The 56,653-nt window shown below is 64.0% G+C and carries 53 protein-coding genes and 1 pseudogene (2 of these 54 only partly in view); 22 read left to right on the forward strand and 32 right to left on the reverse strand.

The window, feature by feature from the left end:
• The 4 genes and pseudogenes from GA0061098_RS00245 to GA0061098_RS44650 form a co-directional block, all read right to left on the reverse strand.
• Positions 1 to 1,038: the 5' portion of an aldehyde dehydrogenase family protein gene (locus GA0061098_RS00245; protein ID WP_091952237.1), read on the reverse strand. Its footprint begins 444 nt before the window's first position; 1,038 of the gene's 1,482 nt are visible here — the first part of the coding sequence; it begins with the start codon at positions 1,036 to 1,038; its stop codon lies beyond the left edge, outside the window.
• Between the two features lie 37 nt (positions 1,039 to 1,075).
• The gene (locus GA0061098_RS00250) at positions 1,076 to 1,978 is read right to left on the reverse strand and encodes an NAD(P)-dependent oxidoreductase (protein ID WP_091952238.1); all 903 of its coding nucleotides are present in this window, start codon (positions 1,976 to 1,978) and stop codon (positions 1,076 to 1,078) included.
• Between the two features lie 15 nt (positions 1,979 to 1,993).
• Positions 1,994 to 2,500 (reverse strand): annotated as a pseudogene (locus GA0061098_RS00255) (ATP-binding cassette domain-containing protein); the annotation flags it as partial.
• 227 nt (positions 2,501 to 2,727) lie between these two features.
• On the reverse strand, positions 2,728 to 2,955 hold the full coding sequence (locus GA0061098_RS44650) for a hypothetical protein (protein ID WP_165637073.1): 228 nt from the start codon (positions 2,953 to 2,955) through the stop codon (positions 2,728 to 2,730).
• Here GA0061098_RS44650 and GA0061098_RS00260 point away from each other — a divergent pair.
• A complete protein-coding gene (locus GA0061098_RS00260) occupies positions 2,954 to 3,316 on the forward strand; it encodes a hypothetical protein (RefSeq protein WP_165637074.1) in 363 nt (120 codons plus the stop codon). The genes GA0061098_RS44650 and GA0061098_RS00260 overlap by 2 nt on opposite strands.
• Before the next feature lie 38 nt (positions 3,317 to 3,354).
• Positions 3,355 to 4,686 (forward strand): MFS transporter, encoded by a 1,332-nt coding sequence (locus GA0061098_RS00265; RefSeq protein ID WP_091952240.1) that lies wholly within the window; start codon positions 3,355 to 3,357, stop codon positions 4,684 to 4,686.
• Between the two features lie 104 nt (positions 4,687 to 4,790).
• Here the strand turns inward: GA0061098_RS00265 and GA0061098_RS00270 are convergent, their stop codons facing one another.
• Positions 4,791 to 5,303, reverse strand: a complete 513-nt coding sequence (locus GA0061098_RS00270; protein ID WP_091952243.1) for an Lrp/AsnC family transcriptional regulator — start codon at positions 5,301 to 5,303, stop codon at positions 4,791 to 4,793.
• 135 nt (positions 5,304 to 5,438) lie between these two features.
• Here GA0061098_RS00270 and GA0061098_RS00275 point away from each other — a divergent pair, with 135 nt between their 5' ends.
• From GA0061098_RS00275 to GA0061098_RS44655, 11 genes are all read left to right on the forward strand, one after another.
• A complete protein-coding gene (locus tag GA0061098_RS00275; protein WP_091952246.1) occupies positions 5,439 to 5,672 on the forward strand; it encodes a hypothetical protein in 234 nt (77 codons plus the stop codon).
• Between the two features lie 26 nt (positions 5,673 to 5,698).
• Positions 5,699 to 6,958 (forward strand): 3-methyl-2-oxobutanoate dehydrogenase (2-methylpropanoyl-transferring) subunit alpha, encoded by a 1,260-nt coding sequence (locus tag GA0061098_RS00280; protein WP_091953783.1) that lies wholly within the window; start codon positions 5,699 to 5,701, stop codon positions 6,956 to 6,958.
• A gap of 3 nt (positions 6,959 to 6,961) precedes the next feature.
• On the forward strand, positions 6,962 to 7,975 hold the full coding sequence (locus GA0061098_RS00285; RefSeq protein WP_091952249.1) for an alpha-ketoacid dehydrogenase subunit beta: 1,014 nt from the start codon (positions 6,962 to 6,964) through the stop codon (positions 7,973 to 7,975).
• 1 nt (position 7,976) lies between these two features.
• Entirely contained in the window at positions 7,977 to 9,251 is a 1,275-nt protein-coding gene (locus GA0061098_RS00290; RefSeq protein ID WP_091952252.1) for a dihydrolipoamide acetyltransferase family protein, read from the forward strand.
• Between the two features lie 4 nt (positions 9,252 to 9,255).
• The gene (lpdA, locus tag GA0061098_RS00295; protein ID WP_091953786.1) at positions 9,256 to 10,653 is read left to right on the forward strand and encodes a dihydrolipoyl dehydrogenase; all 1,398 of its coding nucleotides are present in this window, start codon (positions 9,256 to 9,258) and stop codon (positions 10,651 to 10,653) included.
• A gap of 480 nt (positions 10,654 to 11,133) precedes the next feature.
• Positions 11,134 to 11,958, forward strand: coding sequence for a metallophosphoesterase family protein (locus GA0061098_RS00300; RefSeq protein WP_091952255.1), 825 nt, complete (start codon positions 11,134 to 11,136; stop codon positions 11,956 to 11,958).
• A 6-nt stretch (positions 11,959 to 11,964) separates the two neighbouring features.
• Complete coding sequence (locus GA0061098_RS00305) at positions 11,965 to 13,131, forward strand: ABC transporter ATP-binding protein (protein WP_091952260.1); 1,167 nt, start codon at positions 11,965 to 11,967, stop codon at positions 13,129 to 13,131.
• Positions 13,128 to 14,057 carry a carbohydrate ABC transporter permease gene (locus GA0061098_RS00310; RefSeq protein WP_091952261.1) on the forward strand — a complete coding sequence of 310 codons (930 nt, stop codon included), beginning with the start codon at positions 13,128 to 13,130 and terminating at the stop codon, positions 14,055 to 14,057. Before GA0061098_RS00305 ends, GA0061098_RS00310 begins: the two co-directional genes overlap by 4 nt.
• 50 nt (positions 14,058 to 14,107) lie before the next feature.
• The gene (locus GA0061098_RS00315) at positions 14,108 to 14,932 is read left to right on the forward strand and encodes a carbohydrate ABC transporter permease (RefSeq protein WP_091953789.1); all 825 of its coding nucleotides are present in this window, start codon (positions 14,108 to 14,110) and stop codon (positions 14,930 to 14,932) included.
• A 28-nt stretch (positions 14,933 to 14,960) separates the two neighbouring features.
• On the forward strand, positions 14,961 to 16,265 hold the full coding sequence (locus GA0061098_RS00320; protein ID WP_091952262.1) for an ABC transporter substrate-binding protein: 1,305 nt from the start codon (positions 14,961 to 14,963) through the stop codon (positions 16,263 to 16,265).
• 70 nt (positions 16,266 to 16,335) lie between these two features.
• Complete coding sequence (locus GA0061098_RS44655) at positions 16,336 to 17,955, forward strand: inositol monophosphatase family protein (RefSeq protein WP_165637075.1); 1,620 nt, start codon at positions 16,336 to 16,338, stop codon at positions 17,953 to 17,955.
• 7 nt (positions 17,956 to 17,962) lie between these two features.
• Here GA0061098_RS44655 and GA0061098_RS00330 read toward each other — a convergent pair whose 3' ends face one another.
• The 19 genes from GA0061098_RS00330 to GA0061098_RS00425 all read right to left on the reverse strand — a co-directional run bounded on the left by GA0061098_RS00330 (position 17,963) and on the right by GA0061098_RS00425 (position 38,693).
• On the reverse strand, positions 17,963 to 18,340 hold the full coding sequence (locus GA0061098_RS00330; protein WP_091952263.1) for an NUDIX hydrolase: 378 nt from the start codon (positions 18,338 to 18,340) through the stop codon (positions 17,963 to 17,965).
• A gap of 41 nt (positions 18,341 to 18,381) precedes the next feature.
• On the reverse strand, positions 18,382 to 19,401 hold the full coding sequence (locus tag GA0061098_RS00335; protein WP_091952264.1) for a zinc-dependent alcohol dehydrogenase: 1,020 nt from the start codon (positions 19,399 to 19,401) through the stop codon (positions 18,382 to 18,384).
• A 152-nt stretch (positions 19,402 to 19,553) separates the two neighbouring features.
• On the reverse strand, positions 19,554 to 20,501 hold the full coding sequence (locus GA0061098_RS00340) for a sugar-binding transcriptional regulator (protein ID WP_197742265.1): 948 nt from the start codon (positions 20,499 to 20,501) through the stop codon (positions 19,554 to 19,556).
• Positions 20,502 to 20,597: 96 nt separating this feature from the next.
• Positions 20,598 to 22,127 carry an alkaline phosphatase D family protein gene (locus GA0061098_RS00345; protein WP_091952265.1) on the reverse strand — a complete coding sequence of 510 codons (1,530 nt, stop codon included), beginning with the start codon at positions 22,125 to 22,127 and terminating at the stop codon, positions 20,598 to 20,600.
• The gene (locus GA0061098_RS00350) at positions 22,124 to 22,885 is read right to left on the reverse strand and encodes a glycerophosphodiester phosphodiesterase family protein (RefSeq protein ID WP_091952267.1); all 762 of its coding nucleotides are present in this window, start codon (positions 22,883 to 22,885) and stop codon (positions 22,124 to 22,126) included. Before GA0061098_RS00350 ends, GA0061098_RS00345 begins: the two co-directional genes overlap by 4 nt.
• A 9-nt stretch (positions 22,886 to 22,894) precedes the next feature.
• Complete coding sequence (locus tag GA0061098_RS00355) at positions 22,895 to 23,815, reverse strand: ABC transporter permease subunit (RefSeq protein WP_091952270.1); 921 nt, start codon at positions 23,813 to 23,815, stop codon at positions 22,895 to 22,897.
• Between the two features lie 4 nt (positions 23,816 to 23,819).
• Positions 23,820 to 24,857 carry an ABC transporter permease subunit gene (locus tag GA0061098_RS00360; RefSeq protein WP_091952272.1) on the reverse strand — a complete coding sequence of 346 codons (1,038 nt, stop codon included), beginning with the start codon at positions 24,855 to 24,857 and terminating at the stop codon, positions 23,820 to 23,822.
• On the reverse strand, positions 24,854 to 26,185 hold the full coding sequence (locus GA0061098_RS00365; RefSeq protein ID WP_091952275.1) for an extracellular solute-binding protein: 1,332 nt from the start codon (positions 26,183 to 26,185) through the stop codon (positions 24,854 to 24,856). Before GA0061098_RS00365 ends, GA0061098_RS00360 begins: the two co-directional genes overlap by 4 nt.
• A gap of 164 nt (positions 26,186 to 26,349) precedes the next feature.
• On the reverse strand, positions 26,350 to 27,975 hold the full coding sequence (locus tag GA0061098_RS00370; RefSeq protein ID WP_091953792.1) for an FGGY-family carbohydrate kinase: 1,626 nt from the start codon (positions 27,973 to 27,975) through the stop codon (positions 26,350 to 26,352).
• A 22-nt stretch (positions 27,976 to 27,997) separates the two neighbouring features.
• The gene (locus GA0061098_RS00375) at positions 27,998 to 28,726 is read right to left on the reverse strand and encodes an SDR family oxidoreductase (protein WP_091952277.1); all 729 of its coding nucleotides are present in this window, start codon (positions 28,724 to 28,726) and stop codon (positions 27,998 to 28,000) included.
• Positions 28,727 to 28,753: 27 nt separating this feature from the next.
• The gene (locus GA0061098_RS00380) at positions 28,754 to 30,010 is read right to left on the reverse strand and encodes a sugar ABC transporter permease (RefSeq protein ID WP_091952280.1); all 1,257 of its coding nucleotides are present in this window, start codon (positions 30,008 to 30,010) and stop codon (positions 28,754 to 28,756) included.
• A complete protein-coding gene (locus tag GA0061098_RS00385; protein ID WP_208610612.1) occupies positions 30,007 to 30,831 on the reverse strand; it encodes an ATP-binding cassette domain-containing protein in 825 nt (274 codons plus the stop codon). Before GA0061098_RS00385 ends, GA0061098_RS00380 begins: the two co-directional genes overlap by 4 nt.
• 60 nt (positions 30,832 to 30,891) lie before the next feature.
• Complete coding sequence (locus GA0061098_RS00390; protein WP_091952283.1) at positions 30,892 to 31,965, reverse strand: ABC transporter substrate-binding protein; 1,074 nt, start codon at positions 31,963 to 31,965, stop codon at positions 30,892 to 30,894.
• 199 nt (positions 31,966 to 32,164) lie between these two features.
• Positions 32,165 to 33,049, reverse strand: a complete 885-nt coding sequence (locus GA0061098_RS00395; RefSeq protein WP_091952285.1) for an AraC family transcriptional regulator — start codon at positions 33,047 to 33,049, stop codon at positions 32,165 to 32,167.
• Between the two features lie 866 nt (positions 33,050 to 33,915).
• A complete protein-coding gene (hydA, locus tag GA0061098_RS00405) occupies positions 33,916 to 35,325 on the reverse strand; it encodes a dihydropyrimidinase (RefSeq protein WP_165637076.1) in 1,410 nt (469 codons plus the stop codon).
• An 11-nt stretch (positions 35,326 to 35,336) separates the two neighbouring features.
• Positions 35,337 to 36,068 (reverse strand): maleate cis-trans isomerase family protein, encoded by a 732-nt coding sequence (locus tag GA0061098_RS00410; RefSeq protein WP_091952291.1) that lies wholly within the window; start codon positions 36,066 to 36,068, stop codon positions 35,337 to 35,339.
• Between the two features lie 9 nt (positions 36,069 to 36,077).
• Complete coding sequence (locus tag GA0061098_RS00415; protein ID WP_091952293.1) at positions 36,078 to 36,854, reverse strand: ABC transporter ATP-binding protein; 777 nt, start codon at positions 36,852 to 36,854, stop codon at positions 36,078 to 36,080.
• Complete coding sequence (locus tag GA0061098_RS00420) at positions 36,854 to 37,705, reverse strand: ABC transporter permease (RefSeq protein WP_091952295.1); 852 nt, start codon at positions 37,703 to 37,705, stop codon at positions 36,854 to 36,856. The genes GA0061098_RS00415 and GA0061098_RS00420 overlap by 1 nt, the downstream gene beginning before the upstream one ends.
• Positions 37,689 to 38,693: an ABC transporter substrate-binding protein gene (locus GA0061098_RS00425; protein WP_091952297.1), complete on the reverse strand. Its 1,005-nt coding sequence runs from the start codon at positions 38,691 to 38,693 to the stop codon at positions 37,689 to 37,691. The genes GA0061098_RS00420 and GA0061098_RS00425 overlap by 17 nt, the downstream gene beginning before the upstream one ends.
• Positions 38,694 to 38,891: 198 nt before the next feature.
• Between GA0061098_RS00425 and GA0061098_RS00430 the strand changes: the two genes are divergently transcribed.
• The gene (locus tag GA0061098_RS00430; protein ID WP_091952299.1) at positions 38,892 to 39,599 is read left to right on the forward strand and encodes a GntR family transcriptional regulator; all 708 of its coding nucleotides are present in this window, start codon (positions 38,892 to 38,894) and stop codon (positions 39,597 to 39,599) included.
• A gap of 2 nt (positions 39,600 to 39,601) precedes the next feature.
• The gene (locus tag GA0061098_RS00435) at positions 39,602 to 40,351 is read left to right on the forward strand and encodes an aspartate/glutamate racemase family protein (RefSeq protein ID WP_165637077.1); all 750 of its coding nucleotides are present in this window, start codon (positions 39,602 to 39,604) and stop codon (positions 40,349 to 40,351) included.
• On the opposite strand, the gene GA0061098_RS00440 is transcribed toward GA0061098_RS00435, so the two are convergent.
• A complete protein-coding gene (locus GA0061098_RS00440) occupies positions 40,348 to 41,739 on the reverse strand; it encodes an amidase (RefSeq protein WP_091952303.1) in 1,392 nt (463 codons plus the stop codon). The genes GA0061098_RS00435 and GA0061098_RS00440 overlap by 4 nt on opposite strands.
• A gap of 88 nt (positions 41,740 to 41,827) precedes the next feature.
• Between GA0061098_RS00440 and GA0061098_RS00445 the strand changes: the two genes are divergently transcribed.
• The 4 genes from GA0061098_RS00445 to GA0061098_RS00460 are packed head-to-tail and all read left to right on the forward strand — an operon-like array spanning position 41,828 to position 45,680.
• Complete coding sequence (locus tag GA0061098_RS00445) at positions 41,828 to 42,922, forward strand: ABC transporter ATP-binding protein (RefSeq protein WP_091952305.1); 1,095 nt, start codon at positions 41,828 to 41,830, stop codon at positions 42,920 to 42,922.
• Positions 42,923 to 42,951: 29 nt separating this feature from the next.
• Positions 42,952 to 43,998: an ABC transporter substrate-binding protein gene (locus GA0061098_RS00450; RefSeq protein WP_091952307.1), complete on the forward strand. Its 1,047-nt coding sequence runs from the start codon at positions 42,952 to 42,954 to the stop codon at positions 43,996 to 43,998.
• Between the two features lie 3 nt (positions 43,999 to 44,001).
• Entirely contained in the window at positions 44,002 to 44,865 is an 864-nt protein-coding gene (locus tag GA0061098_RS00455) for an ABC transporter permease (protein ID WP_091952309.1), read from the forward strand.
• Positions 44,865 to 45,680 (forward strand): ABC transporter permease, encoded by an 816-nt coding sequence (locus tag GA0061098_RS00460; protein ID WP_165637078.1) that lies wholly within the window; start codon positions 44,865 to 44,867, stop codon positions 45,678 to 45,680. Before GA0061098_RS00455 ends, GA0061098_RS00460 begins: the two co-directional genes overlap by 1 nt.
• Here the strand turns inward: GA0061098_RS00460 and GA0061098_RS00465 are convergent, their stop codons facing one another.
• Positions 45,681 to 46,016: a hydroxyisourate hydrolase gene (locus tag GA0061098_RS00465; RefSeq protein WP_165637079.1), complete on the reverse strand. Its 336-nt coding sequence runs from the start codon at positions 46,014 to 46,016 to the stop codon at positions 45,681 to 45,683.
• A 26-nt stretch (positions 46,017 to 46,042) separates the two neighbouring features.
• Here GA0061098_RS00465 and GA0061098_RS00470 point away from each other — a divergent pair, with 26 nt between their 5' ends.
• The 3 genes from GA0061098_RS00470 (at position 46,043) to GA0061098_RS00480 (ending at position 49,574) form a co-directional block, all read left to right on the forward strand.
• Positions 46,043 to 47,239 carry an MFS transporter gene (locus GA0061098_RS00470; protein ID WP_091952315.1) on the forward strand — a complete coding sequence of 399 codons (1,197 nt, stop codon included), beginning with the start codon at positions 46,043 to 46,045 and terminating at the stop codon, positions 47,237 to 47,239.
• On the forward strand, positions 47,220 to 48,590 hold the full coding sequence (locus tag GA0061098_RS00475) for an amidase (RefSeq protein WP_091952317.1): 1,371 nt from the start codon (positions 47,220 to 47,222) through the stop codon (positions 48,588 to 48,590). Before GA0061098_RS00470 ends, GA0061098_RS00475 begins: the two co-directional genes overlap by 20 nt.
• 84 nt (positions 48,591 to 48,674) lie before the next feature.
• Complete coding sequence (locus GA0061098_RS00480) at positions 48,675 to 49,574, forward strand: LysR substrate-binding domain-containing protein (protein ID WP_091952319.1); 900 nt, start codon at positions 48,675 to 48,677, stop codon at positions 49,572 to 49,574.
• 165 nt (positions 49,575 to 49,739) lie between these two features.
• Here the strand turns inward: GA0061098_RS00480 and GA0061098_RS00485 are convergent, their stop codons facing one another.
• The 6 genes in view from GA0061098_RS00485 to GA0061098_RS00510 are tightly spaced (at most 21 nt apart) and all read right to left on the reverse strand, a layout consistent with a single transcriptional unit that may run on beyond the window.
• A complete protein-coding gene (locus tag GA0061098_RS00485; RefSeq protein ID WP_091953798.1) occupies positions 49,740 to 51,230 on the reverse strand; it encodes an amidase in 1,491 nt (496 codons plus the stop codon).
• A gap of 16 nt (positions 51,231 to 51,246) precedes the next feature.
• Positions 51,247 to 52,044 (reverse strand): FAD binding domain-containing protein, encoded by a 798-nt coding sequence (locus GA0061098_RS00490; RefSeq protein WP_091952321.1) that lies wholly within the window; start codon positions 52,042 to 52,044, stop codon positions 51,247 to 51,249.
• An 11-nt stretch (positions 52,045 to 52,055) separates the two neighbouring features.
• Positions 52,056 to 54,443 (reverse strand): xanthine dehydrogenase family protein molybdopterin-binding subunit, encoded by a 2,388-nt coding sequence (locus tag GA0061098_RS00495; RefSeq protein WP_091952323.1) that lies wholly within the window; start codon positions 54,441 to 54,443, stop codon positions 52,056 to 52,058.
• 2 nt (positions 54,444 to 54,445) lie between these two features.
• Entirely contained in the window at positions 54,446 to 54,937 is a 492-nt protein-coding gene (locus GA0061098_RS00500; RefSeq protein ID WP_208610613.1) for a (2Fe-2S)-binding protein, read from the reverse strand.
• A 21-nt stretch (positions 54,938 to 54,958) separates the two neighbouring features.
• Positions 54,959 to 56,065: an ABC transporter ATP-binding protein gene (locus GA0061098_RS00505; RefSeq protein WP_091953803.1), complete on the reverse strand. Its 1,107-nt coding sequence runs from the start codon at positions 56,063 to 56,065 to the stop codon at positions 54,959 to 54,961.
• 8 nt (positions 56,066 to 56,073) lie between these two features.
• Positions 56,074 to 56,653, reverse strand: the 3' portion of a protein-coding gene (locus tag GA0061098_RS00510) for an ABC transporter permease (protein WP_091952327.1). It continues 341 nt past the right edge of the window; 580 of the gene's 921 nt are visible here — the last part of the coding sequence; the start codon falls outside the window, past its right edge; its stop codon occupies positions 56,074 to 56,076.

Here is a 56,653-nt window from a genome sequence, read left to right on the forward strand (position 1 = left end):
GACCTTGTCGAGCTGCCGCTCGGAAACGAGAGGTCCGATCTCTGTCGTGGGATCAGCTCCATCACCGATTTTCAGGGCCGAGGCAAATTTCCCCAGCCGCTCGACCAACTCGTCATGGATCTTTCGCTCGACGAACAGCCGAGAGCCCGCGATGCAGATCTGGCCCGAATTAGCAAAGGCGGCCATCGCGGCGATCGGCACGGCCTTGTCGAGGTCGGCATCGGCGCAGACGATGACAGGCGACTTTCCGCCAAGCTCGAGCGACACCCGCTTGAGGTTGCCGGCCGACGCGCGAATGATCGCCTGGCCGGTTGCGGTCGATCCCGTGAAGACAATCTTGTCGACACCGGGATGTTCGGCCAAAGGCGCGCCGGCCTCAGGCCCGGTCCCGGTCACAACGTTGACGACGCCGGGCGGCACACCCGCCTCGTTCATCAGATCCGCGATCAGGAGCGGCGTCAGCGGCGCCTCTTCGGAAGGCTTGAGCACGATCGTGCATCCGGTCGCGAGCGCGGGTCCGATCTTCCACACCGACGCAGCCGTGGGCGCGTTCCAGGGGATGATCGCACCGACGACGCCGACGGGCTCCTTACGCGTGAACGAGACGATGTCGCCGGGGAGCGAATTGTCGATCGTCTGTCCATGAATCGCAGTCGCCATGCCGGCGTAGTACCTGAGCATGCCGAGCACGCGAAGCTTGTTCGCTCGCGTCCTGACGATCGGCATGCCCATGTCGGCGGTGTCGGAACGGCTGATCTCCTCCCAATGCTTCTCGAACAGATCGGCAATGCGTAGGAGCAGAGCCTGTCGCTCGAACGGCTTGAAGCGGCTCCACGGCCCCACGAAGGCGCGACGGGCGGCGGCGACGGCGATGTCGATGTCGCCGGCATCTCCACGCGGGACACGACCGATCACCTCACCGGTCGCAGGGTTGCGCGTCTCGAAGACTTTCCCCGAGCGGGCCTCGACCCACGCGCCATCGACGAACATCTTGCGAGTTCGACCGTCTACGGGAAATCGGATATCAGTCTCTGTCATTGGGTCAGTCTTCCCTGTCTCAACACTCATTGTCTGTCTAGGCCGCTGGTTTCGCCTTCCGAAGGAGCCGAGCCAGGTCGGAAATGTAGGCTTGGCCATGGCCGCACTCGACCACGGCCGCGATGGCAGTGCCGACACCGTCTGCGATCGCTTTGGATGCTCCGGAATTGCTCGCCATCGTCTGGTAGTAGGAGATATCCTTTAGCGCATTATCGATAAAGAACGGGACCGCGCCTGCATCTCCCGTTGCGATGGCCGGGGCCATTCGCTGAAGCGCCACGCCGGCCCCTCCGCCCTTGGCGAGAACATCGACGAAGATCGCCGGATCGACGCCCGCATCGGCAGCCTGTGCGGCAGCTTCGCCGAGCAGCGCCATGAATCCGATCGACACGTAGTTATGGAGCAGCTTGAGCCGATGGCCAAAACCCACCGGGCCGACATGCTCCACACCCTCTGTGAAAGAGGCAAGAACTGCGCGGACGCTGCGAAGATCGGCTTCCTCGCCGCCAACCAGAAGGTTCAGCGTTCCTTCTTCCGCGTGCCTGGCGGTGCGCGTCATGGGCGCATCGAGAAAGCGTCCACCCGCCGCCCGGACGGCGGCAGCCATTCGCAACGTCGATTCCGGCAGCGCCGTCGAACAATCGACAATGATGGTCCCTTTGCGGAGGCGAGACAAAACGCCCGTCGTGCCGGTGAGGATCGCTTCGACCTGGGGGGAACCCGTCACACAAAGGATGATGACATCCGAAGCGTCCGCGAGGTCGCCGGGAGACTTGCAGGCCGAAGCCCCGAGGCCGATGAGATCGTCCACCGGCTGATTGCCCGGATGGTCGAGAAAAGCCAGGGGAAAGCCACCCCGCGCCAAGACGTTCTTCGCGATCCCATGGCCCATCAGGCCGACGCCGATAATTCCGACTCTCATCACATCAATCTCGTTCATCGCTCGGACAGGTCCCTAGTGAACGGCGGCATACATGATCTGCTGCTCAGTCGCCTCGGTCGCCTTGATCCCTTCGACGATCTTCCCGCGCTTGGCGACCAGGATGCGATCCGACAGCGCCAGCACCTCCGGCAGGTAGGAGGAGATCACGACAACGGCCAAGCCTTCATCGGCCAACCCGTTGATGAACTGGTGGATCTCAACGATGGCGCCGACATCGACGCCCCGGGTCGGCTCGTCAAAGATGACGAGCTTCGGCTTCTGGATCAGCGACCTCGCAATGACGACCTTCTGCTGGTTACCGCCGGACAGCTCGATCACCCTCGCCCTTTCGTTGATCGACCGAAGCTTGAGGCGGCTGGCCCATTGCTGCGCCAGCTCCCTCGCCTGTGCCATCGAGGTGATCGACAAGGGATTCGAGAAGCGCGAGAGCTCACCCAACTGGAGGTTTTCGGCCACCGTCATCGTCTCGAAGAATCCATCGAACTTGCGCACCGCCTTGCGCGGCACCCGGTAGCGGACTGCAACAGGCCTTCTTTTTGGTGGCGCAAGATGAGCGGCCTCGCCCTGTCTCGTGCAAGGCGCTTTTTCTGACCCCCTGTTTGGTTTTTCTGACCTACCCGCGTCCCACCGACGTCGGAGAAATCGCGAGGTACCGCCTGCGTCGACAAACACTCGCCGGTGAGAAAAACTGACACCCCGTTCAGAAATATTGCGCTTCGCCGGCATTGTCTCAGCAGGCCGTCCACCTAAGATCGGAACTCGATCGACGCCTCTGCCAACGAAAACGAAGCCAAGTCGACTTGGCCAATCAGGGAGATCCAATCGTGAAAATTCGCAAACTGCTGTTGCTTGCGGGTGCCTTCCTCGGCGTGAGCACTGTTGCGCTCGCTCAAAGCCCGCCAGACGACGAGTGCCTGAATCCCGGAAACGACGAGCTGTTGAAGCAGGGATGCGCCTATCTCGACGAGTTCCATGAAGGCGTTCAACTCGCGAGACGCGGTAGCTTGGGCCAAGACTGTCCATTATCCGCACATACGGATCGCCGGCGGTCAGGTGCAGGTCTGGAATACTCCGGAAGAGTACGCGCAATCAAACGATGCAAGGCAGCTGGCGGAGGCGTCGACATGGGCCCGCTCGGCCTGGACCTATCGCAAGCTCGTGCAGAAATCCGACGACAAGCTCCACTTCGTCACGCGGTTCACGCGTTATGATGCCAACGACAAGCCGATATTGTCGGCCGACTCCTTCTACGTGATCGTCAAGAAGGACGGGCGCTGGGGAGCTCTGGTGCGGTCGAGCTATGTCGGCGTCATCGGGAAGAAGACCGCTTTCTGACCGGTCGCCCCTCTTTCAACCCCAACACAGGGCAAGCCATGAGCCAATCCGCCACCTTTGCCGGTTCCTCAAAAAGCACGAGAAGCGCGATCGAGAATTCGACTATCCGCGCCATTTCCTGGCGCCTGATCCCGTTCCTGGCGTTGGCTTACTTCTTCTCCTATCTCGACCGCGTCAATCTCGGCTTTGCCGCGCTGACCATGAACGCGGACCTCAAATTCTCGCCGCTGGTATTCGCCTGGGGCGCGGGCATCTTCTTCATCGGTTATTTCATCTTCGAGGTGCCGAGCAACCTGGCGCTGGAAAAGTTCGGCGCGAGCCGCTGGATCGCCCGTATCATGGTGACCTGGGGCATCATCTCGGCGCTGATGGCTACGGTCAGCGGCGAGACCAGCTTCTACGTTCTGCGCTTTCTGCTCGGGGTCGCCGAGGCCGGTTTCTTCCCCGGCATCATCCTCTATCTCACCTATTGGTACCCGGCCGAGTACCGCGGCCGCTTCATCGCGGCTTTTGCGATCGCAGTCCCCGTGTCCACTGTGATCGGCGCGCCGATCTCAGGCTTGCTGCTCGGGCTCGACGGCTTCATGGGATTGAAGGGCTGGCATTGGCTCTTCATCATCGAGGGTATCCCGTCGGTGCTGCTTGGCATCGTCACCTGGTTCTATCTTACCGACCGACCGGAGAAGGCGGATTGGCTTTCGGCCGAGCAGAAGGCGTGGCTGAAGGCGAAGCTCGATTCGGAAATCGCCGCCAAGCAGGCGGTGAAGCATTTCTCGCTCGGCGAAGCGCTGTCCTCGCCCAAGGTGATCGCGCTCAGCCTGATCTATTTCGGCTTCGTCGGTGCGCTCTACGGCATGCAGTTCTGGCTGCCGCAGATCGTCAAGGCGTTCGGCCTGACCAACGCGCAGACCGGCTTCGTTACCGCGATTCCGTATCTGTTCGGCACAATCGCGATGATCCTGTGGGCGCGGCATTCGGATGCCACGCGTGAGCGCGTGATGCATGTCGGCGCGCCGCTGATCCTGACCGCAATTGCGCTCGCCGTTTCCTCCTATCTCACCGATCCCACCATGACGATGGTGGCGCTGACGGTGGCTGCTATCGGCGTATTCTGCTGCTTTGGTGTGTTCTGGACCCTGCCGACCGCCTGGCTTTCGGGAACGGCGGCGGCCGGCGCGATCGCGCTGATCAACTCGATCGGCAATCTCGCTGGCTTCGGAGGGCCGTATTTGATCGGCTGGGTCAAGGAAGCGACAGGGCAAACCTCGACAGGGCTGCTCGTGCTCGCGATTCTGCCCTTGATCGCCGGCATCCTGGTCTTCGTCGGCGGGCACGAGAGCAAGCACGAGTTCGCCGAGCCGGGGCGGTAAGCCTTTCCAGCATCGCCCCGGCAAATGCGAGGCCCATATCCCAACTTGGGGTATGGGGGACTCAGCGTCAGAAGCGATAAGGCGCGGAGTGCCCTGATCCTTTACTAGACCTGGACCGAGGTCAGCTTCTTCAGGCAGCGCAGCGCAAACGACGACCGGCTGTGGCGGATGCCAGGGATGCGATAGAGCTTTTCGCGCAGGAAGCGTTCATAGCCGGCGGTGCTTTCGACCGCGACCTTCACGATGTAATCGTAATCGCCGGTGGTGAGATAGGCCTCGATCACCTCCGGCAAATTCGTAAGCAATTGGCCAAAGCGCTCGAGCATCTCCTCGTCGTGGCGGTCGAGCGTCAGCTCTATGATGACCGTTTCGGGCAGGCCAAGCTTGTCCTGATTGAGCAGCGCGACGTAGCCATCGATATAGCCCTGCGTCTCCAAACGCTTCAGCCTGTTCCAGCATGGCGTGGTGGAGAGCCCGATTCTGTCTGCGAGTTGCGCCGTCGTCAGGCGCGCATCCTGCTGCAAGGCACGCAGGATCTTGCGATCGATCTCGTCGAGCCGAAGTGCATCCTTGCGCGGAGCTTTGACAGGCCCTCTGGCACGTCCGGCCGATGCCATACCAAGAATCCTATTCTCGCTTTGCTATGCATACTTGGAACATTTTTATCGCATTGTTAGACTACACCCAGATCAAAAGAACGACAATCCTGGCTTTTGCCAGTACGATGTACTTAACAAAATGAGACGTATGCGGTGTTTGTTCTCGAACTGCAGACCAGCAATATGCACGCCGCACTCGGCCGCCTGCTCGACCAGACCCGTGTCGCAGGGCTGCCGCTTGCTGCTCTCAGTGCGCGGGCGGATGCGGACGCCTGCCGCATCTCGGCTTCCATAGACATCAATGACCGCGACGTCATCGACCGGCTCGTTCGCCGCGTTGGTGCGTTATTCTGCGTCGATGCAATCGAGGTGAGAGGTGAAAGCTAATGTCCGACCCCAACCTCATCCGGGACATGATCCCGCAAGACGGGGCGGCTCAATCCGCCGAGCATCCGCCACTGAGACTACACGTGCCGGAACCGGCGGTTCGCCCGGGCGGCACGCCAGATTTCTCGAACATCCGCATTCCGCGCGCAGGCCAGGTCAATCGTCCCGACGTCGACGTGGATGCCGAGACGATTCGTGATCTCGCCTTCTCGGTTATCCGCGTGCTCAATCGCGACGGCGAGGCCGTCGGTCCCTGGGCAGGTGCGCTCTCCGACAACGAATTGCTCGAGGGCCTGCGTCACATGATGACGCTGCGTGCGTTCGATGCGCGCATGCAGATGGCGCAGCGTCAGGGCAAGACCTCGTTCTATATGCAGCACATGGGCGAAGAGGCCGTGAGCTGCGCCTTCCGCAAGGCGCTCAATCCGGGGGACATGAATTTTCCGACCTATCGCCAAGCCGGGCTTTTGATCGCCGGCGGCTACTCCCTGGTCGAGATGGCCTGCCAGATCTATTCCAACACACACGACCCCCTGAAGGGGCGCCAGCTGCCCGTGATGTATTCCTCAAGGGAGCACGGCTTCTTCACGATCTCGGGAAATCTTGCCACCCAATACATTCAGGCGGTCGGCTGGGCGATGGCCTCGGCGATCAAGAACGACACGAAGATCGCGGTCGCCTGGATCGGCGACGGCGCAACGGCCGAATCCGACTTCCACGCGGCCCTCGTGTTCGCTTCGACCTATCGCGCGCCGGTCGTGCTCAACATCGTCAACAATCAATGGGCCATCTCGACCTTCCAGGGCATCGCGCGAGGTGGCTCCGGCACCTTCGCGGCGCGCGGCCTCGGCTTCGGCATTCCGGCGCTACGCGTCGACGGCAACGACTACCTCGCCGTCCACGCCGTCGCGAAATGGGCGTGCGAGCGTGCACGCCGCAATCTTGGCCCGACCCTAATCGAGCACGTGACCTATCGCGTCGGCGCGCACTCCACCTCGGATGATCCCGCGGGCTATCGGCCGAAGACGGAGTCCGAAGCGTGGCCACTCGGTGATCCCGTGATCAGGCTGAAGAACCATTTGATCGTCCGCGGCGCCTGGTCCGAGGAACGGCACAAGCAGGCCGAGGCGGAGATTCTGGACACCGTGCTATCGGCCCAAAAGGAGGCCGAGAGCTACGGCACCCTCCATTCCGAGCAACGTCCTTCGGCACGCGACATGTTCGAGGGCGTGTTCGCGGATATGCCGCCACATCTGCGCCGCCAGCGCCAGGAAGCCGGAGTCTGAACCATGCCACGGCGGACCATGATCGAAGCGATTCGCGACGCCATGGATGTGATGATGTCGCGCGACGATAACGTCGTCGTGTTCGGCGAGGACGTCGGCTATTTCGGGGGCGTGTTTCGCGCCAGCCAGGGCCTGCAAGCGAAATACGGAACGAGCCGTTGCTTCGATACCCCGATCAGCGAGCTCGGTATCGTCGGCATCGCAGTGGGCATGGCGGCTTACGGCCTGAAACCCTGTGTCGAAATTCAGTTCGCCGACTACATGTATCCAGCTTACGACCAGATCGTCTCCGAGGCTGCGCGGTTGCGCTATCGCTCCAACGGTCAATTCACCTGCCCGCTTGTGGTGCGCATGCCGACCGGCGGCGGCATTTTTGGCGGCCAGACGCACAGCCAGAGCCCGGAAGCTCTGTTCACGCATGTCTGCGGCATCAAGACCGTGGTGCCGTCGAACCCACGGGACGCCAAGGGCCTGTTGATCTCTGCGATCGAGGACCCCGATCCCGTGATCTTCCTCGAACCAAAGCGGCTCTATAACGGTCCATTCGACGGTCATCACGACCGGCCGGTAACGCCGTGGTCGAAGCATGATCTCGGCGAAGTCGACGACGGACATTTTGCAATTCCGCTCGGCAGCGCCGCGATCCGCAGGCCGGGTGAGGCCGTCACCATCCTCGCCTACGGCACGATGGTTCACGTCGCCGAGACCGCCGCGACCGAATCCGGTATTGATGCCGAGATCATCGATCTTCGTTCGCTGCTGCCGCTCGATCTCGACACCATCGAAGCCTCGGTCAAGAAGACCGGACGCTGCGTCATCGTGCACGAGGCGACGCTGACCTCTGGCTTCGGTGCCGAGCTCTGCGCATTGGTCCAGACACGATGCTTCTATCATCTGGAAGCCCCGATCGTGCGTGTCGCCGGATGGGACACGCCCTACCCGCATGCGCAGGAATGGGACTACTTTCCGGGTCCTGCACGAATCGGTCGCGCGTTGATCGAAACGCTGGAGGCTTGAGATGGCCGAGCGCGTGATTAGGCTGCCCGACGTCGGCGAAGGCATTGCGGAAGCCGAGCTCGTGGAATGGCACGTCAAGGTCGGCGATGTCGTGCGCGAAGACGCCGTGCTCGGTGCCGTCATGACCGACAAGGCGACGGTGGAAATTCCCTCGCCGACGGACGGACGGGTCACCTGGCTCGCCGGCAGTGTGGGCGACGTTCTCGCCATCGGCTCGGACTTTGTTCGGCTGGAGGTGGACGGCAAAAGCGCGCCAGCGGCGGAGGCAGTGAAACCCGCATCGCCCGGGGCAAACGCTTCGGCCAAAAAGTCTCATGATGCCGCAAGTGCAGCAAGCGGGGCGGCGAGCGAGCCGCCCAACGCATTGAGGTTGCAGCCTTCGGCGGCGCCGCGCCATCACGCAGACGATCGGCCTCTGGCCGCCCCCGCGGTTCGGCTCCGCGCGCGGGAGGCAGGCGTCGACTTGCGTCAGATCCGCGGCACGGGTCCCGTCGGGCGGATCACCCATGATGATCTCGACGCCCATCTCGCGCGCGGCCGCACCGGAACGACGGCAACGCCGTATCCAACGCAAACCGCGGTCACCGACATCAAGATCGTCGGCTTGCGACGCAAGATCGCCGAGAAGATGTCCGTTGCGAGCTCGCGCATTCCGCACATCACTTATGTCGAAGAGGTCGATGTCACTGCACTCGAGGATCTGCGCGCGAAGCTCAATAGCCAGAAACAGCCGGGCAAGCCCAAACTGACAACGTTGCCGTTCCTGATGCGCGCCATGGTGCGCGCGATCGCCGAGCAGCCGCATCTCAATGCCCATTTCGACGACGAGGCCGGGATCGTTCACCAGCACGCAGGCGTTCATATCGGGATTGCCACGCAAACGCCGGCCGGCCTCGTGGTCCCCGTCGTCCGGCATGCGGAAGCGCGCGACCTCTGGAATTGCGCCGCCGAGGTGGCACGGCTCGCGGAAGCGGCTCGGAGCGGCAGCGCCACCCGCGACGAGCTCACCGGCTCGACCATCACGATCACATCGCTCGGCGCGCTGGGCGGTCTCGCGACGACGCCCATCATCAATCATCCAGAGGTCGCGATCGTCGGCGTCAACCGCATCACGATCCGTCCGCATTGGGATGGCGCCGCCTTCGTGCCGCGTCAGATGATGAACCTGTCGTCCAGCTTCGACCACCGGGTCATCGATGGGTTCGATGCAGCCCAGTTCGTGCAGCGGATCAAGACACGGTTGGAGACACCCGCCATGATCTTCATTGACGGGTAGGATGATGACCGAAATCACCTGCAAGCTCCTCGTCATCGGCGCCGGCCCCGGCGGGTACACCTGCGCGATCCGTGCCGGCCAGCTCGGCATCGATACGATCATCGTCGAGGCCGAGAAGCCGGGTGGAACCTGCCTCAATGTCGGCTGCATTCCTTCCAAGGCCTTGATCCATGCGGCCGGTGAGTATGAAACCATTGCGCGCGCCTCGGCGGGCGAGAGCGCACTGGGCATCACCACGGCGAAGCCGTCTCTCGACTTCGCCAAGACCATCGCCTGGAAGGACAATATCGTCCGACGTCTGAACGGCGGTGTGGCTGGTCTCTTGAGAAGGGCCGGTGTCAGGCCAGTGACTGGCTACGCCCGTTTCCGCGACGGCAAGACCGTCGAGGTCGAAACGCAATCCGGCCGGCAGGTGATCCATGCCGAAAAGGTGGTGATTGCGACAGGCTCCGAGCCGGCTGCGCTGCCGTTTCTTCCCTTCGGCGGCCGGGTGATCTCTTCGACCGAGGCATTGGCGCTCACCGAAATCCCGAAGAAGCTTGTCGTGGTCGGCGGCGGGTACATCGGTCTTGAGCTCGGCACTGCATTCGCGAAAATCGGCACGGCCGTCACGGTCGTGGAGGCCGCTCCACGCGTTCTCCCGCAATATGATCGCGACTTGAGCGAGCCCGTCGCAAGGCGCCTGACCGCGCTCGGGGTCACGGTTTTGACGGACGCAAAGGTGAAAGCACTCGCCACCGACGGAACGGCGCTGGCGGTCGAGACCGCCGATGGTGAGCAGGCTTCGCTCGCAGCCGACAAGATCCTTGTTACGGTCGGCCGCAGACCCGTGACGAGCGGCTTTGGCCTCGAGCAGCTCGATCTCGACATGGATGGACCCTTTATCCGAGTCGACGACCGATGCCGCACCTCGATGCGCGGCATCTGTGCGATCGGAGACGTCACGGGCGAGCCGATGCTGGCGCATCGCGCCATGGCGCAAGGCGAGATGGTAGCCGAGATCGTTGCCGGCCGCCGTCGTGCCTGGGACCGGATTTCGATCCCGGCGATCTGCTTCACCGATCCCGAGATCGTCACTGTCGGCCTGTCACCGAGCCAGGCGAGTAACAGGGGTTTCGACGTCAAGACGGACCTGTTTCCGTTCAAGGCCAATGGCCGTGCAATGACGCTGGATCGGGAAGACGGCTTCATCCGGACCATTGCGCGAGCCGACAATCACCTCCTGTTGGGTATCCAGGGCGTTGGCGCCGGCATCGCGGAGCTTTCGGCAGCCTTCACTCTTGCGCTGGAGATGGGCGCGCGGCTGGAGGATATCGCCATGACCATCCATGCGCATCCAACCCAAAGCGAAGCCTTTCACGAAGCTGCGCTGAAGTCGCTGGGGCATGCGATTCATATCTAAGCGCAGGCACCACCTGCGCCGTAGAGCTGCCACCTGGCGCCACAACGTGCGCCCATCAAATTCGAGTCGCCGCCAGAACTCGGTTCTTAGCGCCACAACGCAGTCGCAGCGGTCGTCATTCTTGCAGCATCGGAAGCGGAAATCGCGTCTTCGGAGTTCCGGCGCACGCGTCACGCAAACCCTCAGCGAGAGGGCGCACGCCACTTACAGGACATGCATCAAAGGCCCTCGATCACTCAGCTGGGAGAGTCTTGTCGTGAAATTACATTTGTCACAATGACAGATCATATGTATAGTTGATTGAAATGACACAAGCCGCTTAAGCGGCATCGTCAGCCAGGGAGAGCGCCGGAAGCTTCAGATCTCACGACTACAATGACCGCCCCACTCCGAGCGGCGCGGGGCAGCGCATTCGATTCGAGCGACAGACCGTTGCGCGCCCAACGCACGGCATGACACGCGACCCAAAGCAGAGGCGTCATGGTCCGAGTTATTCAGATTTCCGATACGCATCTCAGCCCCAGCAAGCAGCACTTCGAGGCAAACTGGGCGCCCCTTGCGCGCTGGATCGCGCAGCATAAGCCAGATCTCGTCATACATACCGGCGACGTGACGGTCGATGCAGCCGATCAGGAAACCGACGCAGCATATTGCGCGACCCAACTGGCCTCGCTCGGCGTCCCGGTCGTGGCGGTTCCGGGAAATCATGACGTCGGCGAGGTCGGCAATCCGCATCAGCCGGTAAATGTCGAGCGGCTCGATCGCTTTCGCCGCCACTTCGGCGACGACCGCTGGCTACGCGATGTGGACGGTTGGCGCCTGATCGGCCTCAATTCGATGATCCTCGGCGGCGGCCCCGAAGAGGCGCGGCAGACCGAATGGCTCGAGGCCGCGATGGCCGACGCTGCGGGGCGTCGCCTCGCCTGGTTCACGCACCGGCCGCTGTTCATCGAGTCACCGACCGAGGCCGACACCGGTTACTGGTCGGTCAAGCCGGAGCCGCGCCGCGCCCTTCTCGATCTGCTGCAACGCTACCGGGTGGAGATCGTGGCCAGTGGACATCTGCATCGCTGGCACGAAATCCGGCTGAATGGCACGCACTACATTTGGGGGCCGGCGGCCGGCTTTCTGGTCGGTGAGAAACTGGCGCCGCCGATGGGCGGCGCTGCGCGGCTTGGAGCGGTGGTCTACGACATCGACGGCGAGAACATCGACGTGAGCATTCGTCCGGTGCCCGGCCTTACCGATTACTGGATCGACGACGTCGTGCACGAAGTCTATCCGCCGCGCGAAGCTGAGGCGTGAGCTGCGATGGCCGGCCTCACATTGCGCGGCATCCGAAAGACTTTCGGCGACACGGCCGTCCTCAACGACATCGACCTCGATATTGCGGACGGCGAGTTTCTGACGCTGGTCGGCCCCTCCGGCTGCGGCAAGTCGACACTCCTACGCATCATCGCCGGGCTCGAATCGCAGGACTCCGGGTCGGTCTCGATCGGCGGGACTTCGGTCGACCATTTGCGGCCTCACGAGCGCAGAATCGCCATGGTGTTCCAGAATTACGCGCTCTATCCCCACATGTCGGTGTTCGACAACATCGCGCTGCCCCTCACCATGACGCGCCTCAACCTGTTCGAGCGCCTGCCCTTGATGCGTCATCTGTCACTCCGCCGCAGGCGCATCATGAACGAGATCGCGCGTGAGGTGCGGGCCGTCGCGGAGCAGCTTCGCATCGAATCCTTCTTTCACCGCCGCCCTGGACAGCTTTCGGGCGGGCAACGGCAGCGCGTCGCGCTTGGCCGCGCAATGGTGCGTCATCCGCAGGCTTTCCTGATGGACGAGCCATTGTCGAACCTTGACGCCAAGCTGCGTGTGCACATGCGTGGCGAGCTGACCGAGCTGCACGCGCGTCTCGGCGCCACGATGATCTACGTGACACACGACCAGATCGAGGCGATGACGATGTCCGATCGCCTTGCCGTGATGGATCACGGCGACATACTCCAGCTCGGCACCCCCGCCGACGTCTATGAACGGCCCGCCACGACCGCGGTCGCGCAGTTCATTGGCAGCCCGGCGATCAATCTATTTCAGGCTCGTGTCGGCCCCGGTGGCCAGGTCGAGCTGCTCGGCCGGACACTGCCGATCGAAGTCCGCAACGCGCCGACGCCGGAACTGACGGTCGGCGTGCGTCCGGAAGCGATGCGGATCGGAGGCGGACCGTGCGCCGTCACGTGCAGGTTCCGGCGCCGCGAAAATCTCGGCTCGGAATGCATCCTTCACTTCGATCTCGTGGCCTCCCCGGAAGTGGCGGTGCTCTGCCGGGTCGACAACGGCATCCCCATCCCCGAGGGCGAAGTCCCGCTGGCCTTCGAGCCACGGGATTGCCACGTCTTCGACAACAACGGCCGCCGCATCGAGGTGGAAAGCCGCAATGCAGCCGGCCGCGACCTGCGCCGTGCGAGCGAGGTCCGATGAACACGGTCGCGGCTCAAGTCACTCCGCTCGACGCGGTGCCGCCAGCCGGCGGCCAGCGATGGGTCGAGCGGTTCGCGGGCTTGGGCTTTGCCGCACCGGCGTTCATCTTGCTGGTCCTGACGAATCTGGCGCCGCTGGCTGCTCTCGCCTTCCTGAGTTTCACCAACTACGAACTGGGTGCACTCGACTTCTCGTTCGTCGGCTTCAAGAACTTCGGCGCGGCGCTCCAGGATCCCGTGATCCGTCGCTCGGTTACCAATACCCTGCTCTACGTGGCGATTGTCGTGCCCGGCGGCGTCCTGCTCTCTCTGCTGGTCGCAATCCTGATCCACCAGCGCAAGCGCACGCGCAGCCTCTATGAGGTTATCTATTTTCTCCCCGTCACCTCGACGCTCATCGCAATGGCCACGATGTGGCAGTTCCTGCTGCACCCGACCCTGGGGCTCATCAATCAGGCTCTCAAGGGGCTGGGTTTTGCCGAGACAGCTTTCCTGAGCGAGCCGCGCCTCGTCATCCCGACGCTCGCCGCGATCGGCATCTGGCAGCTCGTCGGCTTCAACATGGTGCTGTTCCTTGCCGGCCTTTCGGCGATCCCCCGCGATCTCTACGAGGCCGTCGATATTGATGGCGCGAGCCATCCCATTGATCGCTTCCTGAAAGTGACGTGGCCGATGCTTGGTCCGACGACGATGTTCGTGACCGTGACGACCTTCATCACCGCGTTCAAGATCTTCGACACGGTTACGGTGATGACGCGTGGTGGCCCCGGAGGCGCATCCGAGGTGCTCCTGTATGCCATCTATCTGGAGGGATTTCAGTACTTTCACATGAGTTATGCGGCGACGCTCACACTCGTCTTCCTAGCGTTCACGCTCGTGTTCTCGGTGCTGCAAACCTTCATCCTTGACCGACGGGTGCACTATTGATGCGCACCTCGGCCACGATCACTCGCCCGCCTACGCCGGTGGCGATCCGGATGCGGCGCCTCGTGTCGCTTGCGCTCGTCCACGCGGTGCTGATCGGCGGCGCAGTCTTCATGCTGCTGCCGTTCGTTTTCATGCTGACAAGCGCGATCAAGCCGCCGGGCGAGATCTTCGAGGCGACGTTCCGGCTCTGGCCGCGCCAGTTCTACGGATGGCAGAACTTCGAATCTGCCCTGAGCACCGCGCCGCTCCTGCGTTTTCTGCTCAACGGTCTCATCGTCTGCGGCGGAATCCTCGTCGTCCAGCTGCTGGTCGCGATTCCCTGCGCCTATGCGCTCGCCAAGTTGAAGTTTCCGGGACGGCCGATCCTGTTTTCGCTGGTCCTGCTCGGACTCTGCATTCCGGTCCAGGCGCCCTCGCTCCCGCTCTACATCGCGTTCGCCGAGCTCGGCATCCTCAACACCTACCTCTCGATGATGATGCCCTTCTTCCTGTCGGTGTTCGCGATTTTCCTGTTCCGCCAGTTCTTCAAGTCCTATCCGGACGAGATCATCCAGGCCGCGCGGCTCGATGGCGTCGGTGAGTTCGAAATCGTGTGGCGCATCGTCGTGCCGAGCGCCTGGCCGGCGATCGCGGCGTTTTCGATCTTCTCCGTCGTGGCGCACTGGAACGACCTGTACTGGCCGCTCATCGTCGTCTCCGACACCAAGCTCGCAACGCCGCCGCTCGGCATGATGTATTTCGCCGATTCCGAGTTGGGATCGAATTACGGTGCACTCGCCGCCGGCGCCACCATCATCACGGCGCCGCTGGTCATCGCATTCCTGATCGCGCGGCGGCATTTCATTGCCGGCATCACGATGACCGGAATCAAATGACTTCAACAACCGCCAGGGAGACACCGTCATGCTGCATCGCCGAGACCTCCTGAAGAGCGCCGCGGCCGTCGGGACGACCGCGCTTTCGAGCCCGTTCCTGACGCGATCGGCCCACGCGCAGGACGTTACGCTAGATGTACTTTATGCCTTTCCTGCCTTCGCGAAATTCCATGAGCCGATCGCCCAGGAGTTCATGAAGCGGCAGTCGGACATCAAGATCCAGTTCCGGGCGCCGGCGGCGAGTTATGACGAAGGTCATCAGACCATGCTGCGGCAGGCCGTCACGAATCAGCTGCCCGACGTCTACTATTCGGGTTATCACCTCCTCGCCGAGCTCGTGCGCACGCTGGTGAAACGCAACCAGATCACCGAGGTAGCCTCGCTGCTGCAGAAGGAGGACGCCGCCTGGCGCAAGGCCAACTATTCCGACGGAATCCTGGCCCTCGGCGCGGTCGACGGCAAGATCTACGGCCTCGCATTCAATGCGTCGCTGCCGGTCATCTATTTCAACACGCAGCTCGTGAAGGAGGCGGGCGGCGATCCGGACAAGATGCCCGACAATTGGACGGACATGATCGCGCTCGCCGTCAACATCAAGAGCAAGGGATCCGATGTCGCCGGCATAGCCTATAACATCCATGACTGGCCCGACGACTGGCTGTTCCGTTCCCTGATCTTGCAAGGTGGCGGCCAGATGCTCGATGCATCGGAAACCGCTGCCGGCTTCGGCAACGATGCCGGGCTGAAGGCTCTGGCCCATTGCCGGCGGTTCGTGGCGGATGCCAAGATGCCGCTGATCGATTGGGACTCCTCGCGCCAACAGTTCATCGCCGGGAAAATCGGCATTTTCGCCGACACGCCGGCCCGGTTGCGTCAGGTCACGGATCTGATCGGCGACAAGTTCACCTTGCGCACCTGCACCTTCCCGATCGACGACAAGCAGAAGGGTGGACTGCCCACCGGCGGCAACGCGGCAATCATCACGGCGAAAGATCCGGCAAAGCAGCGGGCCGCCTGGGAGTTCCTGAAATTCGTGAGCGGACCGGAAGCGCAGAAGATCGTGGTAGAGACCACGGGCTACATGCCGACCAATTTGCGCGCCTCGGGGCCCGAATTCCTGACTCCATTTTACGACAAGAACCCGAACTTCCGCACCGTGTCGCAGCAGATCGAGCGCGCGAAGCCATGGCAGGGCTATCCAGGCGGACAGTCCGTGAAGATCTGGCGCACGCAGCGCGAGATCATCCATGCCGTCATGCGCGGCGAGACGACCGCCGAGGCCGGGCTCGATCGCATGGTCAAGGAAAGCAACGCCTTGATGAAGAGTTCGTAAGCAACGGACAGCCGGCCACAGCAGGTGGCCAAGCGCTGGTAAAGGCCCTTCTCCCCGGAACAGGACTGCCGTGTTCATCATTGCCCAGCTGAGCGATTTCCATGTGCGTCCGCATGGCAAGAAAGCTTACGGCGACATCGATACCAACGCGATGTTTCACGACGCGATCGACGCCGTGCTGAACCTCGATCCTCAACCCGACTGCGTCGTGGTCAGCGGCGATCTGACGGATTGCGGGCTCGAGGAGGAATACGAGATTGTCGCCGCCGGCCTGGCAAGGCTGCCGATGCCGGTATTCGTCATTCCCGGCAACCACGACCGGCGCGAGCAATTCATACGGTCGCTGCGACCACGCCACCGCTATCTTCCGTCCGACGGCTTCATCAACTTTGTCGTGGACGATTTCCCGGTCCGGCTGATTTTCCTCGACAGCGTCGAGGTCGGACAGACCCACGGGACTTTCTGCGCGGCACGGCAGCAGTGGCTACGCGAAGTGCTCGCGGCTGGAGGCGGCAAGCCGACGGTCAATATCATTCATCATCCGCCGTTCCTCGTCGGAGCCGACGGAATGGACGAGCTGGGTATCAGCGAGGCTACAGCGCTCAACGCAATCATCAAGGACCATCCGGACATCGAACGCGTGCTGTGCGGTCACTATCACCGCTCGATCACGGTGCGCTACGCGGGGACCGTGGGCTATGTGGCGCCGAGCACGGCGCACCAGGTCGCGCTCGACCTGGGGCCCGGTCATGGTAACCGCTTCATCAAGGAGCCGCCGGGATTTGCCTTGCACTGTTGGCGGCCGGACATGGGCATCAGCAGCCATCTCGTTCCGATCGGAGACTATGGTCGCCCGTTCGACATCGCGCCCGATCGGGACGATCCGGGAATCGAGGACCGCAAGAGCCTTCCGACGCTGCTAGGGCGCGCAGAGGCCGTCGTTGCTGAGGCTGCGGCCAGGCTGGTCGCGATGCAATCCACGCCGCTACGCACAGAGCGCAAGGACGGGCTAGATATCGTCACCGAGGCGGATCTTACCTCCGAGGCGATCGTCGTCGCGGGCTTGAAGGCGCTGACGCCGGATGCTGGCATCCTGGCCGAGGAGAGCGGCGCGAGCCAAGGGGACCATGCTGCGCGCTGGATCATCGATCCGCTCGACGGGACGATCAACTACGCGCGGGGGCTGCCGTGGTTTTCCGTGACGGTCGCCTACGAGGTCGGCGGCGAGACGAAACTTGGCCTGATCAACGCTCCCAAGATCGGGCTGACGGCGCGCTATCTTGCGGGAGAAGGCGCGACGATCGACGGCGCGCCGGCACGCGTCTCCACGACGCGTTCGCTGTCGGATGCGGTCGTCTCGGTGATTCTGACCTCGCATTTCTCGCCCGACGAAGTCCAGCGGACGACGCGTGTGATCGAACTGCTTGGCAAAGTGGCGCGCGGCGTGCGTATCGTGGTCTCGGGCGCCGTTGAGACGGCGATGGTCGCGTCGGGTCGCCTGGACGGATTTGTCTCACTGAAAGCCGACATCGTCTCGCACGCGGCCGCGATGCCGATGGTGTGGGCGGGCGGCGGGCAGGTCACGACACTGACGGGGCGTCCGTGCCGCAACGACGATCTCGACAAGATCGCTTCCAACGGATTGATCCACGAGGAATTGCTGGCTCTGGTGCGACACGCGCTGCAATGACGGAGCTTTATCTCGGAAACAGCTTGTCGCGAATGTAGCGCGAGGTCGGGGTCAGTCTGGCGCCGCGCGGCTTGCGCCAAACCGCTCGATCGATCTCCTTCTTGTCGCCGACCTTCAGCCGCCCCGACACCTTCTTGGCCAGGAAGATCGCATCGCTCATCCGCCGGCCGGTTCGGCCCTTCCTCGCTTTCACTTCCTTCCATAGTTTCAATGGCCCGAGCTTCAGCTTGGGAAGCTCCTCCCTGATCTCGCGACGAAGGCAGCTCCTGTCGCTCTCGCCTGCCCGCTTTCGGCCGCCGGGAAACATCCAGAGCCCGTCACGCCTGCGCCGCACCATGAGAAGGCGCCCTTTTCTTGCGACGACCAACTTTGACGATTTCGCCATTGGCACCAGTCCTGCCGAGCACTTGCGAGATCGCGCTCAATCTACGGGCAGATGATCGCCTTGATGATGCCGTCGCGCCGCGCGACCTGTTGCTCGAACGCGGCAGGCGTCTGGTCGAGCGAGAAACGATGCGTGGCCAGCGGCGCCAGCTTGACCTGCCCGCCTTGCGCAAGCGCGATGGCGCGCGGATAAACTTCCGGCATGCGCCGTGAAAACTTGATCGACAGGCCCTTTCGACGCGACTCCGCGCCGCTGAGGATGTACTGATTATTCTCCGGGATGCCGACGAGGACGACCCGGCCACCGATGCGGGCGCAGCGCGCCGCGTGCTCGAAGCCGTGCGATGAGTCGGTCGCCTCGATCACCAGATCGACGCCGCGGCCTTCGGTGGCGTCCCCGACCTCGGCGTAGCTGCGGCACGCCACGTCCGCCCCGAGGTCGCAGGCCAGTGCAGTACGCTGCTCGACAGGATCGATCGCGATGATCTTTCCGCTACCTGCAAGCCGCGCCAGTTGCACGAGCAGCAATCCCACCGGCCCGCAGCCGAGCACCGCCACGCTTTCCAGAAGCCGCGGGCGCGCCAGATCCATCGCATGGATCGCGACGCCAAGCGTCTCCAGCATCGCCGCGCCAGCCGGGTCGATGCTGTCAGGCACCAGATGAACGGCGGATCGGGGCACGCAGACGAATTCGGCCATGGCGCCGTTGTGAGGCGCGTAGCCCAGGAATTTCACGTTGGGGCAGAGATTGGTGTGACCGCGGTGACACCATTCGCAACGGCCGCAGGGAATGGAAGGATCGACCGCCACCAACGCGTCGGCCGAGAACCCCGCTTTTCGCGCCGAGTCCGGCGTGAGGACACCCGAGAACTCATGGCCCAGGACGAACGGTCTGACGCGCGTCGGGCCAGTTGTTCCGCCCTCCAGATAGGAATGCAAATCGCTGCCGCAAACGCCGACGGCCTTGACGCGGACGATGAGTTCGTCCTCCGCAAGCGGCCTCGGCTCGGGGATATCGAGGACGCGGATATCACGAATGTCCTGGAGCACCGCAGCGCGCATATCGACGCCATCCTTCTGAGCAATTGTCTCTCCTATATTACATATGTAACCATGAGGTGACAAATGCTTTTGCGCGCCTTTCGGCACGCGCGTGGGCTATCGCGCCCTCGGTGCCGCAGGCGCGGGAGCCCTTCGCCGGTACGAGAATGCGGCTATTTTTGCTTGTCGATCAGTTTCAGCGCGGCGACGGCGGTGTTCTCGTCCGTCACCAGCACCTTGCCGATCCGGCCGCGCAGCACCGCGGCGATGATCGGCGCCTTGTTGAGCCCTCCGGCGATCAGCATCGACGTCGGCACGCGCGCCAGTTTCTCGAGCGGCAGCGCAATGGCGCGGCTGTTGATGCCGTGATCTATGGGCCGGCCGGTCTTATCGAGAAACTGCGCCAGAACGTCGCCGACGGCGCCTGCCGCCCGCAGGTGCTCGGCACGAACGTCCGGCGGCAGCCCATGCCGCATCAGCAGCGAGCGCGGCGTCAGGTCTCCCATGCTCAACAGCGCTAGATCGATCTTCTCGACGCTGTTCAGCACCTCCTGATAGACCTCCTGAGCCAGAAAGGTGTCGCGCGAACGCCGGCTGCTGACAAAAATCGGCGCGGCCAGATAGCTGCACTGGGCGTGCAGCCGGTGCGCGAGCTCACCTGCAATCTCGAAGGTATTGAGCTCGAGTCCACGCGACAGTCCCCCCATCATGGAGACGATGGAGAGTTCGGGATAGTCCGCCGGCGTGACGTAACGGATGGTCTCACGCAAGGTCGCGCCCCAGCCGATACCGATGATGCGCGGCCGCTTCTGTTCGAGGAATTTCGATAAATACGCGCCCGCCGCCATCCCGATCAGGCTGCCGACCTGCTCGGGATTCTCCGGGCTCGGGATGACGACCGCGTCCTCGAGACCGCATTCCCGGCGCAAGCGGTGCTCCAGCTCCGTGCAACTCGCAAAGGCGGAGTTGAGGCGGATGTTGACGATACCGGTCTGCCGGGCATCCGACAGCATGCGATTGACGCGGGCGCGGGTCAGCCCTAGCCGCTCGCCGATCTCGGCCTGGGTCAGGTTCTCCATGTAATAGAGCCAGGCGACCCGCAGGATGGTTTGGTCAGTCACGGCGCAGCCCCCACAGCGGCCTCAAGGCACAGTCAGACGTCGGAGCATTTGAGGCGATCTTTCGTTGGTCGTCAAATCTGTGCCGTGCGGATCTCGTCATGCGACCCTCGCGCCCGGCGCGCCATCCTCGACCACAAAGCTCGTCAGCCGGCGCACCGCGCTCGCGGCATCCTTGACGTCGTCGAGCGCCTCGAATCCCACAGTGCAATGCCGGGCGTCGAGCTCCACGGTCGCATAGCCGCGCTTGTCGCCACGCGCATAGACCAGATGCGGATTCTCCGCCAGCGCCTTGCGCACGCTGGCTTCGCTCGGACCGTCTGAGGTGATCGACGTGCCGACGAACTCGGTCGCAATGGTCGGTCCATCCGGCCGGGCGAAATCATGCTTCAGATCGGCGGTAAAGAAGGCGTGACGGTCGCCGCCGATCACGATCGGATTGCGTCGGCGTTGCGCCACGAGAGAATCAAGGAGACGGCGGCGGGCATTGGGGTAGCCGTCCCAGCCGTCCATCCAGAAATGCGCGCCGTCGTCCCCGTTTCGCTTGTCCTGCGCCAACAATGTCTGCTGCGCGACGATTGTCCAACGGCCGCGACAGTCGCGCAGTCGTGCATCGAGCCATTGTTCCTGTTGTTCGCCGAGCATCGTCCGCGCTTCATCCGTCCGGCTCACACAGTCAGCCACCCAGGTCGGACGCCCGCTTCCGACGCAGGCCGATGCCGAGCGATATTGCCGGTCGTCGAGCAGCAGCACGTCGAGCATCTCGCCGAAGCGATAGTGTTCATAGATCGTGGCGTCGGCGCCTCGCGGGCGCGCCGAGAGTGGCAGCGGCATGTGCTCGTAATAGGCCTGATAAGCTGCCGCACGGATCTTGAGGAACTGAGCAGCATCGCGCACCGTATAGGAGCGATCATTGGCATAATCGTCCATCACCTCGTGGTCGTCCCAGACCGAAAGCCAGGGAAAGGCAGCGTGCGCCGCTCGCAGGTCGGGATCGCTCTTGTAGAGTGCGTAGCGGTTGCGGAATTCCTCGAGCGTCGTCGGAATTCCGACGCCATGCTGGCGGACGTGGCGCGATCCCCAGGATTTCTCGTAGATGTAGTCGCCGAGATGCACGACCAGGTCGAGGTCGCGTGCGGCCATGTCGCGGTAGGCGGTAAAATAGCCCTGCTCGTATTGCTGGCAGGATGCGAAAGCAAAGCGAAAATGCCGCGCCGCCCTGGCGGGCGCGGTTCGGGTGCGTCCGACCGGGCTGAGCGCCGGGCCGGCGCGGAAGCGGTACCAGTAGACGCGATCCGGCCGCAGCCCCATCGCCTCGGCATGCACGGAATGCGCAAGGTCCGCGGTCGTCCGCACGACGCCGTGGGAGGCGACGCGCGAGAAGGCCTCGTCCTCCGCAACCTGCCATTCGACGTCCACTGCGGCGTCCCGCATGCCGCCGCCCTCGAGCGGCTGCGGAGCAAGGCGGGTCCACAGGATGACGCGATCCTCGCGCGGGCATCCGGACGCAACGCCGAGCGTGAAAGGATCTGCGCTGAACGAAACCGGCGCTCCCCGGACGAACCCGGCGGGCGCAGCCAAGGCGGCGCTCGCCAGCGATCCCACGAGAAAGCGACGGCGGGGAATCATGGGCGCTCCGGCATCGTTTCGAGCCTGCGGCGAATGCTCACGGCGAGATCCGGCCGATCGGTCGTGATCTGCCGCACCGGTCGGGCAAGCCAGTAAGCGATCTCCTCCGGCTCGTTGGTCACCCATGCACCGAGACGCTCGGATCCGAGCATCTTGAGGGCGAGCGGCAACGTGAGCCCCAGGAGCGATTTTTCGACCGCGACGATGCAGCCGGGAATGGCAGCCAATTGAGTCAACGCGGGCTCAATTCCGCCCATCATCTCAGCCGAACGACGGTCGAGCGAAACGAGCACCCGCGCCTCCGGCCACAGCCCGAGCACGGTCTCGATCACGCCGGGCACGAAGCAGGTGATGATTGCACGCCGTTCCAGGCCCCGGCGCTTGATCTCGCTGATCAGCCGCGCCTCGAGGCCCGAATAGGAATTGCCAAGCGCATCCGTCTTGATCTCGATGTGGAGCTCGAGCGTGGTTTCGCTGAACACATCGAGCACCTCGTCCAAGGTCGGAATGCACTCATCGCCCGCATCACGAAGACGCATTGCCGTCAAGCGTCGCAAGCTGCGCTCGCCCACCGGTCCGCTCTCGAATGTGGTGCGGTCGAGCAGCGGATCATGGATCACGACGACACCGCCATCCGTACTCTGATGGACGTCGAACTCGACTGCGTCGACCCCTTCCCTGCACACATTGCGGAAGCCCGTCAGGCTGTTCTCCGGCCAAAGATTGCGTCCGCCGCGATGCCCGGCGATGAAAACCATGATCAGTCCCTATTTGCTGCTGTCGACAAGACCCTTGATGAACCAGCGCTGCAACAATAGGACGACCAACACCGGCGGCAACATCGTGAGGAGCGCACCACTCATGGCGATGTTCCAGGCCGGCTCGCTGTCGGAGCGCGGGATCAGGCCCTTCAACGCAATGACCGCCGTTGCCATGTCCTTGTCAGTCGTGAACAGCAAAGGCCAGAGATATTGATTCCAGCCGAACAGGAACAGGATGATGGCAAGTGCCACCATGTTCGGAACGGACAGCGGCAGCAGGATGCTCCAGAAGAAGTGCAGCGGCGAGGCGCCGTCCAGCCTCGCCGCCTCGCACAGCTCCTCCGGGATCGTCAGGAAGAATTGGCGAAAAAGGAACGTGGCAGTGGCTGAGGCAATCAGCGGAAGGATCAGCCCCGGATAGGTGTTGACCATGTTCCATTCGAGCGCGATCGCGACCTCGTGCCCGCTGATCCAGCGCCAGAGATCGGCGATATGCAGCGTATCCAACAGCCATTGCAGGGGCAGCGCCGCATTTGCCACGGCTTCGAAGGTCGGCACGATCCGGACCTCGATCGGCAGCATCAGCGACGTGAAGATCAGCCAGAATGCGAGCATTCGATAGCGGAATCGGAAGTATGTGATGGCGAAGGCCGAGAGCAGCGATACCGCGATCTTGCCGGCCGTGATCCCGAGCGCCACGATAATCGAATTCGCGAAGGTGCGGCTGAAATTGCCCTTGCTCCAGGCCAGCTGCAGATTGTCGAAGAACTGGCCTCCCGGCAGCCATGGCAACGGAACTTTCTGCACCTCGGCCACCGTGAGCGAGCCGGCCACGAATGCGAAATACAGCGGTACGCAGACCATCAGCGCGCCGGCGATCAGGATCGCGTGGCAGAGCATGTTGAGGATCGGTGAGCGTTCCACCATGCGGCTAGACCCCGTAATTGACCTTGCGGTCGAAGTAGCGGAATTGCAGCAGCGTGCAGATCAGCGCAAAGCTCATCAACAGAACCGACTGTGCAGCCGAAGAGCCAAGATCGAGATTGACGAAGCCGTCGACGAAGACCTTGTAGACCAGAATGTTGGTTGCACCGGCCGGGCCGCCCTTGGTCACGGCATCGATGATGGCGAAGGTTTCGAAGAAGCCATAGATGAAATTCATCACCGTGAGGAAGAAGATGGTGGGCCCGAGCATCGGCAACGCGATCGAGACGAAGCGGCGGATCGGTCCCGCGCCGTCCACGGCGGCAGCCTCCATCAGGGACACCGGCACCGCGAGCAACCCCACGACCAGAAAGATATAGTCGTAGCAGATGTGCTTCCATGACGCGGCCAGCGTCACCAGGATCAGCGCATCGGCCGGATTGAGGTTGGGGTCCCATGCAATACCGAGCCCCTGCAGCACCTGTGCGAGCGGGCCGACCGCCGGATTGAACAGGAAGGCCCACAGGATACCGGCGATCGCGGGCGCAATGGCATAGGGCAGCAGGATGATGGTGCGATAGGCGGAGCGGCCACGCACGATCCTGTCGGTGGCAAAGGCCAGCACGAGCGCGCTGCCCAATGTGAGCACATTCTGCGCCACCGTGAACCAGAACGTCACCGTGATCGACTGGCGGTAGTCGCTGCTCGCAAGCAGCGTCTTGAAATTGTCGAACCACACGAACTGAACGTTGGTGCCGAATGGATCGCTGAGCAGAACGGACTGCATCAGCGCCCGCAGCGACGGAATGAAGAAGAAGAACAGCAGGATCAGCAATTGCGGCAGCAAGAGCAGTGTCGGCAGGCCGGGACCGTCGCCGAAATTGGCGCGCTTCAGTCCGGCCTCCTCACGCGGTCGCGTTCTGCCCGACCAACGCGAGCCGCCGGCGACTGCCGCCGGCACGGCCTTGGACCCACCGCCCCCGTGCCTTCCCTGAAGCACGGGTGCGCGTGCCTCGCGCCACGGGATGGACAGGCGCAACGTCATGGACGCTCGGTTTCCGGAGTCTTCCCGGCATTCAGCTTTTCGAACTGCCGCAGGATCTCGTTACCCCGCTTGACTCCGTCATCCATGGCCTGCTGCGGCTGCTTCTGACCGGCAAACACCGCCTCGACCTCCTGGCGCTGGGCCAGCATCGTCTGCACGAAGTTGCCAAAGCGGAAGCCACGCGAATTCTCGTTCGGCGTGCCGCGCGAGAGCTGCAGCACGGCGATCTCCCTGGTCGGGTGATCCTTGTAATAGCCCCGCTCCCGCGCGACCGCATAGGCGCGGTTGGTGGCGGGAACATAGCCGGTTGCGCCATGCCACCAGACCTGGGTTTCCGGCTGCGCGACGAAATCCAGGAAGGCTGCGACGGCCTCGTATCGCTCCGGCGTGTGGCCCTTCATGACCCAGATGGCCCCACCCCCGATGGTGCTGTTGAGCGGCGGATTGATGTCGCTCTCGTGCGGCAGGAAGGTGGCGCTCCAATTGATGGTCGCATTGCGCTCGATGTTGCCGTGCGAGGCGGTCGAATTGACGAAGGTCGAGCAACGCCCCGACGTGAACAATTGTTCCGGACTGAAGCCCTGGCCAGCGATCTGCATCACGCCGTCGTCGAGCCATTTCTTGAGCCGCGCGACTTGCGACACCACCTTCGTCTTGTTGTAGACGAACTCGGTGCCGAGCCCGTCGAAGCCGTTCGCTAGCGTACCGTAGGGCTGGTTGTTGATGGCGCTGTAGTTCTCGAGCAGGCTCCAGTAGAAATCGCCGGGCAGCACCGTGCCGCACTCGCTGATTCCCTTGGACTTGATGGTGTAGAGCTGCTTCTCCAGCTCCTGCCAGGTGTCGGCCGGCTTGTCGAAGCCGGCCTTCTGGAAGTGATCCTTGTTGTACCAGAAGATCGGCGTCGACGAGTTGAAGGGCATCGCCGACATCCGGCCCTTGTAGCTCCAGAAGCTTGCGACGGGTTTGATGAAGTCCGAGAAGTCGATCTTGTAACCCTTCTGCTCCACCAAATCCTGCACGGGGACAATGGCCCCTGAAAGCAGCATCGTCATGTAACCGCGCTCGGCGATCTGCACCATCTCCGGCGGCCGCTTGGCACGATAGGCGGCGATCACCCCGTTGGTCACCTCGTCATAGTTCCCCTTGGCGACAGCGACGACCGTGTACTTGTCCTGCGACTTGTTGAACTTCTCGACCAGCTCATTGAGCCGGTCGCCGAGGACGCCACTCATGGCGTGCCACCACTGGACCTCGACCCGTGCCTGCGCCGGACCAACCAATGCCAACGCGCCGAACAAGGCCGCAATGAATGCGACTTTCCTACCCATGGGCAGCCCTCCCTCGCCGGGCAAAAGACCCGGGATATACATTTGTATTTTTATAATGACATATGTGTCGAGATGATGAAAGAGGGTCGAATGTCCTCCGTCGGGCAGTGCCGGCGTCGGAGGCAAGTCGTGCCTGGGGACGCCGGATCCGGTCGGCAAAGGGGCTACGAAGCGCTTCGAATTGCCCGGCCGACCTTCTGCAGCGCTTCGAAGGCTCCAAAGCGCCGCTCGGCCCAATCCGCCAGAGCGGCCTGGGGTTGATGGATGTCTCCCAGAACCGACATCGCCTGCATCGCCTCGCCGAGATTGGCATGGTCGCCCGATGCAACTGATCCAAGCATCGCGGAGCCGAGCAGGACGGCCTCCGGGGATGCCGACGCAGCCACCGTCAAACCCGTCATATCGGCGAGGACTTGCCGCACAAGGCGGCTCTTTGCGGCGCCACCGCTGACCACGATCGTATCGACCGCGATGCCCTTGTCCTGCTGGGCGCGAACGATCTGCCTGGCCCCGCAACCGAGGCCGCACAGCCCGGCAAGATAAAGCGCCAGCAGGCTCTCCAGATCCGAGCGCATATCGAGCCCGGCAATCAGCCCACGTGCGTCAGGGTCCGCGAACGGCGCGCGATTGCCGAGGAATTCGGGAACGACATGAACCTCGCCGACCAATTGCGGAATCATTCCGTCACCGCCGCGGGATTCGGTTTCCGCGGCAAGCCAATCGGCAAGCGTCTGCTGCTTCTGGCGTGCAGCCTGCGTCGCTTGCGCGGAATGCGGATGCATCTGCAAAAGGTGTTCGATGGCAGCGCCGGCGGCCGACTGCCCGCCTTCATTGAGCCAAAGCCCGGGCACCATGGCGGAGAAATAGGGTCCCCACACGCCGGGGACGAAGGACGGATCCGGCGTGGTCGTCATGGTACAGGCGGACGTTCCGAACACATAGGCCATGCGCGTCAGCACGGTGCCCGCCGTGCCACGCGCGCCCACCGTACCAACACCGCCGGCATGTGCATCGATGAGGCCGGCAGCGACCGGCGTACCCGTCGCGAGTCCGAGATTGACCGCAGCCTCCCCCGTCAGGCCCGCCGCCAGCCTCGTTCCGCCGGGCACGATCTCGGTGCCGATCCTGCGGAACTGCTCGTCCGCCAGCACGCCGAGGCCGACCCTGCGGAAGAATTGATCGTCCCAGTGGTTTTCATGACCCAGATAGGTCCACTTGCAGGTCACGGTACAGATGGAGCGGGACAGGCTCCCCGTCGCACGCCAGGTGAGAAAATCGGTCAAGTCCATGAACTGCCACGCACGGGAAAACGTGTCGGGCATGTTTTCGGCGAGCCACAAAAGTTTCGGCGTCTCCATCTCGGGTGAGATCGTTCCGCCGACATAATCGAGAACTTTTTCGCCCGTCTGGTTGATCCGGCGCGCCTGATCGGCGGCGCGGTGATCCATCCATACAATGACGTTGCGAGCAGGATCGCCGGACGGGCCGACCGGCAGCGGCGCGCCCCCTTCGCCAAGCACCACCAGCGAGCAGGTCGCATCGAAGCCGATGCCGGCGATGCTGTCCGGCGCGATGCCGGCCTGTGCCACCGCGCCACGCACGCTGCGGCATACGGCACGCCAGATGTCCTCGCTCGAGTGCTCGACGATGTCGCCGGCCTCCCGCCAAAGTGCGATGGGGGAGCTGTCACTCGCCATCAGCCTGCCGGAGCGGTCGAACACGCCGGCCCGTGCGCTGCCGGTGCCGACATCGATGCCAAGAAAATGGCGGTCATCGGATTGTTTGGTCATCTGGATCGCCAATCGGAGAATGCTACAGATCGTTGCTCTGCGGCAGAATGACGAGGTCGCGGATGGTGACGTTCCTCGGACGCGTCAACATGAAAAGCACCGCCTCTGCGACCTCCACCGGCTGCATCAAGCCACCTGCCGCCATTTCTTCCTCGATCTTCTCTTTGGGCCAGTCCTTGATAAGCGCGGTCACAACCGGACCTGGCGCAACGGCACCGACGCGCAAACCGTATTTGGCGACCTGTCGGCGCACGGTATGCACGAAAGCCTGCACGGCGTGCTTGGACGCAGTATAGATCGGCTCCCAGACGACAGGGACAAGACCGGCGATCGAACTGGTGACGATGATGTCGCCGCTCTTGCGCTCAACCATGTGCGGCAGCACCGCATGAATCGACCGGAACAGCGCATTGATGTTCAAATTGAGCATGCGATCCCAGGCGTCGGGATCTCCGGCGAGCACCTCGCCGCCGACATAGGCGCCTGCGTTCGCGTGGAAGATGTCCAGCTGTCCCGCCTTCTCCAGCAACTGAGGCATCATGGCTTGCATGCTCACGGGATCGGTGAGGTCAATGCGTAACGGAATCGCCTGATCGCCCAGCTCGACGCAGGCTTTGCTCAGCGCCTCCTCCGCCCGATCGATCAGCACCACCCGCGCACCCGCGCCGATCAAAGCTCTGGCGCACTCGAGACCGATGCCCGATGCGGCGCCGGTGATTGCGGCAACTTTTCCTGCAAGTTCCTGGGCCAAGGCTTGTCCTTTTCTTGTTCGAGTTATTCAAGCTCGGCCATGGGAGAGGCGTGAGCGTCGTGCCAGCGAATCGACGATGACCGCAATGGCAAGGACCGCGCCCGTAATCATGTACCGTAGCGACGAGGAGAGATCGAGCAGCGTCAGGCCGCTCGCGATGGACTGGATGACGATGACGCCGAGCAGTGCGGAATAGGCGCTCCCGCGACCGCCGAACAGGCTCGTGCCGCCGATGACCGCGGCGGCGATCGCGTTGAGATTTACATCCCCGGTCCCGGCCTGCTGGCTGGAAGATGCCAGCCGCGCCGCGGCAAGAATGCCGCCGGCCGCCGCCAGCGTGGAGCACAGCACGAACGCGGTCAGATAGACCCGGCGAACATTGATGCCGGCCCGGCGGGCCGCCTCGCGATTGCCGCCGACGGCAGACATCGAACGGCCCCATTTGGTCCGCGTCAACGCGTAGTTCATGACCACGCACAGGCCGACGAACAGACCGAACATCCACGGAATGCCGCGGCCGAGATTGAGATAATAGACGACGAATTCGAGCATGACGGTGACCAGCAGCGCCTTCAGCACCATGCGGCCGAGCGAACTGGCCGATAGCCCCGCCTGCCGCCGGCGCAACGCTGTGCGATAGCTGGTCACGAACATCACAAGGCTCGCAACCGCCGCCAGCACGTAGGACACGATTGGCGGCATGACGAGCATCTGCCCGAAATTGACCAGTGGCGATCCGTACGGAAGGTTGATCGAGCCCGAGGAGCCGAGCAGATACAGCTGCAGGCCGAGCCACCCCAGCAGGCCGGCCAGGGTCGAGACGAAGCTCGGCATCCCCAGGCGATTGAACAAAAATGCGTAGAGCGCGCCGATGGCAGCGCCCAGCACCAACGCCGTGACGATCGCCACGGCGACCGGCCAATCCTGACCGACCCAAAGCACGCCAACCAGCGCCGAAGCGAACCCGCTCACCGAACCGACCGAGAGGTCGATCTCGCCGACCATCAGGATACAGACGATGCCCAGCGAGATCACGCCCACCGTCGAACAATCGAACAGCAAATTGACCAGGTTGTTCGGCGCCAGGAAAACAGGGTTGAGACTCTCGAACGCCGTGCAGATGACAATGAGCCCGACGACCACCGGCAGCGAGCCGAGGTCGCCCGACCGCACGCGATCCACAAACGCGCTGAACATGTTCCCAAATGTGTCCGTGTGCTTGACGCGCTCGTCACTGCGATCGAGCGGCCGCGTCATCGAAACCCGTTGTGCGTCGTCGGTCATCGGCCAAGCTCCGGCGACTGATGGGCGCGGCGCCGGCTGGCGCGGCGCGAGACCGAGTTTTCGTCAGCACCGGTGATCGCGGTGACGAGATCCTGGTTGGAAGCGTCGGGCTCGAACTCGCCGTTGTTGCGGCCGAGGCGCAGCACCACGATTCGGTCCGCGACCGCGCGGACGTCCTCCATGTTGTGGCTGATCATGATGACGCCGAGGCCGCGGGCGCGAACGCGCTCGACGAGGTCCAGCACCTCGGCGGTCTGGGCGACGCCAAGTGCGGCGGTGGGCTCGTCGAGCAGGATGAGCTTCGGCTCGGTGAGCAGCGAACGCGCGATCGCCACGGTCTGGCGCTGTCCGCCGGAGAGCGACGCAACCGGCTCGCGCACGCTCGGGATCCGAGCCGACAATTCGTTGAGCAGCGTCCAGGCGCGGAGCTCCATGGAGACCTCGTCGAGCCGCATCGGATTGAGCTCGCGGCCGAGGAAGATATTTGCGACCACATCGAGGTTTTCGCAGAGCGCCAGATCCTGGAAAACGGTGGCGATGCCGAGGCCGAGCGCAGTGGACGGATCGGACAGGACGACCGGCTCGCCGCCGAAGGCGATCGTTCCAGAGCTGGGCTGGTGCACGCCGGCAAGGATCTTCACCAGCGTGGATTTTCCAGCACCGTTGTCGCCCACGAGCGCCACGACCTCGCCGGTATGCACGTCGAGATCGACATTGGTCAGGGCGGACACGGCGCCGAAATGCTTGGAAATTCCGCGAAGACTCAGGACCGGTTTGCGCGGTCCGCCTTCCGGATGATCGACATCCGAGATCATGGTCATGTCCCAGTCCGCCCTCTCGTCGTTCGTCCCGGCCGCCGCGAGCGGCCGGGACGGACGCAGTTACTGCGTGATGCCAAGCTTCTTGCAGCCGGCGGCATATCGGCCCGTGCAGAGCTGATCGGCCGTCTGGATCTTCTTGTCGATGATCTCCGCCTTCAGGTTCTCCTGAGTGACGACCGCCGGCACGAACAGGTTCGATGGCGCATTGAAGAGCGTGGTTTCCGCCTTGGGCGTCTCGCCGGAGAGGAACTTCACCGCCGCCTGGGCGGCCGCAGCGGCCACGATCTCGCTGGGCTTGGAGATCGTGTTGTACTGATCGCCGGCGATGACGAGCTGGAGCGCGGCAATCGTCGCATCGTTGCCTGTCACCGGCGGCACCGGATCGACGCCTGCGGCCTTGAAGGCGGCAATTGCGCCACCGCCCGTGCCATCATTGGCGGCCACGACGCCGAGGATCTTCTTGCCGAAGCGGGTGATCTGGCCGCTCGCCCACTGCTGCGCCTTCGGCGGCGCCCAGTCCGGCGTGTCGTATTCGGCAAGAATTGGATAGCCGCTCTTATCAAGACCCTCGTGGATGCCCTTCTTGATGAGCCCCGCGGCGGCATCGGTCGGCGATCCATTGATTTCGAGCACGCCCTCACCTTCCTTCGCCGTGACGTTGGCGGCCTTCAGATGCTTGATGAGCGAGTCGGAGATGGCCTTGCCGATGGCTTCGTTGTCGAAGGAGACGTAGAAATCGACCTTGGCGTCGGGGACCGGCCGGTCATAGGCAATGACCTTGATGCCCTGCGACTGTGCCATCTTGACCAGGGAGACCGCAGCGGTCGAGTCGACGGGGTCGAGTACAATGACCTTGGCGCCCTGCGAGATCACCGAGTTGAATTGCTGTTGCTGCCGTGCCGCATCTGCGCTGGCGTTCTGGTAGATCACCTTGCAACTTGCGCAGAGCTTCTTCATCTCCGCAGCGAAACCCGGATAGTCATGTTGTTCGTAGCGGGTGGACGCCTGATCCGGCATCAGGAAGGCAACGGTCGCGTCCTTCACCTCTGCGGCCTGCGAGAACATGGCCGTTGTGCCGAGCAGCGACAGGGCCAGGGCCAGTGTGCCCGTATGTTTCGGGGAGAACCTTTTCATTCGGACTTTCCTTTCCAGAACTAGAGTGCTGTGGTTGATCCTTGAAGATGGGCCTTCGCGGCTCCCGTCGCCGGCGGCGATGAGTGCCGGTGCTCCGAAGCCGCGCGGAATTCCTGGACAAGCGATTCCTGTCGCGGGCTGCCATCGGCATGCCCGCGTCATTCTTCCCGTGGTGGTCTCCTCCTTTGCTTTTCGCCGGCTAGGCCGCGCGTGCCGTATTGATGTTCTGCGCGAGCAATCGCCTGAAGCGCGAAGGCGGCATGCCTTTCTCGGCCAAGAACTGCCGGTTGAAATTGGAGAGATTGTTGAAGCCGACCTCGAAGCAGATGTCGGTGATGGACGCCTGCTCGTCGCTCATCAAGATTTGGCAGGCGAGATTGATGCGCAGGCGCTTGACGTATTGCACCAGCGACATGCCCGTGTGCCGGCGGAAGGAGCGCGAAAACGCGCTCTGCGATTGGCCGGCGATGGCCGCAAGCTCGGCTTCACCGAAAGGCTGCGTCAGGTTTTTTCGGATGAAGGCGAGTGCCTTGTTCATGCCCGCAGACATATAGCCAGACGGGTCGGGCAGATATTTCGGGCTGGAGAGCGGACGCGCATTTCGCGCGCGACTGAGTGTCCCCAAGACCATCAAGAACAGCTCGATCCGACGCACGCCGTTCGCCGTCACGATCTCCTCCATGAGTGGGGCGACCGCTTCGCTCGTGCTGCGGGTGAAAAGCGCGCCGCGGCGGGAGAATTCCAGCAGCGAGGCAAGGCCCGAAAGCTCAGGCATGACCTTTATCAGGTCGCCTATAAATTCTTCGCTGAACTGGAGGACGCGTCCCCGCAGCGGAATGGTGGTCTCCGCCGGCAGGTCGCTCACCCAATTGTGCGGCAGGTTGGGGCCGGTAAGAACAAGATTGCCCGGCTCGAATTCGCCAATAAAGTCACCGACGAAATAGCGACCGCAGGTGGCTACAACCTGATGGAGCTCGTATTCGGGATGGAAATGCCAGCGGACCGTGTGGAATGGGTAGCCGTGCGACCACGCCTTGAACGACTCGCCGCGCCGTATCTGGACAACTTCCAGGTCCGGTTCCATGTCCGCTCCCTTCGGGCCGGTGCGGCTTGCAATGATCCGCCCCTGTTCCCTTATCGGCTGAATTTGCTCAGCGTTTCCTCTCGTCGGGAGAGTAGCGACCGGTACCTAGGCACGCCACCACCATTTCAATGTGCAACTGATACTTTTTTGATGTGCCGCAGGCAGTCCCCGAGCCCCGTAACCGGGTCCGCAGTCTCCGCGAAACGGCGTCTCACAACAGCGGCTCTACCGAAAGTGCGGTCTCGCGCGCGGCGGTTGCGCATAGCAGGTCACGATTGCGCTGACGGATTCCGGTGATTGAGGCTGTCTGTTACCACTCGCATTCAATCCACGGAATGAGCTGCGACAACAGCGGCCCTGCTCTTCAAAACGTACGCTCACAATGATCATGACTGGATTTTTGTGGATCTCTCGGTGCACACGCCGCCATCTAACAAATTGAAAAATTTTAACTTTCGCTCCAATCCATCATGGGCGCCACGGAAAAAGCGATAGGCTTGCGAATTCAATTGGTTATTCTTTCATCGAACCGGCAGCATGGCGATGTCCTCGCGCACTCGAACCAGCAATTTGCGTGGCGCGCACATATCATTCGCCTGAATGGGCGTCTCGTGCATCAAAGTGGTCCGGACAAGAGAAAGCGACAATGATCCCGCATGGCATAGGGCCAGGCAGATCGGTCCGAGCTGGACACAGTAGATCCGGCGCTTCAACAGACGGTGAATAGCCGACCCTTGGACAAGGGTGCCATCCAGGGCCGCATCGGCGAGATCACGGTTGAGAATGCTCTTTCGACAGTTCTTCCGCTCGATCCCGTTCCGTATGATCGGCCGTACGACAGACACGGCACAACAGGCTGCACCTGATCAGATCAGACTCGACTTGCCACGGCTCAGCACCTCGCCCGCGCCTTTGTCGCCGACGATCCTGCCTTGGTCGTAGACGACCCGGCCGCGGGCAATGGTGGTGACGGGCCAACCGGTGACATCAAAGCCCTCCCAGGGCGTATAATCCGAACCGTGGTGCAAATCGGCCTGCCGGATCGGCTTTGTCAGCTTCGGATCCCACAGCACGACGTCCGCATCGAAGCCGACACCGATCGAGCCCTTGCGCGGGTAGAGCCCGTAGATGCGCGCGTGATTGGTCGCGGTCAGCTCGACGAATTTCTGCAAGCTGATACGTCCCTTCGAGACGCCCTCGGAGAACAAGATCGGCAGCCGCGTCTCGACCCCGGGGATGCCGTTCGGCACCCAGCGGAACGAGGTGCGCGCGTTCGGCGTCAGCTTGCCCTTGGGGTCATCGTAACGGAACGGACAGTGGTCGGACGAGAAGGTCTGGAACACACCGGTCGTGATGCCTTCCCAGATGGCCTGCTGGCTTTCGGCATCGCGCGGCGGCGGCGAGCAGACATATTTCGCGCCCGTGATGTCCATGTTCAAGCCCTTCATGTCGTCGGCCGTCAGCGTGATGTATTGCGGACAGGTCTCGGCATGAACCGGTAGTCCACGCTGCTGCGCCCAGCGGACCTGTTCCATCGCCTCGCGCCCTGAGACGTGCACGATCATGATGGGAACGCCGATCACCTCGGCGTGGCTGATGGCGCGATGCGTGGCCTCGCGTTCGACGGCCTGGGGCCGCGACACGCCGTGGTAATAGGGCGCGATGTGGCCTTCGCGCTCCAGCCTGGTCGTGAGGAAGCGAATGGCGTCGTAGCCCTCGCAATGGACCATCACCAGCGCCTCCTCGCGGCGCGCGACGTCGAATACCTCGAGCAGCTGCTTGTCGCTGAGCACGAGATCGTCATAGGTCATGAACACCTTGAACGAGGTGTAGCCGTCCTTGACCAGGGCCGGCAGCTCTTGCCCGAGCACGACCGCCGTCGGATCGGAGATGATGAGGTGGAAGGCGGTGTCGATATAGCACTCGCCTTCCGCGAGCTTGCGATACTTCTCGACGCAGGTACGGAGCGACGTGCCTTTCTCCTGGAGCGCGAAGGGCAGCACCATGGTGTTGCCGCCGGCCGCGGCCGCGCGCGTCGCCGAGGCAAAGTCGTCGGCCATGACCACGTCAGGACCGGAGGGCTGGGAGATGTGGACGTGGCTGTCGATGCCGCCCGGCAGTGCCAGCAGACCCGTCGCGTCGATCTCGCGCGCTGCGCCCTCGAGATGATCGGCAATGCTGACGATGCGCCCGTCGCGAATGCCGATATCGGCGCTAAACTCGTCGCTGGCCGTGACGATGGTGCCGCCGCGAATAACAAGATCGAGCTGGGTCACAGGCGTCTCCGTTACTTCATGACCGCTGATGTCTGGAAGATCCGGCCCCACGGCACAAGAGCTGTGATGTCGCCGCCGGCGAGCGTCAGCGTCCTCCACAGCGTCACCGCCACCGAATCCAGCACGGCGATGTTCAATTCCCGTTCGAGTGAGGCGGCAAGCGCGGCTCCGTCGAGATTGGTGCAGAGGATGACGATCGCGTCGGCGCCGTCCGCTGCCACCGCCCGGATCATGCCCGCGATGGTCGCAGGCGCAACCTCGCCGAAGGAAAAATTGTCGCGGAGGCCGAGATGCCGTTCGGCGTGCGGCGCGATGCCCTCCTCGGCCCAGACGTCGCCGATTCGCCGCTGCACGTCGTCGGTGTAGGGCGAAACGAGGCCAACGCGCTTGGCGCCGAGTGCGCGGGCGGCATCGATGCATGCAAGCGTGGACGTTGTCGCCGGGACGCCGGTGCGCGCCGTGATCGCTTCGCAAAGGCTCTTGTCGCGGCCGATGCCGAGCCAGCTCGCCGAGGTGCCGTTCCAGGCGATGGCATCGACTTTTGCGTCCGCCAGCAGGTCCGCCGCCGGCAGCATCACCGAGGCGTCGAACTGGTTCAGCGCCGCGGCGTCGAGCGCAATCTCGGTGACGCGGAAACGCGAGAAATGGGCGGTAACGCCCTTCACACCCGCCAGCATGGCGCTGGTGACGGGCTCGAGCACCGAGTTGGAGGACGGCGTGATCATGCCGAGACGTTTGCGCATGGCGGTACCTTACGACGCCTGCGCAAGGCGCGTCGACTCCTCCCGGATCAGGGACAGGATGTGGCGCTTTGCGTCGTTGAATTCGGGACTGGTGATGTCGCGCGGGCGCGGCAGGTCGAAATTGACGGCCTCGCGGATCCGGCCCGGCCGCTTGGTCATCACCACGATCTTGTTGCCGAGCACCAGCGCTTCGTCGACGCTGTGGGTGACGAATACGATGGTGCAGCGCCGTTTCTGCCAGATCGCGACCAGCTCTTCCTGCAGTTCGAGCTTGGTCTGGGCGTCCAGCGCCGCGAACGGCTCGTCCATCAGGATCACGCTCGGGTTCATCAGCAGCGCGCGGGCGATGCCGACGCGCTGGTTCATGCCGCCGGACATCTCGGAGGGATGATGATGCTCGAAGCCGCGCAAGCCGACGAGATCGATGAACTCCATGGCGCGATGGTGCCGCTCGGCCTTGCCGACGCCCTTGAGCTTGAGGTGGAAGGCGATATTGTCGATCGCGGTCAGCCACGGCATCAGGGTCGGCTGCTGGAACACCACGCCGCGGTCCGAGCCGGGCCGCTCCACCTGCTTGCCATCGACCAGCGTCCGGCCGGAGGTCGCCTGCTCGAAGCCGGCGATGATGTTCAGGAGTGTCGACTTGCCGCAGCCGGAGGGGCCGAGCAGGCAGACGAAATCATTGGCCTCGATGTCGAGATTGACGTTGTCCAGCGTCAGCAGGTCGCGGCCGCGCCGCTTGTCGGAAAACACTTTTACGATGTTGCGAAGCTCAATAGCCGCCATCAGCCCGCCCTGCCCTGCACCGTGGTCGTCTGCTGCCAGCGCAGCGTCCGCGCCATGATCGCCTTGATGCCGAGGTCGGAGAGATAGCCGAGCAGCCCGATCGAGATCATCGCCGCCAGCACGATGTCGTAGCGCAGGAAGTAATAGGAATCCCACAAGACGTAACCGAGGCCGCTTTTCACCGCGACCATCTCGGCCGTGACCGTCAGCATCCAGGCCGATCCGACCGCGATGCGCAGGCCTGCGAAGATCGAGGGCAGCGCCGCCGGCAGCACGATGTCGGTCAGCATCTGCCGCCCGTTCGCGCCCATCATCGCACCGGCACGGACGAGATTGTGGTCCACGGTCTTCACGCCGTGGATTGCGTTCATTAGCACGGGGAAGAAGGCACCGAGGAAAACGAGGAAGATCGCCGGCTTGTCGGCGATGCCGAACCAGATGATGGCGAGCGGAATCCAGGACACCGGCGGGATTGGGCGCAGCATCTGCAGCGTCGGCTCCAGCGTCTTCTCGAACAGGCGCGACCAGCCGATCGCGACCCCGGCGAGGATGCCGAGGAGGCTGGCCAGCGCAAAGCCGCCGAACACGCGAAGCGCGCTGGCGAGCGCATCGCGCAGCCAGTGCCCGGAATAGGTCTGCGTGGTCTCGTCGAAGCCGAACACCCAGTCGCCTAGCGCATGCAGCACCGCGCTCGGCGCCGGCAGCAGCGCGGGCGGCAGCACGCCACTGCGGGCAAAGGCCTCCCAGCCCGCGACCAGCAACGCGGGCACGACGAGGCGTTCGAGCCCCTGGAACGCCCGCGTCAGCCTAAAGGCCGTCCTTGCGGGCGAGACGTCAATAACCGAGGTCATTCTTGGCCTTTCCGGTGGCTTGCGCCAGGAACGAGTAGTCCATGTTCTTCTCCGCTTCCGCGGACACGTCCGTCGAGATGTATTTGAGGTCGCGCATCATCGCGGCGATCGCGAGCGTCTGCGACCGATGGATCGCCGGATCGGGCGAAGCGTTCTTCAGCGCTTCCGTCGCCACATTCTTGTCAAGACCGGTGAGCTTGTTGATGACCTCGATCCACGGCGCCTTGTCGGCAATCAACTTGTTGTCAAGCTCGACCACGGCGCTGACGACGCCCTGCACACCGGCGCGTTGGCTGGCGATCACGTCTGAGCGGGTAACGATGAGATTGGTGAGATTGCCGGCGGCCTGGTCATAGGGCAGCACAAAATGCTTGCCGGCGCCCGCAAGCCGGATCTGCGAGGCGAACGGCTCGACCGAGCAGATCATGTCGACCTCACCGCGCTGCAGGGCCGCGAGATGGTCGGACGGATTGGGGATGTTGATGAACTGGATGTCCTTGTTGGGATCGACGCCCTGCTTGAGGAATGCGCCGCGCATGTGGATGTCCTGCGCATTGCCGCGCGACGCCGCGACCTTCAGCGGCTGACCGTCGCTCTTCGCCTTCAGAGCGGTCGCCTTGAACGTGGCCCAGTCCTCAGGGGGAAGGTTCAGCTTCGCGGAGGAGAGACATTCAGAGCCGCCGTTGATCTGGCCGGATACGGCAACGACGTCAAAACCTTTATCGAGCGCGGTGATGTAATGGAGATACGTCACCTGCGCGACGTCGATGCTCTTGGAGATCAGCGCGGTGAGCACGTCATTGCCCGAGTTGAAGCCGGTGGCCTCGACCTCGATGCCCTTGGCCATGCCCGGGATCAGCGACATCGGCAAGCAGTGCGCACATTTGGCGTAGCCGAGCTTGATCTTCCGGGCTTGCGCGGAGGCAAAATCGCCAGCCCCCAACATCGCCGCCATCATCACGAGGCCCAGGCGCAAACTCGTCCGCATCGTTCACTCCGTTTCGAAGGCGCGAGATCTCGCGCGTCTCGCGAGATCATCCGTCGGCCTTCGCGGCAGCGCAACGGGGATTCTGCATGCTGCATACAATTTGCGCGCTATGCCATTGTTTTCAGCTACATGCGTCGGTATTTTGGGCAAGCCAAAGGGCCGGAAACGGCTAGGATGAACTGAAGCAACGAGGCGCGCGTGCAGCAGAAGTCGGAAACCCCGAAGGGCAGAAAGTCGCCCAAACTCAAGAGGATGGGCCTGCACGAGCGCGCCGCCGCGCGGATGCGAACGATGATCATTCGCGGCGAGCTGGCGCCGGGATCGCAGACCCAGGAGACCAGGCTGTCGAAGGAGCTGGGCGTGTCGCGCACGCCGCTGCGCGAGGCCATGAAGGTACTCGCGGCCGAAGGGTTGATCGAGCTTCGCCCCAATCGCAGCCCGCGCATCGCCGACATCGCAGTCTCCGGCATCTCGGAACTGTTCGAGGCCCTCGCCGGCATCGAACGGCTGGCCGCAGAGCTCGCTGCGGAGCGCGCGACCGAACGCGACCTCGCCCGCCTGCGCACGCTGCAGACCCGGATGGAGGGTCATCACCGCAACGGCAAGCTCGATGAGTACTTCGCCATCAATGGCGAAATCCACAACACCATCGTTCGCATGGCCCGCAACACGCCGCTGCGCGAGGCGCACGAGACTCTGATCTCCCGCGCCGAGCGCGCACGCTATCTCGCGCTGGGTGCCGACAAGCGCTGGAGCAATTCGGTCGACGAGCACGCCGGCATCCTCGCGGCCCTCGAGACGCGGGACAGCGAGGCCGCAGGACGCCTACTCGGCGCCCATGTCCGCCAGACCGGCACCGCGCTGCTCGAGACTCTTGCTCCCAAGCCCAAGCTGACGGCGGCGTGACCATGAAGCTGCTGCTGCTCAACCCCAACACTAGTGCCGCGGTCACACAATTAATGATCGATGTCGGACAGCGCGCGGCGGCACCCGGCACTGAGCTGGTCCCCTGCACCGCGACCCGCGGCGTGCCCTATATCGCCACGCGCACCGAGGCGCAGATCGGCGGCGCCATTGCGTTGGAGATGCTGGCCGAGCAGCACATGAAGGTGGATGCCGCGATCATCGCCGCCTTCGGCGACCCCGGCCTGTTCGCCGCACGCGAGACGTTCGATATTCCCGTGGTCGGCATGGCGGAAGCGGCGATGCTGACGGCCTGTATGGCCGGGCGCCGCTTCGCGATCGTCACCTTCGCGCAGGCGCTGGGCCCCTGGTACGAGGAATGCGTCCGCGCCCACGGGCTGTGGGAACGCTGCGCCGGCATTCGCACGCTCGATACCCCGTTCAAGGCGATTTCGGAGGTCGGCACCGAAAAGGAGGATCTGCTCGTCGAACTCGCCCAGCGCGCGATCGCCGATGACGAGGCCGATGTGCTGATTTTTGCCGGCGCGCCCCTCTCCGGCCTTGCCGAGCGCGTTGCGGACCGAATTCCCGTCCCCGTCGTCGATCAGGTGATCGCCTCGGTGAAGCAAGCCGAAGCGCTTCATGCGCTACGCCTGCGCAAGGCGAGCGCGGGCACGTACCGCCGGCCCTCAGCAAAGCCCACCATCGGCCTTCCCGGAGCGCTCGCCGCCCGGCTCGAGCATCGCGACAGCTAGGGGAGCTTCGTCCGGCGATGCGAAAATCCCAATTCGTTTTCGATGGCACGGCCGAAAGCAAACAGGCGGGATTCGCAGCCCGGCGGCGCGATGATTTGGATGCCGAAGGGCAGCTCATTCTCCCCTCGCCGAACCGGCAAGGTCAGGACCGGAAAGCCGACCAGCGACACGATGAAGGTGACGGCGAGATAGTCGATCGGCGTCTCCAGCGCTACGCCGTCGATCGCGGTGACATCACTGATCTCTTTCGGCCAAGGGAAGACCGAGGCTGCGGGCGCGATCAGGAAATCGGCACGCGCGAACAGCGCGCGAAAGCTGCGGTAGATCGCGGTGCGGCGGCGCTCGGCGTTGAGATAATCTTCGGCGGAAAGCTCTGCGCCCGCCTCGATGTTCCAGATCACGGTAGGTGTGAGCTCGGTGCGGCGCGTCCGCAGCAGCTCGCCATAGCTGTTGGCGATGTGTGCGGCGCGGAGCGTGCGGAAGGTCTCCATCGCACCGCTGCAATCAGGCGAAAACGGCAGCAGATCGGCAACGCCGGCGAGGACGTCGCAGGCGGCGGCAAAACGCGTACGAACGTCGCGCGAAACCGGCGCAACGCCAAAGTCGGGCGTGACGGCGATCCGGGGGCGTCCTGCGAGCGGCCGATCGTCATTGCAAACGCCGGTCGAGAGCGGATCCTTCGCGTCGTCACCAGCACAGACCGACAGCGCGAGCGCGAGGTCATCGACGCCGCGGGCAAGAAAACCGTGGGTCGCCAGCATATCCCAGCCGAGCGGGCGGCGCGGCGACGGGATGCGGCCGGGCGTCGGACGGATGGAGGCGACATCGCAGAAGCCGGCGGGCGTGCGCATCGAGCCACCGAAATCGGTACCGTGCGCCAGCGGCACCATGCCGGCTGCGACCGCGACGGCAGAGCCGCCGGACGATCCACCGGAGGTCAGCGCGGGATCGAACGGATTACGCGTCGGCCCGCACAATCTGTTGGTGCAGACCGCGCCAAAGCCAAACTCCGGCGTGTTGGTCTTGCCCAGAATGATGGCGCCGGCGCGCCGCAGCCGCGCTACGACGAGATCGTCCTCGGCCGGAACGTGGTTGCGGAACAGAACCGATCCGTAGGTGGTGGTGAGCCCGGCGGTATCGGTAAGGTCCTTGATCCCTACGGGCACGCCATGCAGCGGGCCGATCGGCGCGGGTGCCGCGTCGCAGACGTCCGCGGCATCGCGGGCACCCTCGGTATCGACAGTGACGAACGCCGCCAATTGCGGGTCCTGATCCGCGATCCGCACGAGGTGCGCCTCGACGACATCGCGCGAGGTGAGCTCCCCAGAGGCAATGGCGCGCGCAAGGGCTGCAGCAGACAGGTCGCAGATCGATGGCTTCGATGTCATCGCCCCACAATGCCAAACCTCGCATCGAAAGGCGAGCGCCGCGGGCACGAGACTTGCTTTCTCCTTTCGGGCAACGGGAGGCAACATCATGGCTGAAGCGCAAGGCGGCCGTTCGCTCGTCGTCGATGCGGTCACCCACCGCTATCCGAGTGGCGCGCTCGCGGTCGAGAACATCAATCTCGACATCAAGGGCGGCGAGATCATCGCCCTGCTCGGCCCGTCCGGCTGCGGCAAGACCACCCTATTGCGGATCATCGCCGGCTTCATCGCGCAGAGCCAGGGGCGCATCATCATCGGCGATGACATTGTCGATGCGCTGCCGCCGAACCGCCGCGCCGTCGGCATCGTGTTCCAGAACTACGCGCTGTTCCCGCATCTTTCGATCAGCGAGAACGTCGCCTACGGCCTCGCCGCCCGCGGCATCGACAAGGCGACGCGCCAGCGCGAGGCGCAGCGCCTGTTGGAGCTGGTGCAATTGCCCGCGATGGCCGAGCGGCTGCCTCGGCAGCTCTCCGGCGGCCAGCAGCAGCGCGTCGCGCTCGCCCGCGCGCTCGCGATCAAGCCGTCGATCCTGCTGCTGGACGAGCCCTTTGCGGCGCTCGACAAGAATCTGCGCCTCGACATGCAGATCGAGGTCAAGCGGCTGCAGCGCGTCTCCGGCATCACCACGCTGATCGTGACGCACGATCAGGAAGAGGCGCTGTCGATGGCCGATCGCGTCGCCGTGCTGAGCCACGGCAAGCTCGAGCAATTCGGCTCGCCGTCCGACGTCTACGACCGGCCGCAGACGCTGTTCGTGAACACTTTTGTCGGCTCGACCAACCGCATGCCAGGAATCGTGGTCTCGGCGGACCGCACCGCTGCAAAGATACGCCTCGATGCCGGCGCGGAGATCATCGCGCGCCCCGCGGCCGGCGCCCTCACCGAAGGCGGCCGCGTCACCGTGTGCATCCGACCCGAGCATCTGCAATTCGTCGGCGACGAGACCGGCTTTGCCGGCGTGGTCGGCATGTCGCTGCCGCTGGGCGCCACCGTCGTTCACGAGGTCACGACGGCCGACGGCTCCGGCGTCAAGATCTCCCAGGCGCGCATCGGCGAGACGCGCGCACTGGAGAGCGGCGCCGCCGTGCGCCTCGCACCGCTCGCCCCATCGCTCGCCAACGCATTTCCCGCAACGCTTTAGTTCCAGTCATTGTCCAAACGGAGTTCGACATGATCCTCAATCGCCGCAGCCTGATGACGACCGCCCTCACGCTCGGGGCCATGAAGGCGTTTCCCGGACTGAGCTTCGCCCAGGCCCGCCCGCTGGTGTTTGCGACCTTCACCGGAAGCTGGGAGGAAGCGCACAAGGCCGTGCTCGTGCCGGCCTTCCGCAAGGCCAACGCCGATGCCGCAATGGTGCTCGATCCCATGCTCTCGGTCGACCAGATCGCGAAGGTTAACGCCGCCAAGGCCAATCCGCCGATCGACGTCATGCTGCACGATCCGGGTCCGGCGCTCGTCGCGATCGGCCAGGATCTGGTCGAGCCCTATCCGGTCGAAAAGAGCGCCTATTACAAGGACCTGATCGGCGAGGCACAGGAGCCGATGGGCCCCGCCCCGTTCTTCCAGGTCGTCGGCCTCACCTACAATCCGGAAGCCGTCAAGACGCCGCCGACCTCATGGGCCGATCTCTGGAAGCCCGAGTTCAAGGGCCGCGTCGGCATCACCAACCTCAACTCGACGCTCGGCACCGGCTGGCTGGTCGAGATCGCCAAGATGCGCGGCGGCTCGGAAGCCAATGTCGATCCCGCCTTCAAGGCGCTGGAGGAGCTGAAGCCCAACCTCGCCGCGGTCGCCGCCAACCCCGGCGCGCTCGCGACCCTGTTCCAGCAGGGCCAGATCGATATCTCGCCCGGCAATTTCAACGCCATCCAGATCCTCAAAGCCCGCGGCGTGCCGGTCGAGTTCGTGGCGCCGAAGGAAGGCGCCATCGCCTTCAAAACCACGATCCACATCGTCAAGAACTCGCCAAACCGCGAGCTTGCCTTCAAGCTGATCGAGGCGGCGCTGACGCCGGAGGTGCAGACCGCGCTGATGAATCCGCCTTATCTGATCGTGCCGACCAACTCCAAGGTGACGATGGGCGGCGAGATCGCGCGCGTACTGGCCAAGGACACCGCCGAGCTGAAGAAGAAGTTCGTGTTCCAGGACTGGAAGAAGATCAACGAGCAACGCTCGGCCTGGATCGACCGCTTCAACCGCGAGATCAAGATCTGAACGATGGGCGCAGCACCGGCATCGCGGGACGTCATCTCCTACGGCATGGGATTGGCAGCGCCGCTGGCGCTGTTCTTCCTGCTGTTCTTCGTCGCACCGCTGCTGCAACTGTTCTGGCTCTCCCTGCACAACGACACGGCCGGGCTCCATTGGGGGCTCGGCCAGTACCTGCACTTCCTCACCGACCCCTTCAGCCTCAGCGTGCTCGGCTCGACACTGCTGCTGGGCGCCGAGGTGACGGCGGTCTGCCTCGTGCTCGGCTTTCCCATCGCCTGGCTCTATCAGCGGGTCGGGCCCAAGCTTCAGACCATCATCATCCTGATCGTGCTATTGCCGCTCCTGACCAGCGTGGTGGTGCGCACCTTCGCCTGGATCGTCATCCTGGGCCGCCAGGGCATCATCAATGCAACACTGCAGTCCCTGGGGATCATCGATACGCCGATAAAACTGCTCTACACCCAGTTCGGTGTGGTGATCGCACTGGCGCAGGTGCAGATGCCGCTGATGACATTGCCGCTGATCACCGCGCTCGGCCGGATCGACCCCAATCTCGACGATGCCTCCTGCTCGCTGGGGGCCGGGAGCTGGCGCACCTTCTTCAAAATCGTGCTGCCGCTGTCGCTGCCCGGCGTGATCGCCGGATGCACGCTGACTTATGCCGCCGCGATCACGGCTTTCATCACCCAGTCGCTGGTCGGGGGCGGGCAGATGCTGTTCATGCCGATGTATCTCTATCAGCAGGCTTCGACGCTGCAGAACTGGCCGTTTGCGGCCGCGATCTCGATCATCTTCCTGCTGGCCGTGCTCGCGGTCGTCTCGGTCTTCACCACGCTCGGCCGCATGTCTCGCGGCTACGGAGGCGTGTGATGAGCGGACGCAAGAGCACCCTGGAGGCGTTCAGCTTCGAGCTGGTCATGACCGTGATCGCGATCATCGCGCTGATCTTGATCATCGCGCCCTCGCTCGTGGTCCTGATCGTCTCCTTCACCAGCGGCTTCTCGCTACGCTTTCCGCCGCCGGGCTATTCGCTGCGCTGGTACGCCGAGCTCTGGAATGCGTGGCAGCTGCACTTCGCGGCCAAGAACAGCTTGATCGTCGCGTTGTGGGCGACGGGCCTCTCCGTCGTGCTCGGCGTTGCCGCCGCGCTCGCGATCTCGCGGTCGCGGGCGCTGTCGGCGCGGCTGCTGGATTCCCTCTTCATGTCGCCGTTGGTGCTCCCCGCACTCGCCTTCGGCCTTGCGGCCTTGATGCTGTTCTCACTGGTCGGCCTGCCGGTGTCGCCGCTGACGCTGGTGTTCGGCCACACTGTGGTTTGCGTGCCCTATGTCGTGCGCAACACGGTCGCCGCGCTTGCCCAGTTGGAGCCGACCCTGCTCGAAAGCTCGGCGGTGCTGGGCGCGAGCCGCCTCTACACGTTCCGGCGGATCGTGTTGCCGCTGATCCGGCCGGGCGTTATCGCGGGCGCCTTCATAGCCTTCATGTCGTCGTTCGACAATGTGCCGGTCTCGCTGTTCCTGCGCGATGCCGCAACCGATATGCTGCCGATCCGGATGTGGCAGGATCTCGAGGGCAAGCTCGATGTCACCATCGCCGCGTTGTCGGGCGTGCTGATCATCGCCACCGTCGCACTGGTCGCCGTCATGGAGCGCATCACCGGCCTGTCGCGGCGGCTGACCAGCTGATCAGGCCCCACGAAACAGCGAATAACCCCAGCGCGTGAATTTCAGCGGCATATGAAAATGTTCATCGACGTTCTTGATGCGGAAGCGGAACGGCGCCACGGTCAGGAAGCCGTCGCTGTCGCCGAAGAATTCGCCGAGATGAAACAGGACCTCATACTCACCGGCCGTCACGCCTGCACCTTGCGCGCCGGAATGATCGAGCACGCCATTTGCGCCGAGCCGCCCTTCGGCGATGCGGAGCGAATCCGGATCGATCCGCCAGATCTCGACGCGCAGGCCCTGTGCCGGCCGACCGCTCGCCACGTCGACTGCGTGAATGGAAATACCGCCTGCCACCATGTTCCTCCCGTGAGTGCAACTGCATGGTAGACGCAAACGGTACCGTTCGGCCAGCGCCCGCACTGCTGTCTGCCCTGGGGGCTATGACCTCGCTCCAGGCGCTGGTGGCGCTCGCGCTGTTCGCGCCGGGCGTGGTCGCGCCGCGCGCCCATATCGAGGTGTGGCAGCTCTCGATGTTCTCCTGCGCGGTGTTCGCCGTCGGCATCCCCGCCTCGTTCTGGGGCGGCGGTTTTATCGCGCGCCTGGGCTCGCTCCGGATTGCCAGCCTCTGCGCGGCGGCGATCGTCCTCAGCATGGCGCTGGCCTCGCTCGGCTCGACGGCCGCACTGCTTGCCGCCGGCCTCTGCCTCGGCCTTGCATTCGGGCCGGAGACGCCGGCGAGCGCGGCGCTGCTGGCGCGGCTCGTGACGGTCGAACAGCGCGCCTTCGTGTTCTCGGTCCGCCAGACCGGCAACCAGATCGGCGCCGTCTGCGGCTCGCTGGTTCTGCCCGCCATCGCCATCTCGCTCGGACCCGCCTGGTGCTATGCGGCGGTGGGCACCTGTGCGCTGTTGGCGATCCTGATGTTCGAGCGGCTGCGGCCGGCCTATACCGGCAAGGCGCTCCCTCCTCCGGAACTCAGTCTCCGCGCACGGCTGGCCCTCGTCACCGCGGACCGGCGCATCGCGATGCTGGCGCTGGCCTCGATGCCGTTCAGCGCGATGCAGGTGTCGCTCAACACGGTCTTCGTCACGCTCGGCACGCGCGAGCTTGGCCTCAGCCATATCGAGGCCGGGATTGCGCTCGCCTGCGCGCAGACCGGCGGCCTAGTCGGCCGGCTCGGCTGGGGCTATGTCGCCATGCGCCTCAACGCTTCCCGCGCAGTGCTCGTCGTCATCGGCCTCGGCATGGCGTTCTGCGCTGCGCTGCTCGGCCTCGACGGCGCATCGCTGAGCCGTACCGGACAGTTCGCGATTGCCGCGCTGTTCGGCCTGACGGCCTCGGGCTGGAACGGCGTCTTCATCGCCGAGATCGCCCACTTCGCGCCACAGGACCGGATCGGCGAGACCACGGGCGCGGTGCTGACCGCATCCTATGCGGGCCTATTGGCCGCGCCGGCACTGATCTCAATGCTGGACGCCACGGCCAGTCTTGGCGCGGCGTTCGTTGCCTTGGCCTGCCTTGTGCTCTGCGGCACATTGGCGTTGATCTGGGGAGGCCATGACAAAACCAGTCAATAGCGCGCGCGGGATCGCCGCCGACGTCACGGCCGGGCGGACGAGCGCCGTCGAGACCGCCGAAGCCGCGCTCGCGCGCATCGAGGCCGCCAAGGCGCTCAACGCGGTGGTGACGATCGATCCCGCGCGAACGCTTGCCGATGCCGCGAGGGTCGACGATCGCCTGTGCGCCGGCGAGACGATGTCGCTCGCCGGCGTGCCCATCGTCGTCAAAGACAACATCTGGGCCAGTGGCTGGCGCGTGACGCAGGGCTCGCGCCTGTTCGCCGATTTCGTCGCGCCGCAAGATGCGGTTGCGATCGAGCGACTGCGCAAGGCCGGTGCTGTCATCGTCGGCATCGGCGCGACGTCGGAATTCGCCTGCAAGGGCGTCACGACCTCACAGCTCTACGGACCCACGCGCCATCCGCTCGATCCCGCGTTGACACCGGGCGGCTCGTCCGGCGGTCCCGCCGCTGCGGTCGCAGCCGGCCTCGTGCCGCTCGCGATCGGCACGGATGCCGGCGGCTCCAGCCGCAGGCCGCCGGCCCATGTCGGCGTCGCCGGCTTCAAGCCGTCGTACGGCGCGATTCCATATGGGCCCGGTTTCGCCGAGCCGTTCTTCGGTCTTTCCGTCATTGCACCGATCGCATCTGATGTGGCCGATATCGCATTGGCGTTCGAGGCCATGGCCGGCGCCGATCCGCGCGACCCGGATTCCGCCCTCTTTGCACGGCAGGCGGAAGACATAGACGGAATGCGCATGGCATTCTCGCCTCGACTTGGCTTAGACGTCGCGGTCGACGACATCGTTGCGAATGCCCTCGCCTCCACTGTTGACCGCCTCTCCGCGGCAGGCTTGCGCATCACGCGACGCGATCCCGTCTGGCCGACGGGCGCGACCGAAGACGCCATCATGCCACTCCAACATGCCGGTCTCGCTGCGCTCTATGGGGACGCGTTCCGCAAGGAACCGACCATATTTGATCCCGATGTCGCCAAGCAGATCGAGCGAGGTCTCTCCTGGTCGGGCGCCGAGGTTGCTGGAGCTCTGGTCGCGAGCGCCGCGATCGCCAATGCTTTCGCGGCCTTCCTCACCGACGTGGACCTGCTGCTGACCCCAACTGTCCCCTGCGTCGCTTGGTCGCTGACGCAGCTTGGTCCCGACATGATCGGCGGAAAGCCCGCGAGCCCACGGGGGCACGCGGTGTTTACTCCTTTTGTCAATCATGCCCGCCTGCCGGCGATCTCGATTCCGTGCGGAACGGATCCGCGCGGACTTCCATTCGGCCTGCAAATCATCGCGAGGCGCGGGCAGGACCGGACGCTGCTTGGCGCCGCACACCGGATCGAGGCCATGCTGCAAGCGTGTTGAAGCCGGCTTGGCTCGTCACTATGAGCACGGGGCAGCACGCGCTAGCATGGAACTTGCATAAATTCTGGGCGACATGGACGCCGCATGAACCTCATCAGTCTCGACATCCGCATGCTCCGGTCGCTGATCTCGGTGGTCGAGACCGGCAGCATCACCGAGACCGCCCGACGGCTGGGCCGCACCCAGCCGGCGATTACCCTGCAACTGCAGCGGCTAGAGGAGCTGACAGGCAAGCAATTGTTCGAGCACGTCGGCCGCCGGCTGACGCTGACCGATGACGGCACCACCGTCCTCACCTACGCCAAATCCATCCTAAGGTTGCATGACGAGCTGATCTCGCAACTGGCGTCGCAGGAGATCGAGGGCCAGGTCGTGCTCGGCACGCCCGACCTCTATGCTGCCTTCATGCTGCCGCAGATCCTCAGCGTGTTCCGAAAATCCTTTCCGCGCGTGCAGGTCGAGCTCAATTGCGCGCTGTCGACGCCACTGGTCGGCCTCGTCAAGCGCGGCGACGTCGACATCGCGCTCGTCACCCGCATGAACGATTTCACCGGCGGCCAGGTGGTGCGGCGCGAGCAACTGGTCTGGATGACCGGTGATCAATCGGTCGCGCACCAGGAGCGCCCGATTCCGCTGGCGCTGCTGCCGCCCGGAAACATCTATCGCGACTACGCCATAGACACTCTGGAGCGTGCCAATCTGCGCTGGCGCGTCGCTTGCGTCAGTGAAAGCGTCGGAGGTCTCCAGGCCGCGGCCTTCGCCGGCATGGCCGTCACCGTGCTCGGCCGCAGCGCGCTGGTGCCTGCGATGCGTGAAATCGGACCGAACGAGGGCCTCCCGCCGCTGCCGAAGATCGAGCTGCTGCTCTACAAATCCAGCGGCGCGACCTCGAAGGCCGCGACTGCGCTACACGACTATCTCGCGCATTATCTGCGCCTCGACGAGGAGCTCAGCGGTCGCGGCGCGCCGATCGAGCTGGGCTAGGCCCACAAAAACGCGAAAACAACCCCATGCACAGTAGAACGGCCTTTGTTTGCAAAGGGTTTTTCGCGCGTCGCTTTAGAGAACACCGAGGCCGACCAGTCCGGACCGTACCTGAGCGATCTGACACGTCGGGCAAAACACCTGCACTACTGCGCCAAGGCCGCTTCACCCCTTGGCGCGCCCTCCACTCCCCTCACGTAACGCCAGCCGCGGCCAGAACTTCGCCCAGGGCTGCGCCTGCTCGAACGCCGCGGCGATGCGGAAGATCGTGGGCTCGTCGAGCCAGGACGCGACAATCTGAAGACCGATCGGCATCCCGTCACGATCGAAGCCGCAAGGCAGTGTTGCCGCCGGAAGACCGGCGAGATTGACCGGCCAGGTAAACGGCGACCAGCCGAGATGCGGATCGACCTTGCGGCCATCGATGGTGTCGACTCCGATCCGGCCAGCTTCGAACGCAGTGACCGCGACCGTCGGCGTCACCAGCACATCGACGCGTTCGAACAATTTGACAAAGGCACTGCGCGTCTGGCCGCGGCGGTAACTCGCTTCGATGTAATCCGTGCCGCTGTAGCGCCGGCCGGCGCTGACGACATTGCGATAGTCGGCCTCCGAGCTTGCAAGATCGGTTGCGGACTTGCTCGCAACCGCCGCCGCCTGTTCGGTAAAGGCGATCGGCTTCAGCGTGTGCTCCAAAATGCCGGGATCGAGACCAGGCCCGTCCATGGTGACCTGCGCACCGCAGGAATCGAGAATGGCAAGCGCCTTGCCAAATGCCGCGCACACGTCAGGGCTGACGGCGGCGTAGCCGAGATCGGCGCTGGCTCCGATACGAATGCCGTCCAGGCGCCCAGCATCCGTATTGAAGCGGCGTGCGGACGCGGGAAGGCTCGCGGCATCACGCAGATCGTAGCCGGCTATGATCTCCAGCGTCAGCGCAGCATCCGCGACCGTGCGCGTGATCGGGCCAGTATGGGCGAGCGAGGCCCAGGATGGCGGCGAGAAGCCGGGCGAGCGCGGTACGAGACCAAAGGTCGGCTTCAGACCGAACACACCGCAGAAGGAGGATGGCACCCGGATCGAGCCGACGCCGTCGGTGCCGATCGCGATCGGGCCGCAGCCGGCAGCGACGCTCGCCGCCGCGCCGCCGCTCGATCCGCCGCTGGTGCGACCGGGGTTCCAGGGATTGCGCGTGATGCCGGTGACGGGGCTGTCGGCTGTCAGCTTGTAGCCGGACTCGCAGGTCGTGGTCTTGCAGGTGATGATCGCGCCGGATGCCTTCAGGGCCGAGACCACGGCAGCGTCGGCCTCAGGCACGAAACCCTTGTTCATCGGCGAGCCCGCATAGGCTGGCACGCCCGCAACGAAGACGAGATCCTTGATCGTGATGGGGACGCCAGCGAGCGATCCCTTGACCTCGCCCACACGGATCTCCCTGGTGAGCCGGTCAGCGTCCGCCCTCGCCTGCTCGTACATCGGCGTCACCACCACGTTGCAGGTCTCGTCCGCCGCCTCCAGCGCGGCGATGGTGTCGTCAATGACATCGCGCGGGGTGAACGCCTTGCGCCGGTAACCGGCCATGATCTCGGTTGCAGAAAGCGCGCCAAGGCCAGTCGGCGCCGGCGGAAAGGCCGTTCGGCCGGAACCATCAGTCATCATCAACCCTAAGGAGCTAGTTGAGCGCCGCGTCGACGGCGCGCTTAGCCATGACCGTGACGAGATGCGCGCGGTAATCGGCTTCGGCATGGATATCGGAGGTGAGACCGTCGGTGTCGATCTTGATCGCCGCGATCGCGGACGGATCGAAATTGCCCGACAGCGCCGCCTCCATCTGCGGCACGCGGAACACGCCGGGACCCGCGCCGGTGACCGCGACGCGGACCCCATCGGCGAATTTGGCGACGAACACGCCGACCAGTGCATAACGCGACGCCGGCGCCTTGAACTTTGCGTAGCCCGCTTTCAGCGGCACGGGAAAACGGATCGCCGTAATGATCTCGCCGGGTTCAAGCGCGGTTTCGAACAGACCGAGGAAGAACTTGTCGGCGGCGATCTCGCGCGTGGTGGTTACGATGGTGGCACCGAGACCGAGCACGCCGGCGGGATAATCCGCAGCAGGATCGTTGTTGGCGACGGAGCCACCGATGGTGCCGCGGCTGCGCACAGCGGGATCGCCGATCATCGAAGCCAGCGCCGCGAGCCCGGGGATTTTCTGCTGCACCAACTTTGAAGCTGCGACCACCGCATGCGGCGTCATCGCGCCGATCGTGACAGTGACACCGTCGTCGGCGATGCCCTTGAGATTTCCGAGCTTTGAAAGATCGACCAGCGCCGGCGGATTGGCCAGCCGCTGCTTCAGCGTCGGGATCAGCGTCATGCCGCCCGCAACAAGCTTGCTGTCTTCGATCGAGGTCAGAAGCTTAGCCGCATCTGGAATCTGGTGAGGCTGGTGATAGGCAAATGGTCTCATTGTTGTCCTCCCTATTCCGCGGCAACCGGCAACGACGCGTTTTGCAGCAAGCGCCAAATCCGGTTCGGCGTCGCCGGCATGTCAACATGGGTGACGCCCAGGTGCGACAGCGCATCGACCACCGCGTTGATGACGGCGGCGGGCGAGCCGATGGTGCCGACCTCGCCGCAGCCCTTCACACCCATCGGCGTATGCGTGCAGAGCGTGGAATGGGTTGCCACTTTCATCATCGGCAGATGGTCGGCGCGCGGCATGCAGTAATCCATCAGCGAGCCCGACAGAAGCTGGCCGGAGCCTTCGTCATAGACCGCGCTCTCGAACAGCGCCTGGCCGACGCCCTGCACGATGCCGCCATGCAGCTGGCCCTCCACGATCATCGGGTTGATGACCGTGCCGACGTCGTCCACCGCGGTGTAGTTGACCAGCGTCACCGTGCCCGTCTCGGGATCGACCTCGACTTCAGCGATGTGGCAGCCGCCGGGATAGGTGAAGTTGACGGGGTCGTAATAAGCCTGCTCTTCCAACCCCGGCTCCAATATTTCGAGCGGATAATCGTGCGGCACGTAGGCAGCGCCCGCGATCTCCTCGAACGTCTTGGCGCGATCCGTGCCCGCAACCGAGAATTTGCCGCTCTCGAACTGAATATCGACCTCAGCCGCTTCGAGCAGATGGGCCGCGATCTTCTTGCCCTTGGCGATGACCTTGTCCGTCGCCTTCGACAGTGCCGCACCGCCGACCACCAGGGAGCGCGAGCCATAGGTGCCCATGCCGAACTGCACCCGGTCGGTATCGCCGAACACGATGTCGACATTCTCGAAGGCGACCCCGAGCTTGTCCGACACGATCTGAGCAAACGTCGTCTCGTGGCCCTGGCCGTGATTGTGGGTTCCGATCATGACCGTCACCTGGCCGGTCGGATGCACGCGCACCGTGGCGCTTTCGTACAGACCGCCGCGCGCGCCCAATCTCCCGGCGAAGCGCGACGGCGCAAGGCCGCAGGCCTCGACGTAGGTGGAATAACCGAGCCCGCGGAATTTTCCCTTGCTGGCAGATGCCGCCTTGCGGATGCCGAAATTGTTGACGTTGGCCGCGACGAGGGCTCCGTCGAGGCATCCCATGGGATCGCCGGAATCATACTGCACCAGCACCGGCGTCTGATACGGATAGGCCTCCTTCGGGATCATGTTGCGGCGGCGGATCTCGACGCGGTCGATCCCCATCTCGCTGGCCGCGACATCGACAATGCGCTCCAGCACGAAGGTCGCCTCCGGCCGGCCCGCGCCGCGATAGGCGTCGACCGGTACCGTGTTGGTAAAGACCACCTTCACGTTGCAGTAGATCGCAGGCGTCGTGTAGACGCCGCCGAGCAGCGGCCCATAGAGATTGGTCGGGATGTTCGGCCCAAAGGTCGAGAGATAGCCGCCCATATTGGCGAGCGTATTGACGCGGAAGGCCAGGAACTTGCCGGTCTCGTCGAGCGCGAGCTCGGCCTCCGTGACGTGATCGCGGCCGTGACGATCGGAGATGTAACCTTCCGAGCGGCTCGCGACCCATTTCACCGGCCGTTTCACGCGTTTGGCGGCCCAGGTGATCACGGCCTCCTCGCCGTAATGGAACTGTTTCACGCCAAAGCCACCCCCGACATCGGGCGCCACCACCCGCAGCTTGTGCTGCGGGATGTTGAGCACCAGCGCGCCCATCAGGAAGCGTACGACATGCGGGAATTGGCTCGTGGTCCACAGCGTGAAGCGGTCCGTGCCTGGCTCGTATTCCGCGATCGCCGCACGCGGCTCCATCGGATTGCCGATCAGGCGGTTGTTGACGAGGCTCAGCTTTGCGACATGCGCAGCTTTCCGGAACGCGGTCTCGACGGCAGCCTTGTCACCGAGCTCCCAGTCGCAACAGATGTTGTTCGGGACGTCGTCGAACAATTGCGGCGCGCCGGGCCGGACGGCTTCGAGCACGCCGACGACTGAAGGCAGCACTTCGTAGTCGATCGCGAGCAATTCGGCTGCAGCATTCGCCTGCTCCGGCGTCTCCGCCACGACGAAGGCCACCATGTCACCGACGAAGCGCACCTTGCCCTGCGCCAGCATCGGAAACGGCGGCTCCTTCATCGGCACGCCCTGCGCATCCGAGATACCCCAGCCGCAAGGCAGTGATCCCAGGCCATCGGCCTTGACGTCGTCGCCAGTCAACACGGCAATCACGCCTGATGATGCCAGCGCCGCACTCTTGTCGATGCCGCGCAGCAGCGCATGGCCATGCGGAGAGCGCACGAACACGCCGGCCGCCATGCCTGGGCGCTTGATATCGGAGACGTAATTGCCGCGGCCGGTGAGGAAGCGCTGATCTTCTTTTCGCTTCGGTGCGGCGCCGATGCCGATGACATTGCCCATGGTCACTCTCCCTTGGCGGCGTTCATGGCGGCAGCGCCCGCCAGCACCGAAACGACGATGTTCTGGTAGCCGGTGCAGCGGCAGATGTTGCCTTCGAGGCCATGGCGGACATCGGCCTCTGTCAGGTCAGGCTTCTCCGCGGCGAGCGCGACCGCCGTCATCAACATGCCGGGCGTGCAGAACCCGCATTGCAGCCCGTGGTGCTCACGAAAGGCCTCCTGCATGGGATGCATTTGGTTCGAGCCCGGCGCGCCCTGCAGACCTTCAATGGTGAGCAGCGTCGCGCCATCGAGCGCCGGGGCCAGCAGCGTGCAGCTCTTCACCGGCAAACCGTCGAGATGCACTATGCAGGCGCCGCACTGGCTGGTGTCGCAGCCAATATGGGTGCCCGTGAGATGGAGCTGCTCGCGCAGCAGCTCGGCGACGAGCGTCGCCGGTTCGACGTCCACAGTGGTTGGCCGGCCGTTGAGTGTGAAGGATATCTGCACGGTCATACTCCTGTGCGCGATTGGTCTTTAGGCGAGAGGCAAGGCGCTGCCGGTGGCCCATGTGGCCATCACGACATCGCCGACTGTGAAGGGGTCCGCAAAGAAGGTCTTTTCCGGCACATAGGCGACGAACTCGTCGTCCGGTACGGTGTCGAGCATCACCTTGACGAAGTAGCCCTGATATTCGATCGCGAGCACCCGACCCGGCAGCGACGTGGTGCACCCGGGCGGCAGATCCCTGCCCGGCCGCACCAGCGCAACATCATCGCGGCGCACGGCGATATCGACCTTGTCGCCGACGTTGACGGTGGGGCGCGCCAGAAGCGGCACCTCGATGCCGTCAGGCGCAGCCTGCGCAAGCGTAAAGCTTGCGCCGTTAACCTTCTCGACCCGGCCGGACAGCACGTTCTGCCCGCCCATGAACTCGGCGACGTAGCGGTCATGCGGATGGGCGTAGACGTCCCGCGCCGCGCCCGCCTGCTTGATCTTGCCCTGCTCCATCACCACGACAAGATCGGCGAGCGCGATCGCCTCGAGCTGGGTGTGGGTCACGTGGATGAAGGTGATGCCGAGCTCCTGCTGCATCCGCCTGAGTTCCTGGCGCATCTGCACACGCAGCTGCTCGTCGAGCGCCGACAGCGGTTCGTCCAGCAGTAGCACCCGCGGCTCGGTGATCGCCGCACGCGCCAGCGCCACGCGCTGCTGCTGGCCGCCGGAGAGCTGGGCCGGCAAGCGGTCGGCGAATTGCGTCAACCGTACCTTCTCGATCATGGCATCGGCTGCGCGCAGGCGATCGGCCTTGGATTGGCCTCGCACCCGCAAGGCAAAGGCAATGTTCTCACGCACCGTCAGATGCGGGAACAGCGCGTAGGACTGGAACATCATCGCGGTGCGGCGCTGCACCGGCGCCAGCCCGACCACGTTCTGCCCCCCGATGACGATCTCGCCTGCGGTCGGATCATCGTGACCGGCGATCATGCGCAGGATCGTGGTCTTGCCGCAGCCGGACGGGCCGATGAAGCAGCAATAGGCGCCGTCCGAGATCCTAAGATTGACGCCGTCAACCACGTAGGTCGCGCCGTCAAAACTCTTGCAGACACCCGCCAGTTCGATATCGCCGCGATCGTTCTTCATTTCCCAGCTCAACCCTTTGCGCTGCTGCCGCGCTTCTTCTGAATCAGCACGATGCTGCCTAGGCTCGCGCCGATGACGATGAAGGAGACGATGGTAGTCACGGTGCCGAGCGCATAAAGCGAGGGCGAAGTGACGTTCAGCGTCATGCTCCAGATTTCCAGCGGCAGTGTGTTTAGCGAGCCAGCGGTCTGGAGGCTGCGCGCAAACTCATCATACGACAGCGTGAAACCGAACAGGGCGACCGCGACGAGGCCGGGTGCAAGCACCGGGATCATCACCAGCCGAATCGACTGCCAACGGCTGGCGCCGAGGTCGTAGGCCGCCTCCTCCCAGACATGGTTGAAGCGCGACATCACCGCGAACATCACGAGCACGCCGAACGGTAGCGTCCAGGACAACTGCGCACCGAGCGCCGAGGTGTACCAGCTCGCATTCAGCCCGAGTGCCTGGAACAGGAGACCCGTGCCGAGACCGAGCACGAGGCCGGGCGCGACCAGGCTGCCGATCATCATGTAGAAGACGAAGGTGTCGCCTCCGAAGCGTTTGCGGAAGCCGAGGCCGGCAAGAAACGAGACCACCACAGTGATG

The sequence above is a fragment of the Bradyrhizobium shewense genome, from assembly GCF_900094605.1.
Taxonomy (GTDB): domain Bacteria; phylum Pseudomonadota; class Alphaproteobacteria; order Rhizobiales; family Xanthobacteraceae; genus Bradyrhizobium; species Bradyrhizobium shewense.

Bases quoted from the DNA above. Each gene is read 5' to 3' on its own strand.
- GA0061098_RS00475 (WP_091952317.1), top strand. From the start codon at position 47,220: ATGACAAAACCAGTCAATAGCGCGCGCGGGATCGCCGCCGACGTCACG.
- GA0061098_RS00455 (WP_091952309.1), top strand. From the start codon at position 44,002: ATGGGCGCAGCACCGGCATCGCGGGACGTCATCTCCTACGGCATGGGA.
- GA0061098_RS00500 (WP_208610613.1), bottom strand. From the start codon at position 54,937: ATGACCGTGCAGATATCCTTCACACTCAACGGCCGGCCAACCACTGTG.
- lpdA (WP_091953786.1), top strand. From the start codon at position 9,256: ATGACCGAAATCACCTGCAAGCTCCTCGTCATCGGCGCCGGCCCCGGC.
- GA0061098_RS00265 (WP_091952240.1), top strand. From the start codon at position 3,355: ATGAGCCAATCCGCCACCTTTGCCGGTTCCTCAAAAAGCACGAGAAGC.
- GA0061098_RS00420 (WP_091952295.1), bottom strand. From the start codon at position 37,705: ATGACCTCGGTTATTGACGTCTCGCCCGCAAGGACGGCCTTTAGGCTG.
- GA0061098_RS00310 (WP_091952261.1), top strand. From the start codon at position 13,128: ATGAACACGGTCGCGGCTCAAGTCACTCCGCTCGACGCGGTGCCGCCA.
- GA0061098_RS00360 (WP_091952272.1), bottom strand. From the start codon at position 24,857: ATGACGTTGCGCCTGTCCATCCCGTGGCGCGAGGCACGCGCACCCGTG.
- GA0061098_RS00415 (WP_091952293.1), bottom strand. From the start codon at position 36,854: ATGGCGGCTATTGAGCTTCGCAACATCGTAAAAGTGTTTTCCGACAAG.
- GA0061098_RS00395 (WP_091952285.1), bottom strand. From the start codon at position 33,049: ATGGAACCGGACCTGGAAGTTGTCCAGATACGGCGCGGCGAGTCGTTC.
- GA0061098_RS00280 (WP_091953783.1), top strand. From the start codon at position 5,699: ATGATCCCGCAAGACGGGGCGGCTCAATCCGCCGAGCATCCGCCACTG.
- GA0061098_RS00250 (WP_091952238.1), bottom strand. From the start codon at position 1,978: ATGAACGAGATTGATGTGATGAGAGTCGGAATTATCGGCGTCGGCCTG.
- GA0061098_RS00315 (WP_091953789.1), top strand. From the start codon at position 14,108: ATGCGGCGCCTCGTGTCGCTTGCGCTCGTCCACGCGGTGCTGATCGGC.
- GA0061098_RS00490 (WP_091952321.1), bottom strand. From the start codon at position 52,044: ATGAGACCATTTGCCTATCACCAGCCTCACCAGATTCCAGATGCGGCT.
- GA0061098_RS00505 (WP_091953803.1), bottom strand. From the start codon at position 56,065: ATGAAGAACGATCGCGGCGATATCGAACTGGCGGGTGTCTGCAAGAGT.
- GA0061098_RS00385 (WP_208610612.1), bottom strand. From the start codon at position 30,831: ATGACCATGATCTCGGATGTCGATCATCCGGAAGGCGGACCGCGCAAA.
- GA0061098_RS00480 (WP_091952319.1), top strand. From the start codon at position 48,675: ATGAACCTCATCAGTCTCGACATCCGCATGCTCCGGTCGCTGATCTCG.
- GA0061098_RS00390 (WP_091952283.1), bottom strand. From the start codon at position 31,965: ATGAAAAGGTTCTCCCCGAAACATACGGGCACACTGGCCCTGGCCCTG.
- GA0061098_RS00260 (WP_165637074.1), top strand. From the start codon at position 2,954: ATGAAGGCGTTCAACTCGCGAGACGCGGTAGCTTGGGCCAAGACTGTC.
- GA0061098_RS00380 (WP_091952280.1), bottom strand. From the start codon at position 30,010: ATGACCGACGACGCACAACGGGTTTCGATGACGCGGCCGCTCGATCGC.
- GA0061098_RS00290 (WP_091952252.1), top strand. From the start codon at position 7,977: ATGGCCGAGCGCGTGATTAGGCTGCCCGACGTCGGCGAAGGCATTGCG.
- GA0061098_RS00440 (WP_091952303.1), bottom strand. From the start codon at position 41,739: ATGACATCGAAGCCATCGATCTGCGACCTGTCTGCTGCAGCCCTTGCG.
- GA0061098_RS00410 (WP_091952291.1), bottom strand. From the start codon at position 36,068: ATGCGCAAACGTCTCGGCATGATCACGCCGTCCTCCAACTCGGTGCTC.
- GA0061098_RS00460 (WP_165637078.1), top strand. From the start codon at position 44,865: ATGAGCGGACGCAAGAGCACCCTGGAGGCGTTCAGCTTCGAGCTGGTC.
- GA0061098_RS00370 (WP_091953792.1), bottom strand. From the start codon at position 27,975: ATGACCAAACAATCCGATGACCGCCATTTTCTTGGCATCGATGTCGGC.
- GA0061098_RS00425 (WP_091952297.1), bottom strand. From the start codon at position 38,693: ATGCGGACGAGTTTGCGCCTGGGCCTCGTGATGATGGCGGCGATGTTG.
- GA0061098_RS00270 (WP_091952243.1), bottom strand. From the start codon at position 5,303: ATGGCATCGGCCGGACGTGCCAGAGGGCCTGTCAAAGCTCCGCGCAAG.
- GA0061098_RS00285 (WP_091952249.1), top strand. From the start codon at position 6,962: ATGCCACGGCGGACCATGATCGAAGCGATTCGCGACGCCATGGATGTG.
- GA0061098_RS00445 (WP_091952305.1), top strand. From the start codon at position 41,828: ATGGCTGAAGCGCAAGGCGGCCGTTCGCTCGTCGTCGATGCGGTCACC.
- GA0061098_RS00470 (WP_091952315.1), top strand. From the start codon at position 46,043: ATGGTAGACGCAAACGGTACCGTTCGGCCAGCGCCCGCACTGCTGTCT.
- GA0061098_RS00350 (WP_091952267.1), bottom strand. From the start codon at position 22,885: ATGGTTTTCATCGCCGGGCATCGCGGCGGACGCAATCTTTGGCCGGAG.
- GA0061098_RS00300 (WP_091952255.1), top strand. From the start codon at position 11,134: ATGGTCCGAGTTATTCAGATTTCCGATACGCATCTCAGCCCCAGCAAG.
- GA0061098_RS00320 (WP_091952262.1), top strand. From the start codon at position 14,961: ATGCTGCATCGCCGAGACCTCCTGAAGAGCGCCGCGGCCGTCGGGACG.
- GA0061098_RS00305 (WP_091952260.1), top strand. From the start codon at position 11,965: ATGGCCGGCCTCACATTGCGCGGCATCCGAAAGACTTTCGGCGACACG.
- GA0061098_RS00330 (WP_091952263.1), bottom strand. From the start codon at position 18,340: ATGGCGAAATCGTCAAAGTTGGTCGTCGCAAGAAAAGGGCGCCTTCTC.
- GA0061098_RS00435 (WP_165637077.1), top strand. From the start codon at position 39,602: ATGAAGCTGCTGCTGCTCAACCCCAACACTAGTGCCGCGGTCACACAA.
- GA0061098_RS44650 (WP_165637073.1), bottom strand. From the start codon at position 2,955: ATGGAACTCGTCGAGATAGGCGCATCCCTGCTTCAACAGCTCGTCGTT.
- GA0061098_RS00355 (WP_091952270.1), bottom strand. From the start codon at position 23,815: ATGGTGGAACGCTCACCGATCCTCAACATGCTCTGCCACGCGATCCTG.
- GA0061098_RS00485 (WP_091953798.1), bottom strand. From the start codon at position 51,230: ATGACTGATGGTTCCGGCCGAACGGCCTTTCCGCCGGCGCCGACTGGC.
- GA0061098_RS00345 (WP_091952265.1), bottom strand. From the start codon at position 22,127: ATGATTCCCCGCCGTCGCTTTCTCGTGGGATCGCTGGCGAGCGCCGCC.
- GA0061098_RS00450 (WP_091952307.1), top strand. From the start codon at position 42,952: ATGATCCTCAATCGCCGCAGCCTGATGACGACCGCCCTCACGCTCGGG.
- GA0061098_RS00365 (WP_091952275.1), bottom strand. From the start codon at position 26,185: ATGGGTAGGAAAGTCGCATTCATTGCGGCCTTGTTCGGCGCGTTGGCA.
- GA0061098_RS00495 (WP_091952323.1), bottom strand. From the start codon at position 54,443: ATGGGCAATGTCATCGGCATCGGCGCCGCACCGAAGCGAAAAGAAGAT.
- GA0061098_RS00335 (WP_091952264.1), bottom strand. From the start codon at position 19,401: ATGCGCGCTGCGGTGCTCCAGGACATTCGTGATATCCGCGTCCTCGAT.